The sequence below is a fragment of the Streptomyces xingningensis genome, assembly GCF_054957865.1.
Genome location: NZ_JBDJPF010000002.1, coordinates 112452 through 170122, shown reverse-complemented (window position 1 = coordinate 170122; position 57671 = coordinate 112452). Strand labels below are relative to the sequence as shown.

Genomic DNA, 57671 nt, shown 5'->3' with positions numbered 1-57671 from the left:
CTCAGGGCGGTGCGGATGCTGGAGGACATACTGGGCCTGCCCGCGCACGCGCTGATCCGGCTGCTCGAACCACCGGACCACCGGGTGTCCGAGCGGCCCGCCGCGCGCTCGCTGCGTTCACTGATCGAGGAGTCGCACGCGGTGCGGCGGCTGCTCGCCGAGCTCGAATCCCCGGCCGACGGCGGGCTGCACACCGTCTGCCATCTGGAGCGCGTCGTCATAGGCGCGGGGCGCGAGTTGCGGGAGCGCGATTCGCACCATGTGGTCCGGGCGCACCGCGACGGGGTGGACCGCTATGTCGCCATCCACCACGGGGACACCGGTTGCGACCCGGGGCAGGTGGTCGTACGGGCCACCGACAACTGCCGGGTGGGACGGGTGCGATGGCACACCGCGGCGGGTGTGCTGGTCGCCGAGCTGCTCTTCGACACCCGCCTGCGGGTCGGCGAGACCCATGTGTTCGGCTATGGGTTCGATGACGGGACGGGCGGGCCGAGCAGCGAGTATGTCCGCGGGTTCAGCTTCGCGGGCGGACAGTACGTCCTCCAGGTCCGTTTCGACGCCGCCGCCCTGCCGGTCCGCTGCCACCGCTTCGCCCGCGCGTCGGCGGGCGCGCCGCGCAGCGGTCAGCAGGAGCTGACGCTGGCGGGGCGCCACCGCGGGGTGCACCTGGTGGAGGAGGGGGTGCGGCCGGGGATCGTGGGGATCGGCTGGGACTGGTCCTGACGGGCCGGGGCGCGTCCATACCGGACGCCCGCACCGCACAGCACGGTGCTTGTTCCCCGGCCGGGTCGTCCCATGGCAGGCTGACGGCCTCCGCAGTGGAAAGGATCCCCACGTGATCGTCGTAGCCGGTGAAGCCCTGATCGACCTGGTGCCCGGGGCCTCCGGGAGTGACGGTCTCCCCGCCCTGCTGCCCCGGCGCGGCGGCGGCCCGTACAACACCGCCGTGGCACTGGGGCGGTTGGGCACCCCGGCCGCCTTCTGCTCGCGGGTGTCGGCGGACGGCTTCGGCGAGGCGCTGCTCGGCGGACTGCGGTCGGCGGGGGTGGACGTCTCGCTGGTGCAGCGCGGGCCGGAGCCGACGACCCTTGCGGTGGCGGACATCGGAGCGGACGGTTCCGCGGGCTATGGCTTCTACGCCGGCGGTACGGCGGACCGGCTGTTCGAGCTCCCGGAGCCGCTGCCGGACGGGACGCGGGCGCTGTGCCTGGGGACCTGTTCGCTGGTGCTGGAGCCGGGGGCGAGCGCCTATGAGGCACTGCTGCGACGGGAGGCCGGGCGCGGGGTGTTCACCCTGCTCGACCCCAACATCCGGCCCGGCATCGTCCCCGACGCCGATGCCTATCGGGCCCGGTTCCGCTCCTGGCTGCCCCAGGTGACCCTGCTGAAGCTGTCGGTGGAGGACGCGCGCTGGCTGGGCGGCTCGGTGCGGGACTGGCTGTCGGCCGGCCCGGCGGCCGTGGTGCTGACCCATGGCGGGGCGGGCCTGTCCGTCCACACCGGGGACGGCCGTACCCATACGGTGCCTGCGGCGCCGGTGGAGATCGTGGACACGATCGGCGCCGGCGACACGGTGAACGCCGCGCTGCTGCACCGGCTGGGAACGGCCGCCGCCCTGTCCCGGACCGCGCTGGCGGCGCTGGACGAAGCGGCCTGGCACGACATCCTGGGCTTCGCCGCCCGCGCCGCGGCGATCACCTGCTCCCGCGCGGGCGCGGAGCCGCCGTTCGCGCGGGAGCTGCGCACCGGGCCGCCCGGCCGGTGAGGATGCCGGGCCGGGGCACCGCTGCCCCGGCCGGGCGCCGCACGCGCTCAGGCCCGTCGGGCCCGCGTCGTCTTCTCGGCGGTTGCCGTCTTCTTGGCCACCGCTGTCTTCTTGGTGGCCGCCGCCTTCGCCGAGACGGTCTTCTTTGCAGCCGTCCGGGCCGCGGCGACCGTCTTCTTGGCCACCGCCTTTTTCGCCCCGGCAGCGGCGGGCTTCGCGGGGGCTTTCTTCGCCCCCTTCCGTGCCACGGGCGTGCCCAGCATCTCGCGCAGGAACCGGCCCGTGTGGCTGGCCTGGTTCTCCGCCACCTCCTCCGGCGTGCCCTCCGCGATGACCAGGCCACCGGCGTTGCCGCCCTCCGGGCCCAGGTCGACGACCCAGTCCGCCGTCTTGATCACATCGAGGTTGTGCTCGATGACGATCACCGAGTTGCCCTTGTCGACCAGGCCCGACAGCACCGAGATCAGCTTGTTGATGTCCTCGAAGTGCAGCCCGGTGGTGGGCTCGTCGAGCACATAGACCGTGCTCCCGGTCGACCGCCGCTGCAGCTCGCTGGCGAGCTTGACCCGCTGCGCCTCACCACCGGAGAGGGTGGGCGCGGGCTGCCCGAGCCGCACATAGCCCAACCCGACCTCGTGGAGGGTGCGCAGATGGCGCGCGATGGCCGGCACCGCCTCGAAGAACCCCAGCGCCTCCTCGATGGGCATGTCCAGCACCTCGGCGATGGACTTGCCCTTGTAGTGCACCTCGAGGGTCTCCCGGTTGTACCGGGCGCCGTGGCACACCTCGCACGGGACGTAGACGTCCGGCAGGAAGTTCATCTCGATCTTGATGGTGCCGTCGCCGGAGCAGTTCTCGCAGCGGCCACCCTTGACGTTGAAGGAGAACCGGCCGGGCTGGTAGCCGCGGACCTTGGCCTCCATCGTCTCCGCGAAGAGCTTGCGGATGTTGTCGAAGACGCCGGTGTAGGTGGCCGGGTTGGAGCGCGGGGTACGGCCGATGGGTGACTGGTCGACATGGACGACCTTGTCGACCAGGTCGTCGCCGTCCACCCGGGTGTGCCGGCCGGGAACGGCGCGGGCGCCGTTCAACTCCCTTGCCAGGTGGGTGTACAGGATGTCGTTGACCAGCGTCGACTTGCCGGAACCCGAGACACCGGTGACCGCCGTGAGCACCCCGAGCGGGAAGGACACATCGATGTCGCGGAGGTTGTTCTCGCGGGCACCGCGCACCGTCAGCTGCCGCTTGCGGTCGACGGGCCGGCGGATCTCCGGCGTGGCGATGGCCCGCTTCCCGGACAGGTACTGACCGGTCATCGACCCCTCGGTGGCCAGCAGTTCGGCCAGTGGACCGCTGTGCACCACCTTGCCGCCGTGCTCACCGGCGCCCGGGCCGATGTCCACCACCCAGTCGGCGACCTTGATGGTGTCCTCGTCGTGCTCGACGACGATCAGGGTGTTGCCCATGTCCCGCAGGCGCACCAGCGTCTCGATCAGGCGGTGGTTGTCGCGCTGGTGCAGGCCGATGGAGGGCTCGTCCAGCACATAGAGCACGCCCACCAGCCCGGAGCCGATCTGGGTGGCGAGCCGGATGCGCTGGGCCTCGCCGCCGGAGAGGGTGCCCGCGGCGCGGTTGAGCGAGAGGTAGTCGAGGCCGACGTCGACCAAGAACTGCAGCCGCTCGTTGACCTCCTTGAGCACCCGCTCGGCGATCTTCTTCTCGCGGCCGGTGAGCGTCATGCCCCGCAGGAAGCCGGCGCATTCGCTGATCGACATCGCGGAGACCTCGGCGATGGAACGCCCCTGCACGGTGACGGCGAGCACGATCGGCTTGAGCCGGGTGCCCTCGCAGGTCGGGCAGGGCACCTCGCGCATATAGCCCTCGAAGCGCTCCCGGCTGGAGTCGCTCTCCGCCTCCGAGTGCCGCCGCTTGACGAACGGCAGCGCGCCCTCGAAGGCCGTGGTGTAGGCGCGCTCCCGGCCGTAGCGGTTGCGGTAGCGCACCTCGATCTGCGTCTTGTGGCCGTTCAGCAGGGCCTTCTTGGCGCGCTGCGGGAGCCCTGCCCAGGGGATGTCGGTGCGGAAGCCGAGGGCGTCGGCGAGCGCGCCGACCAGTCGGGCGAAGTAGTCCTTGGTGTGGCCGTGCGACCAGGGGCTGATCGCGCCCTCGTCCAGGGACTTGTCCTCGTCGGGGACGATCAGCTCCGGGTCGACCTCCATGCGGGTGCCGATGCCGGTGCAGTCCGGGCAGGCGCCGAAGGGCGAGTTGAAGGAGAAGGAGCGGGGCTCCATCTCCTCGAAGGACAGGTCGTCGTACGGGCAGTAGAGGTGCTCGGAGTACATCCGCTCGCGCTCGGGGTCGTCCTCGGCGAGATCGACGAAGTCGAGGATGACCATGCCGCCGGAGAGGCCGAGTGCGGTCTCGACCGAGTCGGTCAGCCGGCGCTTGGCGCTGTTCTTGACGGTGAGGCGGTCGACGACCACCTCGATGGTGTGCTTCTCCTGCTTCTTGAGCTTGGGCGGCTCGGCGAGCTGGATCGTCTCGCCGTCCACCCGGGCCCGGCTGTAGCCCTTGGTCTGCAGGTCGGCGAAGAGATCGACGAACTCGCCCTTGCGCTCGCGCACCAGCGGGGAGAGCACCTGGAAGCGGCTGCCCTCCGGCAGCTCGAGCACCTTGTCCACGATCGCCTGCGGCGACTGGCGGGAGATCGGCCGGGCGCACTCGGGGCAGTGCGGCCTGCCGATGCGGGCGAAGAGCAGGCGGAGGTAGTCATAGACCTCGGTGATGGTGCCGACCGTCGAGCGCGGGTTGCGCGAGGTCGACTTCTGGTCGATGGAGACGGCCGGGGACAGGCCCTCGATGAAGTCCACATCGGGCTTGTCCATCTGGCCCAGGAACTGCCGTGCATAGGAGGAGAGCGACTCGACGTAGCGGCGCTGCCCCTCGGCGAAGATCGTGTCGAAGGCGAGGGACGACTTGCCCGAGCCGGAGAGCCCCGTGAAGACGATGAGCGAGTCACGGGGGAGGTCGAGCGAGACGTTCTTGAGGTTGTGCTCGCGCGCGCCACGGACGATGAGACGGTCTGCCACGCCGGTCGGCACCTTTCTTGAGAGAGGTGGGGGTGCGCCGGCCCCGCTCCCACGGCCCACCCCGTACGGGGCTGGGCGCGAGAACCGAGGTCGGTGCGAAGCGATGCCCCCAACCCGGTCAGAGTACGAGGGCGCCACGGCCATGTCTTAAGGATGCCGCACCCCGAGCCTATAGCACGCACATTCGATTTACGCCGGAATTTGGGCTCCTTCACCTGAACGAGTGGCGCCGCTATGGTCGGCGCATGATTGATCACGAGCACGACCTGGCCCTGTTGCGGGAGGCGACCGACCGGCTGCTGAGCGCGGCGGGCAGGCTGGGGGACAGCGCCGTCGCCGAACCCTCCCGGCTCCCCGGCTGGACCCGTGGGCACCTCCTCGCCCATCTCGCCCGCAACGCCGATGCCCTGGTCAACGTCCTCTCCGGGCGCCCCATGTACCCGAGCGCGGAGAGCCGTGACGCGGACATCGCCCGGGACGCCCCGCGCACCCTGAGCGCCCACCTCGACGACCTGCGCGACAGCGCACAACGCTTCCTGGAGACGGCCGCGGCGCCGGCCGACTGGTCGCGCACGGTCACGCTCCGCAATGGCGTCACCGACAGCGCGTCCCGGGTCCCGTTCCGGCGGCTGATCGAGGTCGAACTGCACCATGTGGACCTCGGGACCGGCTATGAACTCAAGGACCTCCCCGCCGAATTCAGCGACCGGGAGATCGGCTTCCTGACGGAGCGGTTCGCCGGCCGCCCGGATGTGCCCGCGCTGCTGCTGACCGCGCCGGACGGACGCCGGTGGCGCACCGGCCGCGCGGAGGGCCCCGAGACCCGGGTCACCGGCCCCACGGCCGAGCTGCTCGGCTGGCTCGCGGGCCGCCGCGAGGGCTCGGCACTGGAGTCCGGCGGTGCTCCCGTGCCCGTCCTGCCACCGCTGTAGAGACGGTGAACGAGGCGAACTAGGCTGAATCCATGGCATACACCGGAATGGTGTGCGTCGGCGGGCCCGCCGACGTACACGAGCTGACCGACCTGATGATCTCGAAGGTCGCCGTCGGCCCGATGAACAACAACGCCTATCTGCTGCGCTGCCGCGCGACGGACGAGCAGTTGCTGATCGACGCGGCCGCCGATCCGCACACCCTGATCGGCTTCATCGGCGACAGCGGGATCGCCTCCGTGGTCACCACCCACCGCCACGCCGACCACTGGGGCGCGCTGCGCGAGGTGGTGGACGCCACCGGCGCCCGCACCCATGCGGGCCGCGAGGACGCCGAGGGCATCCCCGTGCCGACCGATGTGCTCGTCGACGACGGCGACACCATCCGCGTCGGCCGCGTCGAGCTGACCGCCCGCCACCTGGTCGGCCACACCCCCGGCAGCATCGCCCTGGTCTACGACGACCCGCACGGTCACCCCCATCTGTTCACCGGGGACTGCCTCTTCCCGGGGGGCGTCGGCAACACCCACAACGACCCGAAGGCCTTCGCCAGCCTGATCCACGACGTGGAGACCAAGCTCTTCGGCCCGCTTCCGGACGAGACCTGGGTCTACCCGGGGCACGGTGACGACACCACCCTGGGCGCGGAGCGGCCCCACCTCGCCGAGTGGCACCACCGCGGCTGGTGACCCGGCCGGCGGCCATGCGCTCCCCGGCGGCCGGTCCCGGACCCGCCCCGGGGGGCGCACGGAGCCGCCGGGGCGGGTGACCGACGGCGTCTCCCCGCGCCCCGCACAACGCCTCCACACGCCCCGTGTCCCCAGCACACCGGGGAAGTTGGACGGTGCATGCACCGTGACCGTTCCCCGGACATGTTCCGTCTGGCGGCCGCGTCCCTGGCCGGAACCGCCATCGAGTTCTACGACTTCTTCGCCTATGGCACCGCCGCGGCACTCGTCCTCGGCCCGCTCTTCTTCCCGACCGTCTCCCCCCTCACCGCCACCCTCGCGGCCTTCGGCACCTTCGGCGTCGGCTTCCTCGCCCGCCCGCTGGGCTCGGTGCTCTTCGGGCACCTCGGCGACCGGCACGGCAGGCGCCCCGTCCTGATCGCCTCGCTGCTGCTCACCGGGCTCGCCACCGTCGCCGTCGGCCTGGTGCCCGGCTATGCCGACATCGGCATCAGTGCCCCCTTGCTGCTGCTCGTGCTGCGCTTTCTGCAGGGCCTCGGCCTCGGCGGCGAGTGGGGCGGCGCCGTGCTGCTCACCGCCGAGCACGCACCCGTGCACCGCCGCGCGCTCTGGTCGAGCTTCCCCCAGGTCGGCCCCTCGGTCGGCTTTCTGCTCGCCAATGGCATCGCCCTGACCCTCTCGGCCACCCTCAGCGACGCGCAGTTCCTCTCCTGGGGCTGGCGGGTCCCGTTCTGGGCGGCGGGCCTGCTGGCCGCCGCCGGGCTGCTGCTGCGCACCCAGCTCTCCGAGACGCCGGAGTTCCGCGAGCTGAGCGCGACCGAGACCCGGTCCCGGCTGCCCGCCGCCGAGGTCGCCCGCCATCACTGGCGGACCGTGCTGCTCACGGCCGGCGGACTCTCCGTCGGCTATGCCGTCTTCTACACGGTCTCCACCTGGTCCCTCTCCTATGGCACCGAACGGCTGGGCGTCGACCGCACGGTCATGCTCGCCTGCATCATGGTGGCCGTCGCGCTCTCCGGCGCCGCCACCCCGCCGCTCGCCCTGCTCGGCGACCGCCTGGGGCGCCGCCCGCTGTGCCTGTTCGGCTGCGCCGCCGTGGCGCTCTGGATGTTTCCGCTGATCGCACTGTTGCGCACCGGCCGCCCACCACTGATGCTGCTGGGCTTCACCATGGCCACGCTGTCCTTCGTCACCGTCTTCGCGGTGGTCGGCGCCTACCTCCCCGAGCTGTATGAGCCGCGGGTGCGCTGCACCGGCGCGGCCGTGGGCTACAACCTGGCGGGCGTCGTGGGCGGCGCGCTCACTCCGCTGGTCGCCACCGCGCTGGCCCGGGGAAACGGCCCGCCCTGGGGTGTGGCCGCCTATCTGACGGCCGTCGCGCTGCTCAGCCTGGCCTGTTTCGCGCTGCTCCCCGAGACCCGCCCGGCGGCCGCTCCCGCCGCGGTCGCCACGGCGGTGATCCCTCGCCCCGACGACTCAAACCCGGCCGGCTCGGACCCGGGCGTGCTCCCGGCCCTCCGCCGCCTCGGCCTCCCGCTTTCCGGACGCCCGCAGGCTGGTGACCGTGGTGACGACGAGCACCGCGCAGATGACGCCGAGCGAGACCGGGATGCTGATCTCGGGAACGGCGACGCCGCTCTCATGCAGCGCGTGCAGGACGAGCTTGACGCCGATGAAGCCGAGGATCACCGAGAGCCCGTACGAGAGGTGGACCAGCTTCCGCAGCAGGCCGCCTATCAGGAAGTACAGCTGCCGCAGCCCCATGAGCGCGAAGGCGTTGGCGGTGAAGACGATGTACGGGTCCTGGGTGAGGCCGAAGATCGCCGGTATTGAGTCGAGGGCGAACAGCACATCGGTGGTGCCGATCGCCAGCATGACGATCAGCATCGGGGTCATCAGGCGCTTGCCGTTCTCGACCACGAACAGGCTGGTGCCGTGGTACCGGTCGGTGGACGGAAAGCGCCTCTCGACCATCTTGAGAAAGCGGTTCTCCTCAAACTCTTCCTCCTCCCCACCGCTCCGCGCCTCCTGGATGAGCTTCCACGCGGTCCAGACGAGGAAGGCGCCGAAGATATAGAAGATCCAGGAGAAGTTGGCGATGATCGCCGCACCCGCGCCGATGAAGACGGTCCGCAGGACCAGGGCTATGAGAACGCCGACCATCAGCACACGCTGCTGATATGCGGCCGGGACCGCGAACTTGGCCATGATCAGCACAAAGACGAAGAGATTGTCGACGCTCAGCGACTTCTCGGTGATGAACCCGGCGAAGAACTCACCGGCCGGCTCCCCGCCGCCGAAAACCAGCAGCCCCAGCCCGAAGAGCCCGGCCAGGGCGACCCAGACCACGGTCCAGATCCCGGCCTCCTTGATGGAGACCTCGTGCGGCTTGCGGCCGCCGATGAAGAAGTCGGCCGCGACCAGGGCGCACAGGCCAAGGATGGTCAGCGCCCAAAGCGTCAGCGAAACGTCCACGGTCCCTCCGGCAGGTCGTATGGCAAGAAGGTACAGGAACCACCAAGAGAAAGTAAAGAGAAACCCAAATTTCCTGCTTGGGGGGCATGCCCTCGCCTCGCCCGACCGGGCCCCTCAGGCGAGACCGACCTCCTTCATCTGCCGCAGCTCCTTCTTCAACTCGCTCACCTCATCACGCAGCCGCGCCGCGACCTCGAACTGCAGCTCCGCCGCGGCCGCCCGCATGCGCTCCGTCATGTCCTCGATCAGCTGGGCGAGTTCGGCGGCCGGCCGGTCCGTGGCCACCGCTTCCCTGCGCTTGCCCTTCCCCTTGCCGCCGGCGGGCGCCGTGGGAACGGGCGCCTTGCCCTTGTCCGACTGGCGGTAGCCCGACCCCAGCAGCTCATGGGTGTCGATCTCCTCACGGGCCAGCGTGGCGACAATGTCGCCGATCTTCTTCCGCAGCGGCTGCGGGTCGATCCCCCGCTCCTTGTTGTACGCGATCTGCTTCTCCCGGCGGCGGTTGGTCTCCTCGATCGCCTTCTCCATCGCCGGGGTGATCTTGTCCGCATACATATGGACCTGGCCGGACACATTGCGCGCCGCACGCCCGATGGTCTGGATCAGCGAGGTCCCGGACCGCAGGAAGCCTTCCTTGTCGGCGTCGAGGATGGCCACCAGGGACACCTCGGGCAGGTCGAGCCCCTCACGCAGCAGGTTGATGCCCACCAGCACATCGAACTCACCGGCACGCAGCTCCCGAAGGAGCTCGACCCGGCGCAGCGTGTCGACGTCGCTGTGCAGATAACGCACCTGGATGCCCAACTCCAGGAAGTAGTCGGTGAGATCCTCGGCCATCTTCTTGGTCAGAGTGGTGACCAGGACCCGCTCGTCCTTCTCGGTGCGCTCGCGGATCTCATGGACCAGATCGTCGATCTGCCCCTCGGTCGGCTTGACGACGACCTCCGGGTCGACCAGCCCGGTGGGCCGGATGATCTGCTCCACAAAACCGTCGGAGCGGGCGAGTTCATACTTCCCCGGGGTCGCGGACAGATAGACGGTCTGCCCGATGCGCTCGGTGAACTCCTCCCACTTCAGCGGCCGGTTGTCCATGGCCGACGGCAGCCGGAACCCGTGCTCGACGAGGGTGCGCTTACGGGATGCGTCCCCCTCGTACATCGCGCCGATCTGCGGGACGGTGACATGCGACTCGTCGATGACCAGCAGGAAGTCATCGGGGAAGAAGTCGAGCAGCGTGTTCGGCGGGGAGCCGGGCTCCCGGTCGTCCATGTGCAGCGAGTAGTTCTCGATGCCGGAGCAGGAACCGATCTGCCGCATCATCTCGATGTCATAGGTGGTGCGCATGCGCAACCGCTGCGCCTCGAGCAACTTGCCCTGCTTCTCCATGCGGGCGAGAGTCTCCGCCAGCTCCGCCTCGATCCCCACGATGGCCTTCTCCATCCGCTCGGGACCGGCGACATAGTGGCTGGCCGGGAAGACATACAGCTCCCGGTCGTCGGAGATGACCTCGCCGGTGAGCGGGTGCAGGGTGGAGAGCGCCTCGATCTCGTCACCGAACATCTCGATCCGCACGGCGAGTTCCTCATAGACCGGGAAGATCTCGATGGTGTCACCGCGCACCCGGAAGGTGCCCCGGGTGAAGGCCAGGTCATTGCGCGTGTACTGGATCTCCACAAAGCGCCGCAGCAGATCGTCGCGGTCGATCTCCCCGCCGACCTTCAACGGCACCATGCGGTCCACATACTCCTGCGGCGTGCCGAGACCGTAGATGCAGGACACGGACGCCACCACGACCACATCACGCCGGGTGAGCAGTGAGTTGGTCGCCGAATGGCGCAGCCGCTCGACCTCCTCGTTGATCGAGGAGTCCTTCTCGATGTAGGTGTCCGACTGCGGGACATAGGCCTCGGGCTGGTAGTAGTCGTAGTACGAGACGAAGTACTCGACGGCGTTGTTGGGCAGCAGCTCACGGAACTCATTGGCGAGCTGGGCCGCGAGCGTCTTGTTCGGCGCCATGACGAGCGTCGGCCGCTGCAGCCTCTCGATCATCCACGCCGTGGTCGCCGACTTGCCGGTACCGGTCGCACCGAGCAGGACGACATCCTTCTCACCTGCGCGAATACGCTGCTCCAGCTCGGCGATGGCCGTCGGTTGGTCACCGCTGGGCCGGTAGGGGCTGACGACCTCGAAGGGCGCCATCTTGCGTTCGATCTTGGAAACGGGCCGCATGAGACCACCGTACGACCTGCCACTGACAGCGGCCGGGCGAGCACACCCCGGGCGGACGGCAGGCGAAGAATCGGCAAAATCGGCAAAGGGGCCGGGCTCCGCGTGCCCCGGCGCCGGAGATCGAGTATGGGTGTCCTGTACGACCGTTTCACATCCCAGGGCCCGCCGTGAGGAGACCGATGCGCATCCGCTCCGCCCCGACCGTGCTTCGCGCCCTGATCGTCCTCTCCCTGACCACAGCGGTGACGGTGGGTCTCACCGGCCCGCCCGCGACGGCCTCGGTCCGCACGCCACGCCACCACACGGTGATCACCATCGGTCACCGCGGGGTGCCCGTCCAGGCGCCGGAGAACACCCTCGCCTCCATCGACCGGGCGGCCCGCCTGGGAATCGACTGGGTGGAGAACGATGTCCAGCGCACCAGGGACGGCGCCCTCATCGTCCTGCACGACACCGGCCTGGCCCGCACCACCGATGTCAAGCGGCGCTTTCCGGGCCGCGCGCCCTGGAGAGTCTCGGACTTCACACTCGCCGAGATCGAAAGGCTGGACGCCGGTGGCTGGTTCGGCCGTCGGTTCACCGGTGAGCGGGTGCCCACCCTGGGGCGCTATCTGCGGCGCATCGACCACAACCGCCAGAAGCTGCTGATGGAGATCAAGGCGCCCGAGCTGTATCCGGGCATCGAGCGGCAGATCGTGGCGGAACTGGGCCGTTCCGGCTGGCTGGACCGGCGGCACATCGGGGGCAGGCTGGTGGTGCAGAGCTTCAGCGCCTCGTCGCTGCGGATGTTCCACCGGCTGCGCCCCGATGTGACCACGGGGTTCCTGGGTGCTCCCCAGGCGGCGGAGCTGCGCTCGTACGCCGGGTTCGTCGATCAGATCAACCCGAGCCACCGGGCGGTCACCGCCGACTGGGTCCGTTCGGTCCATGCCGTGCGGGGCCCGCACGGCAGGCCGCTGGAGATTTCCGCGTGGACGGTGGACGACGCCGACCGGGCCGTGTCCCTCGCGCACCTGGGCGTGGACCGCGTCATCAGCAATGCGCCGCACATCACGGCGGCGGCGCTCGCCGAGGACGCCAGGGATCATTCCAACCCGTCCGTCCTCGATTTCCTGGACACGATTCCCTGACGGCCGCACCAGGGTGGATGCTGGATGGGGGTCCCCCGCGAGGTTGAGGAGTGGGGGAAGGAGATGTTGCGCCATGCGTACCGGCAATGAACCGATGACGGCGCGGAGCCCCCTGCGGCTGCGGTGCGGGCTCGCCACCTGGGGCCTGGTCTGTGCCGGCGCGGGCACCGCGCTGTTCGCCGTCACGGGGCACCCCGGGTGGGCGATCGCCTTCGGGATCCTGCTGCTGGTGACCGTCGTCGACCTGGCGGTGGTGGTCCGGCACATCCGGCAGGGACCGCACTACCAGCCGGGGCGGGATGTGCCACCGTACGAGCCGGTCCGGGACCCCAGGCGGCCGGGCGGATCCTGACAACTCTGGTCGGCGGCGGTCTCAGGGCGGGTCCGATGGGTCGGCACGGGCGGCGAGGAACCGGCCCGCCCGGCTCACCTCCCGCTCGCGGACCTCGTCCGGCGTGCGCTCCCAGGCGGTGCGCGCGGAGCGCATCCGGTCGCCGAGGGCCTGGGCGTACGGGCCGATGCGCATGGCCTCGTCCAGGCCCATGCGGCCGGAGAGGACTTCCTCGGCCATTTCCTTCAGGACGCTCCCGGCGCTGCCGTCGGCCAGTCGTTCAAGGGCCTGGTGAACCAACCGTGCCCCGGCCCGGTCCCGGCCGGGCGCGAGGAATTCCTCATGCCCCACGCGGTGTTCCCGCACCTCATTCCTCCTGTCCGGCTCATACCGCGGGATGGGTATAGCCCGCGGGCGGCAGCGGGAATTCATTGAATCCGCCCGCCACTTCGGCCCCCACCGTCGCCAACACCCCATATGCGGCATCGGTTTTCCAGCGCAGCGCGTTCACCGTCCTGGTGACCTCGGCCCACAGCTCGCCGATGCGCACCAGCTCACAGGCCCCGACCGCGTATCCGCTCACCGCGCCCCAGCCCGTCCAGGACAGTGCCGTCCCGGCCGCCCAGCAGATGGCGGCGGTCGCCGCACTGTCGCCGATCTGTCCCAACAGCTGCCCCACCGCGTCGGCCGTCGTCGACACCCCACTGGCCGTGACGAGATACTGCGTGCGCATGGTCTCGAGCGAGCACTTGATGTCCTGCAGATTTCCGGCCAGGGAGTCGAAGTAGGCCTGGGCTGCGTCCGCGGCATGGCCGTCCCATGCCGCGCCGACCCGCCGGTTTCCCGCCTCCAGATTGGCCGCCAGATCTTCGCAGAACCGGGCCAGATTCGCCCAGAGTTCGGCACAGCGCGCATAGGCCTCCCAGTCTCCGGCCAGATAGCGCTGTGCCTCCTCGAGCGGGTCGAAGTCGAAGACAAGGGCGAGGATTTCGGCCGCCCAGGCCGCCGGGCTGATCAGTGTGCTCACCCCGTCGAGAATCCTGAGCGGCGCCACGAATCGCTCGGGTTCGCCGGGAGCGGTCAGCCGGGCGGTGGCGCGGGCGACATCCGCGTAGGGATCGCCGCCGGTCATCGCCGCACCTCCGGATAGGCGGCATCCAGCTCGGCGGCCCGCGCGAGATCCGTCGCCCGGTAATAGCCGGCCGCCTTGTGCAATTCACCCGCCGAGCCGGCCAGGATCGCCTGCAGCCGCCCCAGGGATTCCGTCACCACGCCTTCCAGGTCGCCGTGCAGGGTGATGATCCTGGTCAGCAGGCCCTGCTCGGCAACGTCAACGGCACCGTATTTTGCGGTGTACGCCCGGGCCTCCGCCGCGTCGTCCGCGGCGCGGCGGACCAGTCGGGCGAAACCCTCGAGATCGGCTGATGAGACACGTAGGTCCATCCGGTGTGTCCGCTCGATGTGTCCGCTCCCAGGCCGCAGTTGCCGAAGGCGGCATGCTAACAACGCCGGCACTCCGCCCGGGCGTGGAGAGCCGCGGTGCTCACCCGATCGAATGAGCACCGCGGCCCGTGGATCCAACGCTCAGCCGTGCTCGCCGAAACGTGCCGCCGCGACAAAGTCCGGGCGCGGGTCGAGGGCGGCGGCGAGCCGGAAATGACGGACGGCCTCTGCACCGCGCCCGCCCCGCTCCAGCGTGCGGGCCAGGGCGAAGTACGCAAAGGCGTTGTCCGGCTCGCGCTCCAGAACCAGCCGGAATTCTCGCTCGGCGAGGGGGAGTCGAGCGGCTGCGAAATAGGCTCGGGCCCGCAGCAGACGAGCGGCGGTGTTCTCGGGGTGGGCGGCGATCACCGAATCCAGCAGCTTGACCGCACCGCGCGGATCCCGGGCGTCCAACAGCTGCTCGGCCGCACGGAAATCGATGACATGAGTCTCAGGTGTCGACTGGGGCACGTCCGCTGTCCTTCCCTTTCGCTGTTGCGGCCGTCAACGCCCGGGAAAGCCCGCTCTATTCCCGGCCGTTCGTCCCCTCGGCGCGCGCGGTCAACTCCGCCCAGACCTGGCTCACCCGGGCCGCCAGCTCTTCCAGCGGGCCGTCGTTGGCAATGACCAGATCGGCCACCGCCAGCCGCTCTTCGCGAGTCGCCTGCGCGGCCATCCTGGCCCGTGCCTCGTCATCGGTCATGCCCCGCAGGCGCACCAGCCGGTCGAGCCGGGTCTCCACGCCGGCGTCGACCACGACGACCAGATCGTAGAGCGGGGCGAGGGCGTTCTCGACGAGCAGCGGGACATCCTGGACGACAATGGCGTCCGGACCCGCCGCGGCCTCCAGTTCCCGGGAGCGAGCGCGCACCAGTGGATGCACCAGGGCGTTGAGCGCCCTGCGCCGCCCCTCGTCGGCGAAGACGATCGCGCCGAGCTTCGGCCGGTCCAGAGCGCCGTCCGGGGTCAGGATCTCCGGCCCGAACTCGGCAACGACCGCGGCGAGCCCGGGCGTTCCCGGCTCGACCACCTCGCGCGCGATCCGGTCCGCGTCGATGATCACCGCGCCATGCGCGGCGAGCAGTCGCGACACCTCGCTCTTGCCCGAACCAATTCCGCCCGTGAGGCCCACCGTCAACATGGGCCCCACGCTATCGGCCCACCGGTCAGTGCCCGCCGTCGCCCTCCCGGTCGGCCAGGAATCGCTCGAACTCCGCACCCAGCTCATCGGCGGACGGTAGCTCGACGGGCTCGGCGACCAGGTTTCCCCGCGTCTCGGCCCCGGCCACCGCATCGTACTGGTGCTCAAGCCCCCTGACGAGCGCGACCAGTTCCTCATCACCCTCGGCGATCTGGCGCTCGATCTCCTCCTGGGTGCGCAGGGCCTCGGTGCGCAGGGCATGCGCGACATTGGGCAGCACCAGCCCGGTGGCAGCGGTCAGCGCCTCCAAGGCCGTCAACGCGGCGTCGGGGTACGGGGAGCGCGCCACATAGTGCGGGACATGGGCGGCAATGCCCAGCACATCGTGCCCCGCCTGCGCCAGCCGGAACTCGACCAGCGCCTCCGCGCTCCCCGGCACCTGGGCCTCGTCGAAATAGCTGGTCTGACCGCGCACCAGCTCGGCGCGGTTGCCATGCGGGGTGATCCCCACCGGCCGGGTGTGCGGAACGCCCATGGGAATGCCGTGGAAGTTGACGGACAGCCGCACCCCGAGCCGCTCCACCAGCTGACCCACGGCCGCCGCGAATCGCTCCCACTCCACATCGGGTTCGGGGCCCGCCAACAGGAGGAACGGCGCACCCGTCGCGTCCTGCGCCAGATGGAGCTCGAGTTTGGGCGTCTCATACGCGGTCCAGCGGTCGCGCTGGAAGGTGAGCAGGGGACGGCGTGCCCGGTAGTCGACCAGCCTGTCGTGGTCGAAGCGGGCGACGACCTGGTGCGGCAGCCCGTCCAGCATCCGCCGGACGATCTGGTCGCCGGTGTCCCCGGCGTCGATATAGCCGTCGAAGTGGTAGAGCATGACCAGACCGGCCGTGTCCTGAGCCAGGGCCAGGTCGGCCACGGCGAGCCCCTTGGACTCCCATTCGTACAAACCCTGCGGATCCAACACAGTGACCGTTCCTCCCTCAGGTTCCGTAAGGGGGAACGCTCTTGGCGGCCCGGACCATTCCCGCCGGGCGGCAAACACCGGATATGGCGGCCGGGCACCGACAAGCCCGGGCACCGACAAGGCCCGCCCTCCCCGAAGGGAGAGCGGGCCTTGACTCGGTCAGCTGTCAGCCGCTGACGACCGGAGCCTCAGCTCTGGCCGCCGGCCAGCTTCTCGCGGAGCGCGGCGAGCGCCTCGTCCGACGCCAGGGCGCCGGAGTTGTCGTCCGACTCCGAGGAGTACGAGCCGCCGGAGGCGGCACCGGCGTTGCCGGCGGCGGCCGGGGCAGCAGCACCCTCGGCAGCGGCCTGCTCGTCGGCCTCGCGGGACTTGATGACCTGCGCCTGGTGCTGCTCGAAGCGCTGCTGCGCCTCGGCGTACTGGTGCTCCCACTCCTCGCGCTGCTTCTCGTAGCCCTCGAGCCAGTCGTTGGCCTCGGGGTCGAAGCCCTCGGGGTAGATGTAGTTGCCCTGGTCGTCGTAGGACGCGGCCATGCCGTACAGGGTCGGGTCGAACTCGACCACGGACGGGTCGGCACCGAAGGACTCGTTGGCCTGCTTCAGCGAGAGGCTGATGCGGCGGCGCTCGAGGTCGATGTCGATGACCTTGACGAAGATCTCGTCGTTGACCTGGACGACCTGCTCCGGGATCTCCACGTGGCGCTCGGCCAGCTCGGAGATGTGGACCAGGCCCTCGATGCCCTCGTCGACGCGGACGAACGCACCGAACGGAACGAGCTTGGTGACCTTGCCCGGGACGACCTGACCGATCTGGTGGGTCCGGGCGAACTGCTGCCACGGGTCTTCCTGGGTCGCCTTGAGCGACAGGGAGACGCGCTCGCGGTCCATGTCGACGTCCAGGACCTCGACCGTGACCTCCTGGCCGACCTCGACGACCTCGGACGGGTGGTCGATGTGCTTCCAGGACAGCTCGGAGACGTGGACGAGACCGTCGACGCCGCCCAGGTCCACGAAGGCACCGAAGTTGACGATGGAGGAGACGACGCCGGAGCGCACCTGACCCTTCTGCAGGGTGGTGAGGAAGGTCTGGCGGACCTCGCTCTGGGTCTGCTCCAGCCAGGCACGGCGGGACAGGACCACGTTGTTGCGGTTCTTGTCCAGCTCGATGATCTTGGCCTCGAGCTCCTTGCCCACGTAGGGCTGGAGGTCGCGGACGCGGCGCATCTCGACCAGCGAGGCCGGGAGGAAGCCACGGAGGCCGATGTCGAGGATGAGACCACCCTTGACGACCTCGATGACGGTACCGGTGACGATGCCGTCCTCTTCCTTGATCTTCTCGATCGTGCCCCAGGCCCGCTCGTACTGAGCGCGCTTCTTGGACAGGATCAGGCGGCCTTCCTTGTCCTCCTTCTGGAGAACGAGGGCCTCGACCTGGTCACCGACGCTGACGACCTCGTTGGGGTCGACGTCGTGCTTGATCGAGAGCTCGCGGGAGGGGATGACACCCTCGGTCTTGTAACCGATGTCGAGCAGGACCTCGTCCCGGTCGACCTTCACGATGACGCCGTCGACGATGTCGCCGTCGTTGAAGTACTTGATCGTCTCGTCGATCGCGGCGAGGAAGGCTTCCTCGTTACCGATGTCGTTGACCGCAACCTGCGGGGTGGTGGCGGTGGTCTCGGTGCTGCTCGTCATGTGGGAAAGGGCTCCGGTACGGACATTGAGTCGTAGGTACTGCTACGCCGAGAGCCCGTGTATCGCACCGCCGAAGCCGGACAGCCTTGGAGGCGCACTTTCCGAAGAGCTTCGAAGGACTCGAAGACGTCGGAAGCGCCTCGACAACCGAGGGGACATACAACATGTGCGAAAGCGGCCTGCTCCGTCCGAGGCGCGCAGGCCCGCAGCGCAACTTGTAGCATACGGGGGCAGCCGGACACGGTCAATGCGCGAAGGCGCACACCAGGGACAAAACGCCCCATAGCTGACACAACTCACGTTCCGCGAGGCCATCAAGGCCCCGCGACGGCCCGCCGGGCGTCACGCCGGACGACTTGCCAGGACACCCGGGACGCCGAAGACGCCTAAGACCGAAGACGCCGAAGACTACCGCCGAGGGCATGACCGCCGAGATGATCCCAGAGTATGAGCCGCAAGCGACCCGGCGGAACACCGGTGCGTCCGAGAGCAGCCGGGCCAGCCGTGGCTGGTGGGACCGGAACGCCGACGAGTACCAGAACGAGCACGGAGGGTTCCTGGGTGACGACCGTTTCGTCTGGGGCCCGGAGGGGCTGGACGAGGCGGACGCGGAGCTGCTGGGCCCGGCGAGCGCCCTCAAAGGACTCGACATCCTGGAGATAGGGGCCGGCGCCGCACAGTGTTCGCGCTGGCTGGCCGCCCAGGGCGGCCGGCCCGTCGCCCTCGATCTCTCGCACCGGCAGCTGCAGCACGCGCTGCGCATCGGCGGGGACATTCCGCTGGTGGAGGCGGACGCCGGGGCGCTGCCCTTCGCGGCCGGGTCCTTCGACCTGGCGTGCTCGGCCTATGGCGCGGTCCCGTTTGTGGCCGACCCGGTGCGGGTGATGCGCGAGGTGCACCGGGTGCTGCGGCCCGGCGGACGCTGGGTCTTCTCGGTCACCCATCCCCTCCGCTGGGCCTTCCCGGACGAGCCGGGGCCCGAGGGCCTCTCGGTTGCGGCCTCCTACTTCGACCGCACCCCGTATGTGGAACAGGACGAGACGGGCCGGGCCGTCTATGTGGAGCACCACCGGACGCTGGGCGACCGGGTGCGCGACGTGGTGACGGCCGGTTTCCGCCTGGCCGACCTGGTCGAGCCCGAGTGGCCGGACTGGAACACCCAGGAGTGGGGCGGCTGGTCCCCGCTGCGCGGCCATCTGATCCCGGGGACCGCGATTTTCGTCTGCGAGCGGGACTGAGGCGACACTGGCCGCATGATCCACACCGACGCCTTGGAGCGGCTGCCCGTCCGCACCGCGCTGCCCGCGCTGGCCTCCGCACTGGACGAGCACGGTGCGGCGGTGCTGTGCGCTCCGCCGGGCACCGGCAAGACGACGCTGGTGCCGCTGGCCCTGGCCGGGCTGGTACCGCCCGGCGGGCCGGGACCCGTCCGCCGGGTACTGGTCGCCGAGCCGCGGCGGATCGCGGCCCGGGCGGCGGCCCGGCGGATGGCGTGGCTGCTGGGCGAGGACCCCGGTCGGCTCGGCCGGACGGTCGGGTTCACGGTGCGTGGCGAGCGGCGCGCCGGACCCTCGACCGTGGTCGAGGTGATCACCACCGGTGTGCTGCTGCAAAGACTGCAGCGCGACCCCGAACTGGCCGGTGTCGACGCCGTGGTGCTCGACGAGTGCCATGAGCGGCACTTGGACGCCGACACGGCCGCCGCCTTCCTGCTGGACGTACGGGCCGCGCTGCGGCCGGAGTTGCGGCTTGTCGCCGCGTCCGCCACGACCGACGCCGAGGGCTGGGCGGGACTGCTCGGCGGTGCGCCGGTGGTGACGGCCGAAGGGATCTCGCATCCCGTGGACGTGATATGGGCTCCTCCGGAGCGGCCGGTGCGCCCGCCGCACGGCATGCGGGTGGACCCCGTCCTGCTGGATCATGTGGCGTCCGTGGTGCGGCGGGCGCTGCGGGAGCGGGCGGGCGATGTGCTGTGCTTCCTGCCCGGCGTGGGCGAGATCGCCCGGGTGGCGGGGCTGTTGGGCGGCGGCGGGTCGCTGGGTGCCGAGGTGCTTCAGGTGCATGGGCGGGTGCCGTCCGCCGTGCAGGACGCGGTGCTGGCCGGTGGCTCCGGACGGCGGGTGGTGCTGGCCACCTCGGTGGCGGAGTCGAGCCTGACCGTGCCGGGAGTGCGGGTCGTGGTGGACGCGGGGCTGGCGCGGGAGCCGCGGATGGACCACGCACGGGGGCTGAGCGCGCTCACCACCGTACGGGCGTCCCGGGCCGCCGCCCGGCAGCGCGCGGGGCGGGCGGGCCGCGAGGCACCGGGGACGGTGTACCGCTGCTGGGCCGAGGGCGATGACGCCCGGCTGCCGCGCTTTCCGGCGCCGGAGATCACCGTCGCGGATCTGACCGCGTTCGCCCTGCAGGCGGCGTGCTGGGGCGATCCCGAGGCCTCCGGACTCGCACTGCTCGACCCGCCGCCGGCCGGTGCGCTGGCCGCGGCGCGCGCCGTGCTCACGGCCACGGGCGCGGTGGAGGAGGGCGGGCGTCCCACGGAACGGGGCAGGCGCATGGCACGGCTGGGGGTGCATCCACGGCTGGCGCGCGCCTTGTTGGACGGCGCGCGGGAGATTGGTGCGCGCCGGGCGGCCGAGGTGGTGGCACTGCTGAGCGAGGAGCCGCCGCGGGAGTACGGCGACGATCTGGCGGAGGTGTGGCGCACCGCGCGGCGCGGCCGCGACGCCTATGGCGCACGCTGGCGGGCGGAGGCCCGGCGGCTGGAGAGCGGCCTGCGGGACGCGGCACCGCAGGGGCGTGCCGCGGCACCGTCCGGCGCGAGGTTGTCCGATGCGACGCTGTCCGACGACGGGGCGGCCGGTCTGGTCGCCGCGCTGGCGTTCCCGGAGCGGGTGGCCCGGGCGCGGGGCGAGGGCTCCTGTCTCATGGTGTCGGGGACCGGTGCGGAGCTGGGTGACGGTTCGCGGCTGCGCGGTGCGCGGTGGCTCGCGGTGGCGGTGGCGGACCGGCCGGTCGCGGCCGCATCGGCGCGGGTGCGGCTGGGCGCGGTGATCGACGAGACCACGGCCCGGGAGGCGGCCGGTGTGTACTTCGCGGAGCGCGAGGAGGCGCACTGGTCCGCGGAGCGGCGCGAGGTGGTGGCCCGGCGCGTCGAGCGGCTGGGCGCGGTGCAGCTGGCCGCTCGCGCGCTGCCCGCGCCGGATGCGTCGCTGGTCCGGGCGGCGCTGCTGGAGGGTCTGCGGAGCGAAGGGCTGGAACTGCTGCGGTGGACGCCCCAGGCGACTGCCTTGCGGCAGCGCCTGGCGTTCCTGCACCGCGAACTGGGCGAGCCATGGCCGGATGTGGCCGATGCCGCGTTGCTGGAGCAGGTGGCGGACTGGCTCGGCCGGGAGCCGGGGCGGCCGGATGCCGGGAAGGCGCTGGAACGGCTGCTCCCGTGGGCGAGCGGGGCGGCCGCCCGGCTGGACGAGCTGGCTCCCGAGCGGATCGAGGTGCCGAGCGGTTCCCGGATCCGGGTGGACTACGCGGGTGAGCAGCCCGTGCTGGCCGTCAAGTTGCAGGAGCTCTTCGGCCTGCGGCAGACCCCGCGCGTCGCGGGCGGCCGGGTGCCGGTGCTCGTCCATCTGCTGTCCCCCGCCGGGCGGCCGGCGGCGGTGACGGCGGATCTGGCCTCGTTCTGGCAGGACGGGTACCGGGCGGTACGGGCGGAGCTGCGCGGCCGCTATCCCCGGCACCCCTGGCCGGAGGACCCCTCGTCGGCCACTCCTACCCGGCGCACCGCGCCCCGTCAGGGCAGATAGCGCTCCAGCGCGGCCGCCCCCTTCTCCTCGATATGGCGCTTGGCGGCCTCGAGCCGCTCGGGGGTGACGTCATGGCCGGAGGCCATCACCAGGTCTTCGGGGTCGAAGGGCCGCTCGCCGCCGGTGTACAGCCGGCTCGGCCCGGACCCGGTGGATCCGTCCTCGGGACTCTCCTTCACGGCGAGCCTCCTCTGCTCAGCGGCCCCCGGTCGCCGGGGACCGGCCGTTCGGGTTTTCCCTCCATCCTGTGCCACTTTCCGGGTGAATGCACACCGATCTCGGTTTCGGGATCCGGGGCCGCCCCTGCGGCGGCGCGCGGACCTCGGCCGCGGGCCTCGAGGACGAGCGACAGGGCGAGCAAGGCGGCTCCGAGGCCCGCGAACCCCCAGGGCAGGTAGTCCGTGAGCAGGAGCAGCAACTGGCGCTGTGACTTCACCAGATCGACCGTGGAGTCGACATAGTCGGGCCGCATCTTCACCTCGCCGGCGAAGGCGGTGATCGGTTTTTTCTCCGGGTGGCCGGTCCAGCGCATCTCCTCCCGGTGTTCCTCCTCGCCGTTGACGGGGCTGCCGGTGGTGGGGTCGACCCAGAACTTGCGCTTGGTGGTGTACCAGCGCTCCAGTCCCAGCTGCCGGACGGTGTCGGGGGTGACGCCCAGGGGCAGCACCCTGGGCACCGGGACCCTGGTCCAGGGGACGGTCTGCTCGAAGTAGTAGACGTCGAGGCCGTGGAAGGTGCGGGTCCCCTGGTAGTGGATGGGGGCGCTGGTGCGGGTCTGCAGGTCGAAGTACTGGTAGTCGCGCTTCTCCACGAGGAAGGGCCACTTGTATTCGATGCCCTGGTGGCGCACCGGGGTGCCGTCGACGTGCTCGCCGCCCGCGTGCACCGGCTGCTGGCTGTGGGCGTCGAAGACATAGCGCTCGGGGATCCGGGAGATCGTCGCGCCGTCGGGTCCGGCGATATGGGTGAGGGTGTCCCAGACGACGACGTCCCGGCCGGTGGCTCGCTTGACCTTGCGGGCCTGCGCCACGTCGCCCTTGACGGTCTGGACCATGGTCACTTTGGCGACCTGTTTCGGCTCCAGCCGGGAGTAGTCGATGAGGGTGGCGTCCTTGGCCTCCAGCACGGTCGCCCGGTACTGGTTGGCCGGGACCTTGGCCAGCCTGGGGTAGGCGTACCAGCGCAGGAGGGGTGACAGGGCGGCGAAGAAGACGGCGAGGGCGAGGAGGACGAGGCCGGCTCTGCGGCGCACGGCGGGCCCCTAGGGGTGTGCGGGGACCGAGGACAGCAGCGGCTCGGGGGACGTCCCGCCCCCGGGCGGGCCGACCGCGGTGAGGAGGAGGACCAGGGCGAGGGCGGCGGCCAGTCCGATGGCCGCGGCGGCCAGTGCGCGCACGCTGAACCTCCCGGAGAGCTGACGGGACATCAGATCCGGGGGCACGGTAACAACGCGCGGCGAAGAAGAGAACCCGCTGTGCAGGCTTGCCGAGGTCCGGTGCGGTACCGCACCGCACGGGCGGCCCGCAGCCGCACGACCTCACTTCCGGCGGAGCGCTCAGTGTGCGGCGGACTCCCAGTCGCCGCCGACACCGACCGACACATCCAGCGGGGCACGCAGCGTCACGGCCCCGGCCATCTCACGGCGCACCAGCTCCTCGACCTGCGCACGCTCCCCGGGAGCAATCTCCAGCACGACCTCGTCATGCACCTGGAGAAGCATCCGGGAGGCGAGCTTCTCGGCCTCCAGGGCCCCGGCCACCCGCAGCATCGCGACCTTGACGATGTCCGCCGCGGTGCCCTGGATCGGGGCGTTGAGCGCCATCCGCTCGGCCATCTCCCGCCGCTGCCGGTTGTCGCTGTTGAGATCCGGCAGATAGCGGCGGCGGCCGAGCATGGTCTCGGTGTAACCCGTCGCCCGGGCCTCCTCGACCACCCGCCGCAGATAGTCGCGCACCCCGCCGAACCGCTCGAAGTAGGTGTCCATCAGCCGCCGCGCCTCATCCGGAGCAATACTCAGCTGCTGGGACAGCCCGAACGCCGACAGACCGTAGGCCAGGCCGTACGACATCGCCTTGATCTTGCGGCGCATCTCGGGATCCACCTCCGCCTTGGCCACCCCGAACACCTGGGAGGCGACGGTGGTGTGCAGATCCTCGCCCGAGGTGAACGCCTCGATCAGGCCCTCGTCCTCGGAGAGGTGCGCCATGACCCGCAGCTCGATCTGGCTGTAGTCGGCGGTCATCAGGGACTCGAAGCCCTCGCCGACCACGAAGCACCGGCGGATGCGGCTGCCGTCCGCGGTGCGCACCGGGATGTTCTGCAGGTTGGGGTCGGTGGAGGACAGCCGGCCGGTGGCCGCCACCATCTGGTTGAAGGTGGTGTGGATACGGCCGTCGGCGGCCACGTTGTTGACCAGGCCGTCGACTGTCGTCCGCAGCTTCGCCCGGTCTCGGTGGCGCAGCAGGACGACCGGGAGCTCATTGTCCGTCTGGGCGGCGAGCCAGGCCAGGGCATCGGCGTCGGTGGTGTAACCGGTCTTGATCTTCTTGGTCTTGGGCAGGCCGAGCTCCTCGAAGAGGATCTCCTGGAGCTGCTTGGGCGAGGAGAGGTTGAACTCCCGGCCCGCGGCGCGGTGGGCCGCCACGACGGCCTGCTCGATCTCGCCGAGGTACTCCCCGGACAGCCGCTCCAGCCGGGCCCGGTCGACCGCGATGCCCTCCCGCTCCATGCGCACCAGCAGATCGCCCACCGGGAACTCCAGCTCCCGCATCAGCTCCAGCGCCCCCGTCCCGGCCAGCTTCCGCTCATAGAAGCCGCCGAGATCCAGCACCGCACGCCCCTCGAGCATGAGCTTCCCGGCGGCCTCCCTGTCGGCCGTGCCGTCGAAGTCGAAGGCCTGCTGGCCGGACTCGGCCTGCTCCGGGTCGACCCGCGGCAGCGTCCGGCCCAGCTTGTCCTCGACCAGCACCTCGAGCTCGGTGAGCTGGCGCTTGTCCTTGTTGAACCGCACCCGGCCGGCGCGCTTCTGGCGGTGCCGGTTCAGTGGATCCGTCTCGAACGGGCGCGCACCCGGCTCGTCCAGATAAGCGGCGACGGCGGTGTCCATCACCACACCGGCCACCTGCCAGCCACGCTCCGCGAAGACCCGGACCACCCGCTTGGCCATGTGCAGCACCTTGGGCCGGCCCGCATCCGCCAGCCAGTGGGCGAACGCCCGGTCATCGCCCTCGGACAGCTCCTGCGGAACGAACCAGCAGGCCCGGCCGTCGGGCAGGGCGAGGGCGACCTCATGGACGTCTCCGCTGCCCAGCTGCCAGTCATAGCCGGCCACCACCGCCGTGAGCGCCTCCGCCGGAATGCCCTCCAGCCACGGGGCGAGCTCATCGGCGCCCGGCATCCGGCCGTCCAGCTCGATCTCGACCTCCTCGGCGGACTCCTCCGCCACCGCCGCGACCGGATCCGTGCCGAACAGCCGGTCCCGCAGGCTCCGGTTACGGATCTCCAGCCGCTCCAGCAGCTCCGTGACGGCGGGCAGGTCATACCCCTCGCGCAGCAGGCCCTCGGGGCCCGTGGGCAGCTCCACATCGCGCACCATCTCGGTCAGCCGGCGGTTGAGCTTCACCGCCTCCAGATGATCCCGGAGATTCTGGCCCGCCTTGCCCTTGACCTCGCCCACCCGCTCGACCAACTCGGCGAACGAACCGAACTGGTTGATCCACTTCGCGGCCGTCTTCTCCCCCACCCCCGGGATGCCGGGCAGGTTGTCCGACGGGTCACCGCGCAAGGCCGCGAAGTCGGGGTACTGCGCCGGGGTCAGGCCGTACTTCTCGATGACCTTCTCCGGGGTGAAACGCGTCAGCTCCGAAACGCCCTTCGTCGGATACAGCACCGTGACGGCATCGCTGACCAGCTGGAAACAGTCACGGTCACCCGTGACGACCGAGACCTCAAACCCCTGCGCCTCGGCCTGGGTGGCAAGCGTGGCGATCACGTCGTCGGCCTCGAAGCCCGCCACGGCGAAGCGCGGCACCCGCAGGTGATCCAGCAGCTCACCGATCAGCTTCACCTGCCCCTTGAACTCATCGGGAGTCTCCGACCGGGTCGCCTTGTACTCCGGAAACTCCTCCGAGCGCCAGGTCTTGCGCGACACGTCGAACGCCACCGCGAAGTGCGTGGGCCGCTCGTCACGCAAGGTGTTCGCCAGCATCGACGCGAAGCCATAGACGGCATTCGTCGTCTGGCCGTCGGAGGTGGTGAAGTTCTCCGCGGGCAGCGCGAAGAACGCCCGGTACGCCATGGAGTGCCCGTCCATCAGGAGCAGGCGGGGGCGGCCTCCCTCCGCTGCCTCGGTGCCGGTCGGTTCGTTCGCTGGGGATGCTTTCGATGCCTTTGCTGCCACGCCCTCGATCCTGCCACGGCCCACCGACAATCCCCGCCACACCACAGAACGGCTGTCAGTGCCCCATGACAGGATCGGCACCACACGGAACCACGGCTCGTTCGAAGGGGAACGACATGGCAGGCAACCCGCCCACCGGCGATCCGGTCCAGGACGCACCCGACGTCACCGCCCCGGCGCACGCCGCCGCGGGGCTCCCCGCCATCGCCCATTCCCTGCGCGCCGCACAACAGCAGATGGGCGTCCGCCGCACCGCCCTCACCCTCCTCAAGGTCAACCAAAAGGACGGCTTCGACTGCCCCGGCTGCGCCTGGCCCGAGCCCGACAAGCGGCACACCGCCGAATTCTGCGAGAACGGCGCCAAGGCGGTGGCCGAAGAGGCCACCCTGCGCCGCGTCACCCCCGACTTCTTCGCCGCCCACCCCGTCGCCGACCTGGCCACCCGCAGCGGCTACTGGCTCGGCCAGCAGGGCCGGCTCACCCAGCCCATGTATCTGGCCGAGGGCGCCGACACCTACCAACCCATCCCCTGGGAGCGGGCCTTCGACATCATCGCCGAAGAACTCCACACCCTCACCACCCCCGACGAAGCCGTCTTCTACACCTCAGGCCGCACCAGCAACGAAGCCGCCTTCCTCTACCAGCTCTTCGCCCGCGAGTTCGGCACCAACAACCTCCCCGACTGCTCCAACATGTGCCATGAGTCCTCCGGCTCCGCACTCACCGACACCATCGGCGTCGGCAAGGGCAGCGTCCTCCTCGACGACCTCCACCAGGCCGACCTCATCATCGTCGCCGGCCAGAACCCCGGCACCAACCACCCCCGCATGCTCAGCGCCCTCGAGCGGGCCAAGTCCCGCGGCGCGAAGATCATCACCATCAACCCCCTGCCCGAAGCGGGCATGGAGCGATTCAAGAACCCACAGAACGCCCGCGGACTCGTCGGCGGCGGCACCCCTCTCACCGACCTCTTCCTCCAGATCCGCCTCGGCGGCGACCACGCCCTTTTCCGCCTCCTCAACCGGCTCATCCTGGAGACCGAAGGCGCCACCGACACCGAATTCATCGCCCGGCACACCCATGGCTTCGAGGAGTTCGAGCGCACCGCCCGCACCGCCGACTGGGCCGAGACCCTGCACGCCACCGGCCTCACCCGCGAGGAAGTCCACCGGGCCCTGCGCATGACCCTCGACTCCAAGCGCACCATCGTCTGCTGGGCCATGGGCCTCACTCAGCACAAACACGCCGTCGACACCATCAAGGAAGTCGTCAACTTCCTCCTCCTGCGCGGCAACATCGGCCGCCCCGGCGCCGGCGTCTGCCCCGTACGCGGCCACAGCAACGTGCAGGGCGACCGCACCATGGGCATCTTCGAACGCCCCACCCCCGCCTTCCTCGACGCCCTGGAAAAGGAATTCGGCTTCCCCCCGCCCCGCGCCCACGGCCTCGACGTCGTCCGCGCCATCCGGGCCCTGCGCGACGGACAGGCCAAGGTCTTCTTCGCCATGGGCGGCAACTTCGTCTCCGCCACCCCCGACACCGACGTCACCGAAGCCGCCGTCCGCCGCGCCCGGCTCACCGTCCATGTCTCCACCAAGCTCAACCGCTCCCACGTGGTCACCGGCGCACGCGCCCTCATCCTCCCCACCCTCGGCCGCACCGAAGCCGACCGGCAGGCCGGCGGCGACCAATTCGTCACCGTCGAGGACTCCATGGGCATGGTCCACGCATCCCGCGGACGCCTCCGGCCCGCGAGCCCCCACCTCCTCTCCGAAACCGCCATCGTCTGCCGCCTCGCCCGCCATGTCCTCGGTCCCACCAGCACCACCCCCTGGGAGCACTTCGAAAACGACTACGCGACGATCCGCGACCGCATCGCCCGCGTCATCCCCGGCTTCGAGGACTTCAACAACCGCGTGGCCCTTCCCCGAGCTCTCGGCTCCGCTCGAGCAGGGGAGACCCCAATCGGAGGCTTCACGCTCCCCCACGCCCCCCGCGACCAACGCCGCTTCCCCACCACCACCGGCAAGGCCAACTTCACCGCCTCCACCGTCGATTACCCCCGAGTGCCCGAAGGCCGGCTGCTCCTGCAGACCCTCCGCTCCCACGACCAGTACAACACCACCATCTACGGCCTCGACGACCGCTACCGAGGCATCAAGAACGGCCGCCGCGTCATCCTCGTCAACCCCGACGACGCCCGCGCCCTGAACCTCGCCGACGGCTCCTACGCCGACCTCATCAGCGAATGGACCGACGGCACCCAGCGCCGCGCACCCGGCTTCCGCATCGTCCACTACCCCACCGCACGCGGCTGCGCCGCCGCCTACTACCCGGAGACCAACGTCCTGGTCCCCCTCGACCACACCGCCGACACCAGCAACACCCCGGCCAGCAAATCCCTGATCATCAGGGTCCAGCCTGCCACCGACCCCGCCCCTGCCCCCCAACCGGCGACCTGATAGGACGATCCCAACCGTTAACACACGCACCAACAGAGACAGGGAGCCGAGATCCATGGGCGAGCAGACCAGGACCATCTTCCCGCAAGAGATCATCGACGCCTGGGCCGACAGCGGTCTCGACCTCCCTTCCCTCTTCCCCCTCTTCTCCGCCGGACACCTCGGAGCACGCATGGGCGTGCACATCGTCGAGGCATCCCCCGAGCGCGTCACCGGCACCATGCCCGTCGAGGGCAACACCCAGCCCTACGGTCTCCTGCACGGCGGCGCATCCGCCGTACTGGCCGAAACCCTCGGCTCCATCGGCGCCATGCTGCACGGCGGCCCCGGCCACATCGCCGTCGGCGTCGACCTCAACTGCACCCACCACCGCGGCGTACGCTCCGGCCTCGTCACCGGCACCGCCACCCCCGTGCACCGCGGCCGCACCACCGCCACCTACGAAATCGTCATCACCGACGAACAGAACAAGCGCGTCTGCTCCGCCCGCCTCACCTGCCTCATCCGCGAGAACGCCCCCGCCGCCTGAGCGGAGCCGCCCCACCACTTCCCTCACCCACCGGCCCGTCCTAACGTTCCGTCATGAGGGCCACATCCGCGACCCAACGGCGCCAACTCACCGCCATACCCGCACTGTTGATCACCACAGCAATCACCCTCACCGGCTGCGGCACCCCCGCAGCCGGCCACCACAGCGAACCCACACCTCCCTCACCCATCAACATCTGCACCAGCCTCATCAGTTACTGGGCCGAACAAACCCTCACCCACGGCAAGTGGGCCGGGCTCGACTGGGCCCAGAAGGGCCTCTCCAGCGCCCAGTTCCGCATTCACGAAGACATCGTCCGCGCCGCGGACATCGAACAGCAACGCCATGGCACCGATGCCGCACGGAAGTTGATTCATCGTCAAGCGCGCCAACGCTGTGCGGCCGCCGACGGCGCCACCTGCTGCGCAGAGCACGCACCCACACCTAGCACACCACCCGCAACACGAGCCCCATAAGCGTGATCGGCGTCATAACAAGACAGTCACAGCATGGCCGCCACCTCTGCCCCGCCTCGTCGCACACCCCCTAGAGTCACGGCCAATCACCGCTCCCGCCGGGCAGTTCGCACATCCGCACAGAAGCACCTCAACCCTGCCCGGCGAGCGATGCGGCGCCTCACCACGGCCGCCGCGACAGGGAAAGGACTCACCGTGCGACACCGTTCCTTGCTCATCCTCACCACCGCGATCACCACCGGAGCTCTCGCCTTAACCGCCTGCGGATCACGCGACGACAAGGGGGGTGGCGATGGTGACGGAGGCAAGAAGACCACCGTGGTGATCGGTGTCGACGCCCCGCTCACCGGCGGCCTCTCCGCCATGGGTCATGGCATCAAGAACTCCGTCGATCTGGCCGCCCGCACCGCCAACAAGAACAACGAGGTCAAGGGCGTCACCTTCAAGGTGCAAGCCCTCGACGACCAGGCCGTCCCCGGCACCGGCCAGCAGAACGCCGCCAAGTTCGCCGCCGACAAGTCCGTGGCCGGCGTCGTCGGGCCGCTCAACTCCGGTGTCGCCCAGTCCATGCAGGGCGTCTTCGACAAGGCGGGACTCACCCAGATCTCCCCCGCCAACACCAACCCTGCTCTCAGCCAGGGCGACAAGTGGGCCTCGGGCGAGAAGAAACGCCCCTTCAAGACCTACTTCCGCACCGCCACCACCGACATCATCCAGGGCAAGTTCGCCGCCCAGTACCTCTACAACGACGGCAAGAAGCGGAAGGTCTTCGTCGTCGACGACCGGCTGGCCTATGGGGCCGGCCTCGCCACCATCTTCACCCAGGAGTTCAAGCGGCTGGGCGGACAGGTCGTCGGCACCGACCATGTGACCGAGAAGGAAACCGACTTCTCCGCCACCGCGAACAAGATCAAGAACTCCGGCGCCGACTCCGTCTACTACGGCGGTCAATACCCCGAAGGCGGCCTGCTCTCCGGCCAGACCAAGAAGGCCGGAGCCCACATCCCCGAGATGGGCGGCGACGGCATCTACGACCCCGGCTTCATCTCCGGCGCCGGCAAGGAGAACGACGGCGACATCGCCACCTCCGTCGGCTACCCCGTCGAACAGCTCGACTCGGCCAAGAACTTCATCCAGAACTACAAGGACGCGGGATACTCGGATCCCTACGCCGCCTACGGCGGCTACTCCTACGACGCGGGCTGGGCCATCGTCCAGTCCGTCAAAAAGGCCGTCGAGGACAACAACGGCAAGGTCCCCGACGATCTGCGCGCAAAGGTCCTCGACGCCATGAGCAAGGTCTCCTTCGACGGCGTCACCGGCAAGACCTCCTTCGACGAGTACGGCGACACCACCAACAAACAGCTGACCGTCTACCAAGTGGTCAACCACCAATGGAAGGCCGTCAAGACCGCCACCTTCAAGGACTGAGCCCCACCACCGCGCAACCGTCGACACGCCGCGCGAGGACGTACACCCACGCCCTCGCGCGGCGCCACATCCGACACCCCTCGGAGGCCCGCGGTGCACGAGCTGCCGCAAACGCTGGTCAGTGGACTCGCCCTGGGGGCCCTCTACGGCCTCGTCGCCATCGGTTACACCATGGTCTACGGCATCGTCCAGCTCATCAACTTCGCCCATGGCGAGATCGTCATGGTCGGCGCCTTCGGCGCCCTCACCATTCACCTCTGGCTCCCCGACGCCCCCCTCGGCGCCGTCCTGCCCCTGATGCTCATCGGCGGTGTGATCGCCTCGGTCGCCGTCGCCACCGCCGCCGAACGCTTCGCCTACCGCCCCCTGCGCACCGCGCCCCGACTGGCCCCGCTCATCACCGCCATCGGCCTGTCCATCGCCCTCCAGCAGATCGTCTGGTCCTTCTACCCCAAGGCCAAGACACCCCGCGACTTCCCCCGGTTCAAGGGCAATGCCTTCGAACTCGCCTCCAACGTCCATGTCCAGCGCGGCGACCTCTTCGTCCTCGTCGCCGCCCCACTGTGCATGATCACCCTCGGCTTCTTCGTCGCCAGGAGCCGCACCGGCCGCGCCATGCAGGCCACCGCACAGGACCCCGACACCGCACGCCTGATGGGCATCAACACCGACCGCATCATCGTCCTGGCCTTCGCCATCGGCGGCGCCTTCGCCGCCGTCGCCGCCGTCGCCCAGGGACTGCGCATCGGACGAATCGACTTCGCCATGGGCTTCATCCTCGGTCTCAAGGCATTCACCGCCGCCGTCCTCGGCGGCATCGGCAACATCCACGGAGCCATGCTCGGCGGAGTGGTCCTCGGCATCGCCGAGTCCGCCGCCTCCACCTACATCCAGGACATACCCGGCATGCAACAACTCGGCGGCGGCGGCTGGAAAGACGTCTGGGCCTTCGTCCTGCTCATCGTCGTCCTACTCGTCAGGCCACAAGGCCTGCTCGGCGAACGCGTCGCGGATCGGGCGTGAGACCCATGACCCTACAGAACACCGCACAGGACTCCACCGCGCAGAACACCATCGAGACCACCCCCGTCATCCCCCTCCCCCTCAACGTCGCCCGCATCCTCACCACCGCCGGCGCCGCGCTCACCACCGTCTCCACCTTCACCGCCTGGACCTGGACCGACAGTTTCCCCGGCAACCTCACCATCAACGGCTACCCGGGCGGCCTCCAACTCCTCACCCTCACCGGCGCACTCCTCACCCTGATCCACACCCTCGCCGCCTGGGGAACCCCCGGCCTCCGCTGGCTCAACCCCGCCGGCGGCCACAACGCCACCACCTACCTCGCCGCCGGAACCTTCGCCACCACCTGGTACACCATCATCGCCATCGCCGTACAACTCAACGGCCTGGTCAACCTCGAACCCGGCGGCTACTTCGCCGCCATCACCGCCCTCCTCACCCTCCTCAGCGCCCTCTCCCTCCCCATCGACCGTCGCACCGCCGCCTCCTACCCCGACCACGGCCTCTACGCCACCCCCCTACTGGGCCCGGCCCTGCGCGGCACCCTGCGCACCGTACGCCCGGGCCGCACAACCCGACGGCTGCCCCCCACCCGACCACTGCCCGCCTGGGCCGAAATCCTCATCATCGCAGCCTCGTTCGGCCTCGCCCTCTATGTCCTTACCTACGGCATCGGCACCTCCTACGGAGAGCTCTTCACCGGCTTCCTCTTCCTCACCGGCTTCACCACCGCCGCACTCTTCAAAGCCGGGCTCTTCGACCGCCTCTCCACCCTCACCACCAAACACCGCAACATCACCGTCACCGCGGCCTTTATCGCCGCCGCGCTCTTCCCCCTCACCCAGGACACCGACGAATACACCCTCATCGTCGTCAACATCCTGATCTTCTCCACCGTCGCCCTCGGCCTCAATGTCGTCGTCGGCCTCGCCGGACTCCTGGACCTCGGATATGTCGCCTTCCTCGGCGTCGGCGCCTACACCGCCGCCCTGGTCTCCGGCTCCACCGCCTCCACCCTGCACATCCACTTCCCCTTCTGGGCCGCCGTCCTCACCGGCGCCGCCGCCTCCCTGGTCTTCGGCGTCGTCATCGGCGCCCCCACCCTGCGACTGCGCGGCGACTACCTCGCCATCGTCACCCTCGGCTTCGGCGAGATCTTCCGCATCACCGTCGGCAACCTCAACGGCGAATCCGGACCCTCACTCACCAACGGCCCCAACGGCATCCCCAACATCCCCGACCTCGAACTCTTCGGCTACAACTTCGGAGAAAAACACTCCCTCGGCGGCCTCACCCTCAACCCCTTCGCCAACTACTACCTCCTGATGCTGCTGTTCACCATCATCGTCGTACTCGTCTTCAGCCGCGCCGGCAACTCCCGCATCGGCCGCGCCTGGATAGCCATCCGCGAGGACGAAACAGCAGCCACCGCCATGGGCATCAACGGCTTCCGCCTCAAACTCCTCGCCTTCGCCCTCGGCGCCACCCTCGCCGGCCTCGCCGGCACCGTACAAGCCCACGTCGCCTACACCGCCGTGCCCGAACAGTACGTCTTCGCCGGACCCGTACCCCCCAACTCCGCCTTCCTGCTCGCCGCCGTCATCCTCGGCGGCATGGGCACCATCACCGGACCACTGCTCGGCGCCGCCCTGCTCTACCTCATCCCCGCCAAACTCCAATTCCTCCAGGACTACCAACTCCTGGCCTTCGGCGCCGCACTCATCCTCCTGATGCGCTTCCGCCCCGAAGGAATCATCCCCAACCGCCGCCGCCAACTCGAATTCCACGACCCCACCACGGCCACCAGGGCGGAGGCCTGAACCCATGACGACCACCGCCACACCCCTGCTCACGGCAACCGGCGTCACCATGCGCTTCGGCGGCCTCACCGCCGTACGAGCCGTCGACCTCACCGTCGCCCCAGGCCAAATCGTCGGCCTCATCGGCCCCAACGGCGCCGGAAAAACCACCTTCTTCAACTGCCTCACCGGGCTCTACGTACCCACCGAAGGCACCGTCACCTACCAAGGCAACATCCTTCCCCCCAAACCCCACCTCGTCACCCAAGCAGGCATCGCCCGCACCTTCCAGAACATCCGCCTCTTCGCCAATATGACCGTCCTCGAAAACATCCTCGTCGGCCGCCACACCCGCACCAAAGAAGGCCTCCTCTCCGCCCTCCTGCGCACCCCCGCCTTCCACCGCGCCGAAACAGCCTCCACCCAACGCGCCAAAGAACTCCTGGAGTTCACCGGACTCACCACCAAGGCCGACCACCTCGCCCGCAACCTCCCCTACGGCGAACAACGCAAGCTCGAAATCGCCCGCGCCCTCGCCAGCGACCCCGGCCTGCTGCTCCTCGACGAACCCACCGCCGGAATGAACCCCCAGGAGACCCGCGCCACCGAGGAACTGGTCTCCGCCATCCGCGACCAGGGCACCGCCGTCCTGGTCATCGAGCACGACATGCGCTTTATCTTCAACCTCTGCGACCATGTCGCCGTACTCGTCCAGGGCGAAAAACTCGTCGAGGGCACCTCCGAGGTGGTCCAGCGCGACGAACGCGTCATCGCCGCCTACCTCGGCACCCCCTTCGAAGGCGCACCCGGCCAGGAGGAAGTCGCCGAAGTCGAAGCAGCCGAAGCCCACTCGGAGGGGGACGAGACCCGATGACCGCCCTGCTCGAGGTCGACAACCTCCGCATCGCCTACGGCAAGATCGAAGCCGTCAAAGGCATCAGCTTCACCGTGGAAACCGGCCAAATCGTCACCCTCATCGGCACCAACGGCGCCGGAAAAACCACCACCCTCCGCACCCTCTCCGGCCTCCTCACCCCCCTGGCCGGCACCATCCGCTTCAACGGCCAACCCCTCACCGGCATCCCCGCCCACCGCATCGTCGCCCTCGGCCTCGCCCACTCCCCCGAAGGCCGCCACATCTTCCCCCGCCTCACCATCGCCGAAAACCTCCAGCTCGGCGCCTTCCTCCGCAAGGACTCGGCGGGCATCACCCAGGACATGCAGCGCGCCTATGACCTCTTCCCCATCCTCGGCGAACGAGCAAAGCAGGCGGCCGGCACCCTCTCCGGAGGCGAACAGCAGATGCTGGCCATGGGCCGCGCCCTGATGTCCCGCCCCAAACTCCTGATGCTCGACGAGCCCTCCATGGGCCTCTCCCCGATCATGATGCAGAAGATCATGGCCACCATCACCGAGCTGAAGGCCTCCGGCACCACGATCCTGCTGGTCGAGCAGAACGCCCAGGCGGCGCTGACCCTCGCCGACCGGGGGCACGTCATGGAGACCGGACGCATCGTGCTGTCCGGTACGGGCGCGGAACTACTGCACGACGAGTCGGTGCGCAAGGCATACCTCGGCGAGGACTGAACGCGAACGGGGCCCGTGCCACCGTCGGCACGGGCCCCGTCCACCAGGCCACCGCTACTGCTGTTCCTTGGCCGACTTCTTCTCCCGCGCGTCCTCGATGACCGCCTCGGCCACCTGCTGCATGGACAGCCGGCGGTCCATCGACGTCTTCTGGATCCAGCGGAACGCGGCGGGCTCGGTCAGCCCGTACTGCGTCTGCAGAATGCTCTTCGCCCGGTCCACCAGCTTGCGCGTCTCCAGCCGCTGGGAAAGGTCGGCGACCTCCTGCTCCAGCGCCTTCAGCTCGGTGAAACGGGAGACGGCCATCTCGATCGCGGGCACCACATCGCTCTTGCTGAACGGCTTCACCAGGTACGCCATCGCACCGGCGTCGCGGGCCCGCTCGACCAGCTCGCGCTGGGAGAAGGCAGTGAGCATCAGGACGGGGGCGATGGAATCGGCGGCGATCCGCTCGGCGGCGGAGATGCCGTCCAGGATCGGCATCTTCACATCCAGGATCACCAGGTCCGGCCGGTGCTCACGGGCCAGCGCGACCGCCGTCTCGCCATCGCCCGCCTCGCCCACGACGGTGTAGCCCTCTTCTTCGAGCATCTCCTTGAGGTCAAGGCGGATCAGCGCCTCGTCCTCGGCGATCACTACGCGGGTGGTGTGCGGAGGGGTGTGCGCCTGCTCGTCGTCGACGGGCGGCTGGGGCTCGGGCTCGGCGGCGGTCACGGGGCTCCTTGGTCCAGGGCAGGGTTCTGCTGCATGAGCCTACCTAGGTCATGTAGCTTTGACTCACGACCTAACTACGCTAACCTTGGTTTCGTAGGCAAGCCCTGGTAGTCCAATGGCAGAGACGATACTCTCAAACAGTATTCAGTGTGGGTTCGAATCCCACCCAGGGCACTCTACCTTCGATTCAAAGGGTCGCCGGTAGCCAGTGATCTTCACTCGCCACGGTGAACAATTCTTCGATGCGTCCTGCGGCTGCAGATTTTCAGCCAGGCTCGCAGCCATGTACGATCTTGAGACGCGCACCCGCGCGATATCCCTGATGCGGGGCGGCGTACCCAACAACACAGTTGCCAGCCAGCTCGGCATCCCGCTGGGAACGATCAGCTGGTGGCGGTTCGAAGACCGAAGGCGCCGAGGCGAAGTCTTCAAGCATCCCACCGACTGCCCCAGGTGCACGGGCCGAGAATTCGATCACGAGGCGTATGCCTATCTCCTCGGCTTGTATCTGGGCGACGGCCACATCATCTCCAAGCCGAAGCAGCATCACTTGTCCATCTACTGCGGCGACGTCTGGCCTGGTCTGATCGACGCCGCCGAGGCAGCCATCCGCAAGGTCATGCCACAGCCCAGCGTGAGACGGCGCCAACAGAGAGGCTGCACCGAGGTGAAGTCTCATACGCAGCACTGGACTTGCATGTTTCCTCAGCACGGCCCCGGCAAGAAGCATGACCGACGCATCGCCCTTGAGTCCTGGCAACAGCAGATCGTGGACGCACACCCATGGGAGTTCCTACGGGGGCTCGTCCATTCCGACGGCTGTCGGATCATCAACTGGACCACCAAGATGGTGGGCGGGGTACGCAAACGCTACGAGTACCCGAGGTACATGTTCGCCAACAAGTCGGACGACATCCGGAAGCTCTACACAGCCACACTCACCAAGGTGGGTGTCGAATGGAGCGTGCTGGCCCGCGGCAGTGACCCCTTCAACGTCTCCGTAGCCCGTCGCGCCTCAGTAGCCCTCATGGACGCCCACATCGGCCCGAAGTACTGACCCTCACCCCCGAGGCGCGTCGTCCTCTCCAACATGGTGCACCCGCACCAGATTCGTGGAACCCGGCGTCCCCGGGGGCGACCCGGCCGTGATGATGACCATGTCTCCCTTCCGGCACCGCCCGATCCTCAGCAAATACTCGTCCACCTGCTCGACCATCTCATCGGTCGTCTGCACCATCGGCCCGAGGAATGTCTCAACTCCCCACGTCAAGTTGAGCATTGCCCGGGTCCCCGGCTCCGGCGTGAAAGCCAGCAGCGGGATCGGCGAACGATAGCGCGACAACCTCCGTACCGTGTCACCGGATTGAGTGAAGGCGACCAGGAACTTCGCCCCCAGGAAGTCACCCATCTCGGCGGCGGCGCGCGCCACCGCGCCGCCCTGGGTGCGGGGCTTGCTGCGTTCGGTCAGTGGGGGGAGACCCTTGGCCAGGACGTCCTCCTCGGCCGCCATCACAATGCGGCCCATCGTCCTGACCGTCTCGACCGGGTACTTACCGATGCTGGTCTCGCCCGAGAGCATCACGGCATCCGTGCCGTCGATGACGGCATTGGCGACGTCGGATGCCTCCGCGCGCGTCGGGCGGGAGGCGTCGATCATCGAGTCCAGCATCTGCGTGGCGACAATGACCGGCTTCGCATTGCGCTTTGCCAGCTTGATGGCGCGCTTCTGCACGATCGGGACCGTTTCCAGGGGCATTTCGACGCCGAGATCGCCTCGCGCGACCATGATGCCGTCGAAGGCCAGGATGATCTCGTCGAGGTTCTTGACCGCCTGTGGCTTTTCGATCTTGGCGATGACGGGCAGCCGATGGCCCTCCTCGTCCATCACCCGGTGGACATCGTCGATGTCCTGCGCGGTGCGGACGAACGACAGGGCGACGATATCGGCGCCGATGCGCAGCGCCCAGCGCAGGTCTTCGACGTCCTTCGTGGAGAGCGCGGGGACGGAGACGGCGACGCCGGGGAGGTTGAGGCCCTTGTTGTCGGAGACCATGCCGCCTTCGATGACGATGGTCTTGACGCGGGGGCCGTGGACCTCGGTGACCTCGAGGCAGACGCGGCCGTCGTCGACGAGGATGCGTTCGCCTTTGCCGACGTCGGCGGCGAGGCCGTCATAGGTGGTGCCGCAGCTGTGGCGGTCGCCCAGTACGTCTTCGACGGTGATGGTGAACTCGTCGCCGCGTTCAAGGAGTACGGGGCCTTCCTGGAAGCGGCCCAGGCGGATCTTCGGGCCTTGAAGGTCGGCGAGGATTCCCACGCTGCGGCCGGTTTCCTCTGCCGCCTTCCGCACCCGCTGGTATCGCGCCTCGTGGTCGGCGTAGGTGCCGTGGCTGAGGTTGAATCGGGCGACGTCCATGCCGGCTTCGACGAGTGCCTTGATCTGCTCGTACGAGTCGGTGGCGGGCCCCAGGGTGCAGACGATTTTTGCTCGGCGCATGGCATGACCTTATGGGCTACTGCCGGGTAGCGGATTGGTGGACTGCTACCGCCCAACGTCCTTTGGGTAAAAGCTTGTTGACAACTAGTGAAACGTGCGCGGGGGTGCTCCGATGAGCGGCCGGAGCGCCCCCGATGGCGCCCGGCTCAGAGTTCCGGTCGGGTTATCGTCAGACGCGCATTGACGTGGGCGTAGACGGTCTGCCGCTGTGGTTCGAGGTCCAGTGCGGGGACGCCGGCGCCGCCTCCTGCATAGCCGGCCAAGCGTGGCATGCCGCCGCCCGCCGCCATGGCGACCGGGCCGGGGTGGTCGGCCTCGAGGTCGGCGAGTTCGAGGAGGGCGACGAGTTGGGCGCCCAGCGCCTGGGCGTATTCGCGGGCCCGTTGTACGGCGTCGTGTACTGCTTGCCGGCGGGCCTCGCCGTGTACGGGCGAGTCGGGGCGCAGGCCCCACCAGGGGCCGTCGACTCGGGTGAGTTCGAGGTCGGCGAGTCGGGTGGTGAGTTCGCCGAGCACGGTGAAGTCGGAGATGGTGGCGGTGATGTGGACATGGCCGCGGTAGGAGCGGATGCGTTCGTGGCGGCCCTTGTCATTGAGTTGGGGGGTGATGGTGAATGCTCCGGTTTCCAGCTTTTCGACGGCCTCGCCATGGGACTTGATGAGGTCGAGTACCTGGCTGTTGCGGCGGGTGAGGTCGTCGAGGGCCTTGCGGCGGTCGGTGCCACGGGTGCTGATGGTGACATCGAGGTGGGCGATCTCGGGGTCCACTTCCAGGCGGGCTTCGCCGAGTACGGCGAGGCGCGGTGCGTCGGGGGTGCCATAGGGCAGGGGTTGCTGCTCGGTTGACGTCATGGTGCAAGCCTCTCAGCAGTCATCGGATCGCAACCTTGGAAGGGTGTTGCGGGAGTGGTGGTCGCGGTCAGAATCTACGCGCGTTGTACCGGAGTTGACATTGTTGACGTTGTAGACGTAGCAGAGGATGGACCACTGATGCCGCTCAACCGTAGGAAGTTTCTGGGGCGTACGGCCGCGACGGGCGCCGGGGTGGCGCTCTCGGGCGCGGTGGGTGCCGGGCCGGCGGTGGCGTCGGCCGACCGTCGACGGCATAGGCGTCGGTACTCGTTCACCGTCATGGGCACCACCGACCTCCATGGCAATGTGTTCGACTGGGACTATTTCACCGATGCCAAGTTCGAGGACAAGGCGCACAATGCCGTGGGTCTGGCGAAGGTTTCCACACTGGTGAACCGGGTGCGCGCCGAGAAGGGCCGGCGCAACACGCTGCTCATCGATGCCGGTGACACGATTCAGGGCACGCAATTGGCGTACTACTACGCCCGGGTGGAGCCGATCACGGGTGCGCATGGTCCGGTGCATCCGATGGCGAAGGCGATGAATGCCATGGGCTATGACGCGGCGGCGCTGGGCAATCATGAGTTCAATTATGGAATTCCGGTGCTGCGGAAGTTCGAGCAGCAGTGTCATTTCCCGTTGCTCGGCGCCAATGCGCTGGATGCGAAGACGCTTCGCCCGGCGTTCCGTCCGTATGTCATCAGGCGGGTGCGGACTCCGCATGGTCGTGATGTGCGGGTGGCGGTGCTGGGGTTGACGAATCCGGGGATCGCGATCTGGGACAAGGCGAACGTGCAGGGGAGGATGGTTTTTCCGGGGCTTGTGGAGCAGGCGGCGAAGTGGGTGCCGAAGCTGCGGTCGATGGGTGCGGATGTGGTGATTGTGGCGGCGCATTCGGGGACGAGTGGTACGTCTTCCTATGGTGATGCGGTGCCGTATGTGGAAAATGCGGCGGCGTTGGTGGCGGAGCAGGTTCCCGGGATCGATGCGATTCTGGTCGGCCATGCCCATGTGGAGATTCCTGAGTACCGGGTGACGAACAAGAAGTCGGGTAGGCCGGTGGTGTTGTCCGAGCCGTTGAAGTGGGGGCAGCGGCTGACGCTGTTCGACTTCGATCTGGTGTGGGGCCGGGGCTGTTGGCAGGTCGAGTCGGTTTCGGCGAAGGTGTTGAACTCGAATACGGTCGCCGAGGATGGCCGGATCGCTCAGCTGGTGCACGGTCAGCATCGGAGGGTGGTGGCTTATGTCAATGAGCGGATCGGTGCTTCGACGGCGGCGATGAGTGCGGCGGAGGCTCCGTACAAGGACACCCCGATCATCGATTTCATCAACCATGTGCAGGCCCGGACGGTGAAGGCCGCGCTGGCGGGTACGGAGTGGGCGTCGTTGCCGGTGTTGTCGCAGGCGTCGTGTTTTTCCCGCACGGCGGCGATTCCGGCCGGTGCGGTGTCGTTGCGTCAGGTGGCGGGGCTCTATCCGTTTGAGAACACGCTGGAGGCACGCCTGCTGACCGGGGCGCAGTTGCGGGAGTATCTGGAGTTTTCGGCTCGGTATTATGTGCGGACGCCTGCGGGTGGTCCGGTGGATCCGGCGAAGCTGACGAATTCCGAGGGTATTCCGGATTACAACTATGACGCGGTGAGTGGCCTTTCGTATGAGATCGATGTCGCGCGGGCGGTGGGGTCGCGGATCGCGCGGTTGTCTTTTGATGGGAAGCCGCTCGATGATTCGGCGCGGTTTGTGCTGGCCGTGAACAACTATCGGGCCAGTGGTGGTGGGAATTTTCCGCATGTGGTGCGGGCGAAGCAGGTGTGGGCGAATTCGGAGGAGATCCGCAACACGATCATCGGCTGGGTGAAGGCGGAGCGGACGATTGATGTGGGGCGGTTTGCGTCAGTGGACTGGAAGTTGACGCGGGATGGCGTTCCGCTGTTCTGAGTGAGAGGTGCCCGAGAGGGTGGTGGTGTTGGTGTGGGGCCGTGGCAAGGGTCGCGGCTCCAGACCGAAGGTGGTGAAGGCGGTGCGGTGAGGCAGGGCGTAGTGGGTGGTTCCGGTGATGTTGTTGAGGATGGTGGCGCTGCGCCAGGCGGTGAGGCCCAATTCGGGGGTGCCGACGCCATGGGTATGGGTTTGGGCGTTCTGTACGTGGATGGCGCCCTTGACGAGGGGGTCGAGGACGAGGCGGTGGTGTTGGTCGATGCGGGGGCGGCCGGAGGAGTCGCGGCGGATGTAGGGGTCGAGGGCGGCGAGGAGGGTGTCGACGCGGCGTTCGCGGTAGCCGGTGGCGAGGATGACGGCGTCGGTGGTGAGGCGGGAGCGGGTGCCCTGTGGGGGGTGCTCGAGGTGGAGTTCGACGCGGGTGGTGCCGACGCGTCCGGCGGTGCGTACGAAGACTCCTGGGGTGAGGGTGGTGTCGGGCCAGTCTCCATGGAGGCTGCGGCGGTAGAGCTCTTCGTGGATGGCGGTGATGGTGTGGGGGTCGATGCCCTTGTGGAGTTGCCATTGCTGGGGCAGGAGTTGGTCGCGTACGGGTTCGGGGAGGGCGTGGAAGTAGTGGGTGTAGTCGGGGGTGAAGTGTTCGAGGCCGAGCCTGCTGCGTTCCATGGGGGCGAAGGCGGGGGTGCGGGCGAGCCAGTGGAGTTTTTCGCGGCCGGTGGGGCGGTGGCGCAGCAGGTCGAGGAAGATTTCGGCGCCCGATTGTCCGGAGCCGATGACGGTGATGTGGTCGGTGTTCAGGAGTTGGTCGCGGTGGTCGAGGTAGTCGGCGGAGTGGATGACGGGGACGCCGGGGGCTTCGGCGAGGGGGCGCAGGGGTTCGGGGATGTGGGGGGTGGTGCCGACGCCCAGGACGAGGTTGCGGGCGTAGGCGCGGCCGAGGGCTTCGGCTTCGCCGTCGGGGTCGAGTTGGGTGTAGTCGATTTCGAAGAGGATGCGTTCGGGGTTCCAGCGGATGGCGTCGATGTGGTGGCCGAAGTGGAGTCCGGTGAGGTGTTGGCTGACCCAGCGGCAGTAGGCGTCGTATTCGGCGCGTTGGATGTGGAAGCGCTGGGCGAAGTAGAAGGGGTAGAGGCGTTCGCGGGCCTTGAGGTAGTTGAGGAAGGTCCAGGGGCTGGTGGGGTCGGCGAGGGTGACGAGGTCGGCGAGGAAGGGGTCTTGGAGGGTGGTGCCGTTGATCAGGAGGCCGGGGTGCCAGTGGAAGGTGTGGTTTTCGTCGTAGAAGGCGGTGTGGAGGTCGGTGAGGGGGTGGGCGAGGGCGGCGAGAGAGAGGTTGAAGGGGCCGATGCCGATGCCTGCGAGGTCGAGGGGGCGGTCAGGGGCGTTGTTGGGGTTGGTGGGGGTGGGAGGGTTGGTCATGCGGTGGTGTGACCTTCCACTGGATTCGAATACGAGTTCGAGATGGTTGGCGTACCGCCTCACCGGAGAAGCCCCGGAGGGCATCCCCGGGGATTTCCGGCGTGCCGGATGCGTGCTCCGGCGTGACGGCCGACTCAAGCTACCGGCTGTACGCGATCAGTGACGCCTTGTGGAGAACGGTTCGCTCAATGGTGGTACTGCCCTGTGATGAGAGGCAGTTGAGCCCGCCGGGGAGGGCGTGCCGGGGCATTGGCGGGGTGCGCGGCGGAGCCGGGGGGCGGCTTCGACTACCCTGCACCCCATGGCCATGATGAATCTCGCTCTCGACATCGGACCGCTCAAGCCCGATCTCGCCCCGCTGGTGCTGGGGCTCGTCCTCTTCTTCATCGTTTTCCTGGTGATCGCGAAGGGCATCCTCCCCCGGCTCAACAAGGTCCTCGCCGAGCGCGAGCAGGCCACCGAGGGCCGCATCGGAGAGGCGGAGGAGACGCGCGCGGAGGCGGAGCGGGTCCACGCCGAGTACCAGGAGCTGCTGGCCGAGGCGCGGCACGAGGCGGCCCGGCTGCGGCAGGAGTCGGTGGAGCAGGGCAATGCGATCATCGCGGAGCTGCGGGCCGAGGGTCAGCGGCAGCGTGAGGAGATCATCTCGGCGGGCCATGCGGTGATCGACGCCGAGCGTGCGGTTGCCGAGGCCGAGCTGCGGGACCAGGTCGGGGCGCTGGCCACGGAGCTGGGCGGCCGGATCGTCGGTGAGTCGGTCGAGGAGCAGGTGCGGCAGAGCGGGGTCGTCGACCGCTTCCTCGAGGAGCTGCGGACGGCGCAGCCGTCGGACGCGGTGGAGGACAAGCGCGGCTGACCCGCGGCAGAGCTTTGGGCCTGGGCGCCCGCTCCCTTCCGGGGGCGGGCGCCCTTCTCCTTTTTCCGGCTGCCCGGTTCTCGGCTGCCCGGCCGGTCGTCGTGTCAGCCGGTCGTCCTGGCGCGGGTGATCGAGGTGCGGATGGTCAGGGCGCGGCGCAGGTCGTCGAGGCGGTCGGTGAGCTGGCGGCGCAGGGCGGGGAGGAGGTCGGTGTCGCGGAGGCAGGCCTCGCCGAGGTCGAGGGTGCGTTCCTCGATGAGGTGGCGGGGGAATCCATGGTTGCCGACGGCGGTGGCGATGGTGTAGCCCCGGCGGGCGGCGAGGGCGGTGGCGTCGGGGAAGTAGCGGTCGCGGTAGGGGCGTACCAGGTCGAGCTGCTCGGGCTGCCAGAAGCCCTGGGCGGTGGCGTTGAAGAGGTAGTTGGAGAGGTCGTCGCCGCCGTACATGGCCTGCCAGGCGGTTTCCTTGGCGGCGGGGTCGGGGAGGGCGGCGCGGCAGCGGGCGGCGCCTTCCTGGCCGGTGGAGCTGGGGTCGCGGGCGAGTTCGGCGTCGATCTCGGCGGGGGTGGTGGCGCCGAGGACGGCGAGGCGGGTGAGGGCGCGCCAGCGGAGTTCGGGGTCGAGTGCGGGGCCGCCGGGGACGGTGTCGGTGTGCAGCCAGTGGTGGAGGGTGTCGGGGTCGGTGGTGCTGTCGATGAGGGTGCGTACGGCGGTGAGGCGCAGTCCGGCGTGGTCCTGGTTTCCCGCGGTGCGGTTCAGGAGTTCGGTGGCGAGGTCGGTGAGGATGGTCAGGGCGTGCGGTCGCTGGTCGGTGGGGGTGTAGTGGTCGGTGATTTCGGTGCGGGCGAAGGCCAGGACGCCTCTGGTGACGGCAGTGTCGGTTTCCTCGGGGAGGTGGCTGCGGACGGCGTCGAGGTAGGCGGCGGGGGCGAGTTCGCCGTCGCGGACCAGGTCGCGGGCGGTGTTCCAGGTGACGGCGCGGCTGAGGGGGTCGGGGAGGGCGGAGAGTGCCTGCAGGGCGGTGTTCCAGGAATGGGGGTCAAGGCGGGTCTTGGTGTAGGTGAGGTCGTGGTCGTTGAGCAGTAGGAGGTCGGGGCGGGTGCCGGTGAGGTGGAGGGTGTGGGTGGAGCCGTCGGCCGGGAGGTCGGTGGTGAGGAGTGGCCGGGGGGTGAGTGTTCCCTGGTCGGTGTGGTCGTAGAGGCCGATGGCGAGGTGGTGGGGGCGGGTGCCGTTGTGGTGGAGGTTGAGGCGCCAGCCGTCGTTCTCGGGGGCGAGGTGGGCGGTGATGGTGTCGACGCCGGTGGTGCGCAGCCATTGCCGGGCCCAGGTGTGGACGTCGCGGTCGGAGTTGCGGGCGAGGGAGTCGATGAAGTCGGCGAGGGTGGCGTTGGCGAAGCGGTGGCGGGCGAAGTGGTCGTTGATCCCGGCCAGGAAGTCCTTTTCACCGAGCCAGGCGACGAGTTGGCGTATGGCGCTGGCGCCCTTGGCGTAGGAGATGCCGTCGAAGTTGAGCATCGCGGTGGCGGTGTCCTGGACGGCTTCGGGCGTGGGGGCGACGGGGTGGGTGGTGGGGCGTTGGTCGGCGTCGTATCCCCAGGCCTTGCGGACGAAGGCGAATTCGGTCCAGGTGCCGGTGAACCGGGTGGTCTCGCCGAGGACCTGGTAGCCCATGTATTCGGCGAAGGCCTCGTTGAGCCAGATGTCGTCCCACCACTGGAAGGTGACGAGGTCGCCGAACCACATGTGCGCCATTTCATGGGCGATGACCATGCCGCGGGTCTGGCGTTCGGTTTCGGTGACGGCGGAGCGGTGGATGAATCGCTCGCTGAAGGTGACGAGTCCGGGGTTTTCCATGGCGCCGGCGTTGAACTCGGGGACGAATGCCTGGTCGTAGGAGTCGAACGGGTAGGGCTCGGCAAAGAGTTGGCGGTAGCGGTCGAAGCTGCGGCGGGTGATCTCGAAGATTTCGTCGGCGTCGGCGTCGAGGTGGGGGGCGAGGGAGCGTCGGCAGTGGAGGCCGAAGGGCAGGCCGGCGTGTTCGGTACGGATGGAGTGCCAGGGGCCGGCGGCGAAGTTGATGAGGTAGGTGCTGAGCGGTGGGGTGGTGGCGAAGTGCCAGCGGCTGTCCTCGGCTTGGGTGGCGATGCCGTTGCCGAGGACGGTCCATTCGGGCGGGGCGGTCACCGTGGCGGTGAAGGTGGCCTTGAGGTCGGGCTGGTCGAAGACGGCGAAGACGCGTTGCACGTCTTCCATGAAGAACTGGGTGTAGGCATAGGTTTCGCCGTCGGCCGGGTCGGTGAAGCGGTGCATGCCCTCGCCGGTGTGGGAGTAGCGCATGTCGGCTTCGATGCGCAGTTCATGCGGGCCGGCGGTGAGTCCGGCGAGGGGGAGGCGGTTGTCGTTGAGGGTGGTGGGGTCGAGGGGGTGGCCGTCGAGGGTGGCTTGGTGGAGGGTGGCGGGGCGGAGTTCGACGAAGGTGTCGGCCGTTTCGCGAGTGGTGAAGCGGATGAGGGTGATGGAGCCGAAGTGTGCGTCACCGCGGGTGAGATCGAGGTCGATGTCATAGCTGTGGACCTCGAGGAGCCGGGCTCGGGTCTGTGCTTCGTCGCGCGTCAGTACGGTCATGCGGATCATGCTGCCGCAACGCCTGTGACGCGGGCATAAAGGCCGTGGGGGCCCATGGGGACCCCACGGTGAGTTATTCGGCCCGGGCGATCGTCTCGTGGTGGCGGATGACCTCGGCGACGATGAAGTTGAGGAACTTCTCCGCGAAGGCCGGGTCGAGCTTGGCGTTTTCCGCCAGGGTGCGCAGCCGGGCGATCTGGCGTGCTTCGCGGGCCGGGTCGGCGGGGGGCATTTTGTGGGCGGCCTTGAGGTGGCCGACCTGCTGGGTGCATTTGAAGCGTTCGGCGAGCATGTGGATGACGGCCGCGTCGATGTTGTCGATGCTGTCGCGCAGCCGGGTGAGCTCGGCCTGCACGGCGGGGTCGGTGGGGCCGGTGTGGGTGCTGTCGTTCATGTTCCCCCAGCTTAGGGGGTGTCCGATGGGTCGGTGCGGGCCTTGCGCTGTTGGGTGCGGAGCATCGCACGGCGGAGCATTACCCGCGTACGGTCCGGGTACGGCGCGGTCCTGGCGTTCGCGGAAGCGGACGGGGGTGGTGATGGGGTGGGTACGTTCGTCGGGGCTGCGGAACCAGCCGTCGCCGGCGCTGATGACGACCGTCACATGGTGGCCGAGGGTGCGGGGACCGACCGTGGGGAGGAGACCGTGCTGGAGGCCGACGCCCAGGCGGACCAGGCCCAGCCGGTGGTGGACCGGGCCGGGGGTTGGCAACTGCTCGTCGAGGAGCGCATATGAGGTCGTCTTAGCTCGATGGTGTGATGGCCGGCTTCCGGGCTTGCGGTGCCCTGGGTCATCCGGGTTAGCGTGGCGGCGCGATCTGGGACGCCGGGTGCGGTGTCGGCGTGCGGGGCCCCTGCTCCACCGGAGCGATGGTTCAGGGCCTCCCCGTCGCCTCTGGCCGTATCCATATGGCCAGGTCGCGTAGGGAACCGGCCTCCCGGGACCGGACCACGCACAGGATGCGTGTCGCCGCCTCGGGGTCGAGTACGCCGGGGAACCAGTGCGCCCAAGACCGTTCGGGGCGTGCGGCTGACCGGGCTCACTCCTGCTCAGTCCGTAGGAACGGTGAGGTACCGCATCCAGGTGTGATACGTGTGCCCGCCTCCCGTCGGCCGGTTTCCGTCCAAGCAGCATCGATTTGTCCATGGCCCTCTCCCCCGCCAGAGGGCGAGGATGCGGCTGTGCATGATTTCACGGTGGGCGAGGAGAGCTTTTCGGCCGACGGGCGCCCGGTGCGGTTGCTGTCGGGGGCGGTGCACTACTTCCGGGTGCATGAGCGGCTGTGGGCGCACCGGTTGGGGATGTTGCGGGCGATGGGGCTCAACTGCGCGGAGACCTATGTCCCGTGGAACTGGCACGAGCCCGTGCGGGGCCGCCTGCGCGACCTGGCGGCACTGGGCCGCTTCCTGGACGCGGTGCGGGAGGCGGGGCTGTATGCGATCGTGCGCCCGGGTCCGTATGTCTGCGCGGAGTGGGAGAACGGGGGTCTGCCGCACTGGCTGACCGGTCCGCTGGGGGCCCGGGTGCGCACCCATGATGCGGATTATCTGCGGGCGGTGGACGGCTGGCTGGAGTCGGTGGCGGGCGAGGTGGTGGGGCGGCAGGCGGACCGGGGTGGCCCGGTGGTGCTGGTGCAGGTCGAGAACGAGTACGGCTCGTACGGCAGCGACCGGCGTTATCTGGGGCATCTCGTCGAGCGGCTGCGGGCGTTGGGGGTGACGGTGCCGCTGGTGACGTCCGACGGGCCGGAGGATCACCTGCTGTCGGGCGGTACGGTGCCGGGGGTGCTGGCGGCGGTCAACTTCGGCACGGGCGCCCGGGAGGCGTTCGAGGTGCTGCGGCGGCACCGGCCGGGCGGGCCGCTGATGTGCATGGAGTTCTGGTGCGGCTGGTTCACCCACTGGGGTGGTGAGGGTGCGGTCCGGGACGTGGCGGAGGCGGCGGCCGTGCTGCGCGAGATCCTGGCGTGCGGGGCCTCGGTGAACATCTATATGGCTCATGGCGGCACCAGCTTCGGCGGCTGGTCGGGTGCCAATCGCTCCGGTGAGGATTTCCGGGGCGCGCTCCGCCCGACCGTCACCTCCTATGACTATGACGCTCCGATCGACGAATTCGGGCGGCCCACGGGCAAGTTCTGGGCCTTCAGAGAAGTACTGGCGCAGTTCCACGATGCCCCGCTGCCCGGACTTCCCCCCGCCCCGCCACAGTTGCGCTCCCCGCTGACGGTGCGGCCGGCCGAGTGGGCACCGCTGGGAGACGTCCTGGACGCGGTGGGCGGCGAGGAGACGGAGACCGCGCTTCCCCCGTCCTTCGAGGAGCTGGGCGTCGACCGGGGCCTGGTCCGCTACCGCTTCGAGATCCCCGGGCCGCGTGCCGCTCGTCCGCTGCGGGTGGCGGGGCTGCGGGACTTGGCGGTGGCCTGGGTGGACGGGGTGCGCACGGCCGTACTGGATGGCGAGTCCGGTCTGATCGGCGAGGTGCCGGGCCCGGCGTCGGTGGAGCTGTGGGTGGAATCGCTCGGCCGGGTCAACTACGGCCCGCGGCTGGGTGAGCGGAAGGGTCTCACCGGCGGTCTGCTGCACGAGCGGCAGTATGTGCACGGGGTACGGGCGCGGGGGCTGCGCCTCGACGCCCTGGAGACGGCCGAGGCACTCGCGGCGGTGCCCTGGCGCCCGCTTGGCCCCCACGGCCCGGGGCTGTACCGGGGAACGTTCGCCGTCCGGGACGCCGGTGATGCCATCCTCGAACTCCCCGGCTGGGTAAGGGGGTTCGCCTGGCTGAATGGCCTCTGTCTGGGCCGCTACTGGGCCAGGGGGCCGCAACGGTCCCTGTATGTGCCCGGTCCGGTGCTGCGGGACGGGCTCAACGATCTGCTCATCCTGGAGTTCGAGGGGACGGGAGAGCCGCTGGCGCGGCTGGGCGGACTCCCGCCGGTCCCCGCATCCCGCTGATCACCGGCCGATGACGGTGACCAGCGGGACGGGCCCTGTGGGGGGTCTTTTCCCTAGATCGTGCACCGCGAAGCCGCCCGAGCGGAACTCAGCGGTATCCGCTGCCCCCTACTTTCCACAAGCCCACCCGCGCCCCATCCGTCTCGGGTACGATGCCGCGCCCGCCATCCGGTGGGGCGGCACCCATGTCAGTCCCCGCCCGTAGAGTTCACCGCATGATCGCCAAACTCATGTATCCCGTGATCGACTGTCCCGACCCCGCGGAACTGGCCGCCTTCTATGGCGCGATCACCGGCTGGGCCGTCGACGACGCCGACCCGGCCTGGGTATGGCTGACCGCTCCCGATGGGCAGCGGATCGCCTTCCAGGGCGTGGCGGAGTACCACCCGCCCCGCTGGCCCGACCCTGCCCATCCGCAGCAGTTTCACCTGGACTTCGAGGTCGACGCGCTCGAGGACCTGGAGCGCGCCCAGGGCGAGGTGGTGGCGCTGGGCGCCACGTTCCTGCACGACAGCGGCGGCCGGACGTCGGGGTTCCGGGTGTATGCCGACCCGGTGGGGCATCCGTTCTGCCTGTGCTACGGGCAGGGTTGAGCCGCGTCGGCGGTCCTGGCCGTCACCCGTGTGCCGGGCGGTGTGCGCGGCGCCGACGCACGGCAACCCCGGGTCAGTTGGCCGGGGCGGCCCGGTCCACAGCGGGGAGCCACCGGTCGTCGGCGGCGGGATCGGGAAGGCTCGGATGAGGCAGGGCGCGGAGCAGCTCGGCCAGTTGGGGGCTGCGGTTGCGGCGGTGCCAGACGATCGACCACAGGTACAGAGGGGTCGGGCCGATCAGCGGGATACGGCGAAACCGCGCGTCGTGCGGGAGGTCCATGCCGACTTCGCCGAGTGCCACCGCGCGGTCCTCGCGTTGCATCTGCTCCCCGAAGTGCCGCACGCCGACGGCCGGTTCGGTCAGCCGGAGCGGGATGCCGAACTCCTCGGAGATCCTGGTCAGATAGCCGCGTTCACTGGCGCCGCCCGGATCCGGCATGGAGATCCCCGTCTCACGGAGATCGGACGGACGCAGGGCGGGCCGGTCTGCGAGCGGATGCCCCTCCACGACGAAGGCGTGAATGGGCTCGAGGTGCACCGGACGGTGTACGAGCTCGGCGGGCCAGGGGCGTCCGAGATCCTGGACGCGGCCGAACGCGGCGTCGAGCTCCCCGCTCTGGACGGCCGGCAGGGCGATCGCCAGGCCCTGCCGCATGCTGGGTTTGACGCGCAGGCCGGGGGTGCGCTCCAGCGTTTCGCGCAGCACCCGCAGGGGGGTGAAGCGTTCGGCGAAGACGTCGATGTGCAGTGGTTCGGTCGTCGCGCGCATAGCGGAGACGGCGGTGTCATAGGCGGCGAGGGCCTGCTGGGCGAGCGGCAGGAATCGCCGCCCGGCAGCGGTGAGCTCGACCTTGCGGGTGGTGCGGTCGAACAGGGGCGTGGCGAGCGCCTCCTCCAGGCGGCGGACGCGCTTGGACAGCGCCTGCTGGGTGAGGAAGATCCGCGCCGCGGCCCGGCCGAAGTGCAGCTCCTCGGCGGCGGCGACAAAGGCGCGCATCCCCTGGAGGTCGGGGTCCATGGAGCCACTGTCGATCAACAACCCATGGTTGTCAAAATATCGGCAGAAGTTGTTGGACAGTACGTCTGAACTGCGGTTTTGCTGAATGCATGGCTCTCTCTCCGCATCTGCTGCACTACGAACCGGCCGCCACCACCGCGGCCCCGCCCATGCCGCCGACGGCTGACCCGGTCTACCAGCGGCTGCTGCGCGAGCGCATCATCGTCCTCGGGCAGCCGGTCGACGACGACATCGCGAACAAGATCTGCGCCGAGCTGCTGCTGCTGTCGGCCGAGGACCGGCGCCGGGACATCCGCCTCTACATCAACTCGCCCGGCGGCTCGATCACCGCGGGCCTGGCGATCTACGACATCATGCAGTTCATCCCGAACGACGTGGCCACCCTGTCGATGGGCTTCACCGCCTCGATGGGGCAGTTCCTGCTCTGCGCCGGCACTCCGGGCAAGCGCTACGCGCTGCCGCACGCCAGCATCCTGATGCACCAGCCGTCCGCCGGGCTTGCGGGCTCGGCCTCGGACATCAAGATCCAGATCGATCAGATGCGGTCCATCAAGCGCCTTATGCAGGAACGGATCGCCCAGCACACGGGGCAGCCGAGGGAGAAGATCGAGGCCGACTCCGATCGTGACCACTACTTCACCGCCGAAGAGGCCCGGGAGTACGGCTTTGTCGATCATGTGGTGAGGTCGGCGGACCAGTTGCTCACCTCCTGACGCCGCGGGCCGACCGGCCGCAGGCGGGGGCTCGGTGCGCACCTTGCTCAGTCGTCGGACCCATAGAGCTCCGCACGCTGCTGCGCTGAAAGTTCGTCGTCCCTGAGCCGTCTCAGCAGCGCCGCATGGCGGCCCGCGCGGCACCAGCCGAAGCGGCGGGGGCCGAGGCGGATGGTGGTGAGGGAGCCGAGAGGGCTCCAAGTGGCCCAGAAGACATGGCCCTTGGAGCAGATGACGGGGATGTCGGACATGGTGTGTGATTCCCTTCCGGTCAGGCTTCGAGGAGTCGTTCGCTGTTGAAAAACGCCGCCAGCACTGTCATCAGCGCCAGGGATGCGCAGGCGCACCCGCCGACGTATGACCAGGCGAAGACGCGGTAGGCGGATGGCTCGGCGGCCAAGAAGACGGTGGCGCCCAGCGTGGGGAGGATCCCGGCGGCCCGTACGGGGCCGCCGTTGAGGCCTGCGGTGACCTTGAGCCAGGCGGGGCGGGCAAAGGCGACGAAGGTGAGCAGTGAGGTCGCCCACAGCATGGATGCGAGGGGGATGAGCAGTGCGGTGGCGAAGTATTCGCCGGTGAGGTGGATCGTGCTGCCGCCGAGGAGGACGGCCGCCGTGGCCAGGCCGAGGAAGGTACCGGCCAGGACGGCCCAGGCGAGCAGGGAGAAGGTGAAGGCCGCGGTGGCATAGCCGAAGAAGATCGCGCGGGGGCGCAGCGAGGTGGCGAGGAGGCTTTCGGCGATCCCTCCGGAGATGTCCGGTGCCAGGATGGACCGGCTGACCGTGAGGCCGGTCAGCGAGGCGGCGAGGGCGAGGAGTTGGGGCGCGATCAGCAGGGCCGTCGCCATGGCCGCGTCGATGCGGCTGCCGTGGCCGGTTGCGATGCGTATGGGCCCCGAGGTGGGCAGTGACGGGGTGCCGTGGATGCCGCCGGGGGCGAGTTGGGGCAGGACGAGCAGGAGCAGGACGATGCCGAGTGCGGTGGCCGCCGGGATGGCGAGGGCCTGCTTTCCCTGTTGTGCCCAGGCGCGGGTGGTGAGGGCGCGGGTGAGGCTGCGGCCGTTCATGACTGCCGGTCCTCCAGGATTCCGCGAAGGATCGCATCGGCGTCGGTGGGGATCGGGCGGACGTCGAGGACGGTGGTGCCCGACTGGACTGCCATGGCGATGAGTTGGCCGATGGTGGAGCCGGTGGGTACGTCGATGCGGATGCGTCCGTCCTCGAGTGGCCGGGATGGGGCGATGGTGTCGGGCCAGGGGCCTTGGCAGCGGATGGCGTAGGCGTCGGCTTCGCCGGTGATGAGGTCGTGGTGGGCGGAGAGTCGTCCGTCCTTGAGGACGAGGACCTGTGAGGCCACGCTGAGCGCTTCGGGCAGGTTGTGGGTGGAGTAGAGCACGGTCCGGGTGCGGGACCAGGTGCGGATGAGGTCGCGGACCAGGGCGGAGGTGACGGGGTCCAGTCCGGTCAGGGGTTCGTCGAGGAGCAGGACGGACGGTGCGCCGAGGAGGGTGCGGGCCAGGTCGACGCGTTGGAGCTGTCCCCGGCTCAGGCGGCCGGTGCGGCGGTTCCACAGCGGGCCGAGGGTGAAGGTGTCGCGTGCTTCGGCGATCCGGCGCCGGCGCAGGGCCGGGTCGGGGCAGCGCAGGGCGGCCCAGAATTCGAGGTTGCGGCGGACCGTCAGGTCGGTGGAGACGGCTGCCCGGTGGCCCAGGTAGGCGATGGTGTTCTTGGCCTCGGGGTGGGCGTGGAGGTCGGTGCCGCCGACTGTGACGCGTCCGCTCAGCGGGGTGAGGATGCCCGCCATGACGCGCATCAGGGTGGTCTTTCCGGCGCCGTTGCGGCCGAGCAGTGCGTAGACGCCCGTGGCGAGGGTGGTGTCCACCGGGCCCAGGGCCGGTCTGCCGCGGTAGCCCGCGTGGACCGCCTCCAGGACGAGCGAAGCCGGCATCCCGCCTCCTTCCTCGGGTTGTTCTATGGAAAATAGAACAATAAGCGGGTGGTGGTCCAGTCCGTTTTCCGGGTGGGGTGCTCAGCGGTGCCGGCGGTCGACCGGGAAGACGGCTCTGACCAGCCAGCCGCCCTCGGGGGCGGGTCCGGCTCGCAGTCGGCCGCCCATGGCCTTGGCCCGTTCGGCGAGGCCGACGAGGCCAAAGCCGCCGCCCTGGGCCTCGGTCACCAGGGGGGCCGGGCGCCGGCCGTCGTCGGCGATGCGCACCTCGACGCCTTCGGCGATGCCCCGTACGCCGATGCGGACGGCGGTCGCGTCGGCGGCGTGCTTGCGGATGTTGGTGAGGGATTCCCGGACGACGCGGTGGACGGCGGCGGCCACGTCGCCGGGCAGCCAGGTCTCCATGCCCTGTTCGATGTAGAGGGCGACGGGTGGGCCGGTGCGGGCGAAGTCCTCGGTGAGGGCGCGGACTTGGGGGAGCCCGGCCAGCGGTTCGGTCTCGGGTTCGGCGCCTTCGCGCAGCACGCCCACGAGCCTGCGCATGGCGCCCAGGGCCTCGCCGGCCGAGTCCTCGATGCGTTCGAAGGCCCGGGCGGCGGCGTCTCCTTGGAGGGCGGTGAAGCGGGCGGCCTGGGCCTGGACGGCGATGCCGGTGACATGGTGGGCGACCAGGTCGTGCAGTTCGCGGGCGAGTTCGAGGCGTTCGGCGGTGCGGACGGCGGCCATGTCGCGCAGGCGCTGCGCGGACTGGCCGCGCAGCAGCAGGGAGTAGGCGCCGACCACGGCGGTCAGGACGCCGAACACGACGGTGAAGCGGCCCGGGTGGAGGTCGCGCATGGGCGCGGCGAAGGCGGCGAGGGCGAGCAGCGGGCCGAGGATGGCGGCGATGCGGCCGGTGGACCGCTGGACGACGGCGGTGAGCAGGACGAGCAGGGCGACGTCCTCGCCCATGCCCCAGACGATGCCCGGGCGGACGCCGGTCATCAGCACGATGGAGGTGGCCAGGGAGATCGCCACGGCGATGCTCGCGCGGACCTCGAGGGGGATCCAGCCGTAGGGCACGGCGCACAGGCAGACGGCCACGCCGGAGGCGAGGACCATGGCGTGTGGCGTGCTGGGCTGGCGGGTCAGGACCAGGCCCTCGAAGGAGACCAGGCCGAGCAGGAAGACGGCGAGGGCCGCCTTCGCGGCGGCCGCCCGGTGGGGGTGCCGGGCGCCCCACCCGGCCCATCTGGTCACGTACTGCCCGTGGCCAGCCCGCTCTCCCAGGCCCAGGCGGCGATCTCGACGCGGTTCCGGGCTTCGAGTTTCAGCTGCACATTGGCCAGGTGGGTCTTGACCGTGGACAGGGAGACAAAGAGTTCGGCGGCGATCTCGGCGTTGGTCGCGCCGCGGGCCAGGCAGCGTACGACGTCCGCCTCGCGCTCGGTGAGCGGCTCGGAGGGCTGCTTGAGGGTGCTGCTCGCCGGGCCGCCGGCGGGGGCCATGTCGCGCAGCAGCCGGACGGTGATGGCCGGTGAGATGAGGGAGTCGCCGACGGCCGCCGCATGGACGGCCTCGACCAGCATGGCGGGGCTGGCGTCCTTGAGCAGAAAGCCGGAGGCGCCGTTGCGCAGCGCGGTGTGGACGTATTCGTCGAGGTCGAAGGTGGTGACGATGACGATGCGGGGGCGGCCGGCCCGCTCGGGGCGGGCGGCGGAGAGTTCGGACAGCCGCCGGGTGACCTCGAGGCCGTCGAGTTTGGGCATGCGGATGTCGAGGAGGAGCACATCGGGCTGGTGTTCCTCGACGGCGGCCAGCGCGGCCTCGCCGTCCACCACGTCGGCGACGACATCGATGTCGGGCTGGCTCTCCAGGATCATCCGGAAGCCGGTGCGGACCATCTCCTGGTCGTCCGCGATGACCACGGTGATCGCCATTTCGTACCCTCGCCCTCGCCCTGTGCGTGTGTGGTGTGCGCGGTGTCGGTCGGTTGGGGTGTGCCGGCTGCCGCAGGGGGCATCCCTCCATGTCATCGAGGGTGCCGGGCCGCCGCAAGCCGGGCGGTCAGCCGCCGGTCCGGGCCGTGGCGCGGCGCCGGACGAGGTGCCGTGCGCCGACGGCGCCGCCGCCGACGGCCAGCAGGGCGGCGCCGACCGCGAGGGCGGGCTTGCCGTTGTCGTGCCGGCCCTTGATGGTCTGCCCGGCCTGGACCATGCGCCGGACGGGGTTGCTGGCGGCCTGGTGGCGCTTGTAGCGCGGGGTGGGGACGGCGCCGGTCCGGTGGCTCTGGCGGATCTGGCGGCCCTGGTGGGCCTTATGGGCGGATTTCTCCACCAGGCGGGCCGGGTGAGAGGCCGATACGGCGGCCGGGAGCCGGTGTGTTCCGTCCCGGTCCGCCGTGCCCGCCGCGAAGGCCCCTGGCGCCGGGAGGAGCACCGCCGCGAGGGCGGCGAGCAGGGTGAGTACGGCACTGCGGGGCTTGGCGGACACGGGGGGTGCCTTTCGGTGTGTGCGGCGTGCGTGATTCACGTTACGTGCCTTTACGCGTCGCACACCTCGACTGTCCGACCATTCCGGTCTCCGCCGAAAGGATGACGGCGGCCCGTGCGCGTCGTACCGCGGACGGGCCGCCGTGCGCTCAGCGGCGGGGGCCGCCGCCCTCGAGGCTCGCCGCGGCGGCCTTGATGTCCGGGGCGAAGGTGCTCACCTGGGTGTAGACGCCGGGGTAGCCGGGCCGGGCGCAGCCCTGGCCCCAGCTGACGATGCCGACCTGGATCCAGGCTCCGGAGTCGTCCCTGCGGAACATGGGGCCGCCGGAGTCGCCCTGGCAGGTGTCCACGCCGCCGGTGGCCATGAATCCGGCGCATATCTCCTGGCCGCGGATCAGGGTGTCGCCATAGGCGCCGCGGCAGGTGGCGTCGTCCACGAAGGGGACCTCGGCCTTGAGCAGCTGCTGTTGCTGTCCGCCGCCTTCGGTGTCGGCGCCCCAGCCGGCGACGGTGAAGGTGCCCGAGTCATAGGCCGGGGAGTCGGTGATCTTGAGGGTGGGCAGGTTGACGGGGGTGGCGAGTTTGATCAGTGCCCAGTCCTTGCCGGAGCCGTTGTAGCCGGGGGCCTGCAGGACCTGAGTGGAGTTGACCTTGATGGCCTGGTCGGACTGGAGGTCGACGACGCCGGCGGTGGCGGTGATGGAGGTGTTGGGGCCGCTGCCGTTCACACAGTGCGCCGCGGTGAGGACGATCTGCTGGGTGTAGAGGGCACCGCCGCAGCCCATCGAGAGCCGCACCATCCAGGGGAATTCGCCCTGTTGGGCGGGGGTGCCGCCGACCACACCCGGGTTCGGGTCGTGTGCCTGGGCGCTGCCGGGCTGGAGGCTGAAGGCGGCCAGGGCGACCGCGGCGACGGCGAGGCATCTCCTGAGTGCCATGAGGTGATTGCGCAACGGACTTCCTTTCGTGGGGGGTTGCGCATATGAAACTGTCGAGTTCATGACAATATGCGCGCGCTGCGAGTATGAGAGCGCGCCGCGGCAACGGCAAGAAGGGCTTTCGGACAGTCCCGGAAGCGGGCCCGGTGGTTGCTGACGTTTCCCTCGCGATGCCGGTCAGGGAAGCCGCGGTGACCTGCGGTTGCGGCCGGGGGTCCGGGGGCCGCGCGGCGGAGCCGCCGGTGTCACGGCCCCGGGAAAGCGCAGGAACGCCGGGATCCCCGCCGTCGCCCGTAGAGTGGGAGGGCGGCGGCAAGCAGACGGGGGTGGTCGGATGGGCACCGGCATCGAGATCCAGCACGGGTTCCCGCACCTGGACACCGTGCACACCGCGATCACCGCGCTCTACCGGCGGCTGTCCTGCGACACCGTGCGGACCTTCGGCCTCAGCGTCCTCCCCGTCGATGTGGCCTTCTCCGACGACGAGGACCCCTACCTCGGGGTGCAGCGCGTCGCCGGGGCCATGGTGCGCCACCTGCGGCTGCCGGACGCGCGGATGATCGTCAGCTTCCGGGAGATGCGGCACGCGGGAAGCGTGGAGCTCGCGGCCGGGCCCGAGTACTTCATCGAGCTCAACTCCCGTTTCAAGAAGCACCGCAGAGACATCGGCGCGGCCCTGGCGCACGAGGTGATGCATGTCTATCTGCACC

Annotated in this window: 52 protein-coding genes, 1 tRNA gene and 1 pseudogene (2 of these 54 cut by a window edge); 26 read left to right on the top strand and 28 right to left on the bottom strand. The window is 69.5% G+C overall.

Translation table 11 applies throughout. The features are described from left to right. Positions 1–726, top strand: the 3' portion of a protein-coding gene (locus ABCR83_RS02000; RefSeq protein WP_462692631.1) for a hypothetical protein. Its footprint begins 213 nt before the window's first position; only the last 726 of its 939 coding nucleotides appear in the window; the start codon falls outside the window, past its left edge; it ends in the stop codon at positions 724–726. Positions 727–838: 112 nt separating this feature from the next. Further along, entirely contained in the window at positions 839–1768 is a 930-nt protein-coding gene (locus ABCR83_RS01995; protein WP_462692629.1) for a carbohydrate kinase family protein, read from the top strand. 47 nt (positions 1769–1815) lie between these two features. On the opposite strand, the gene uvrA is transcribed toward ABCR83_RS01995, so the two are convergent. Further along, positions 1816–4857 carry an excinuclease ABC subunit UvrA gene (gene uvrA, locus ABCR83_RS01990; RefSeq protein WP_462692627.1) on the bottom strand — a complete coding sequence of 1014 codons (3042 nt, stop codon included), beginning with the start codon at positions 4855–4857 and terminating at the stop codon, positions 1816–1818. A 245-nt stretch (positions 4858–5102) separates the two neighbouring features. On the opposite strand from uvrA, the gene ABCR83_RS01985 reads away from it, so the two are divergent. The 3 genes and pseudogenes from ABCR83_RS01985 to ABCR83_RS01975 form a co-directional block, all read left to right on the top strand. Further along, the gene (locus tag ABCR83_RS01985; protein ID WP_462692625.1) at positions 5103–5789 is read left to right on the top strand and encodes a maleylpyruvate isomerase family mycothiol-dependent enzyme; all 687 of its coding nucleotides are present in this window, start codon (positions 5103–5105) and stop codon (positions 5787–5789) included. 32 nt (positions 5790–5821) lie between these two features. Then, a complete protein-coding gene (locus ABCR83_RS01980; RefSeq protein ID WP_462692623.1) occupies positions 5822–6478 on the top strand; it encodes an MBL fold metallo-hydrolase in 657 nt (218 codons plus the stop codon). 183 nt (positions 6479–6661) lie between these two features. Further along, positions 6662–7933 (top strand): annotated as a pseudogene (locus tag ABCR83_RS01975) (MFS transporter); the annotation flags it as partial. Positions 7934–7954: 21 nt separating this feature from the next. On the opposite strand, the gene ABCR83_RS01970 reads toward ABCR83_RS01975, so the two are convergent. Both ABCR83_RS01970 and uvrB read right to left on the bottom strand, forming a co-directional pair. After that, positions 7955–8953, bottom strand: coding sequence for a TerC family protein (locus ABCR83_RS01970; RefSeq protein ID WP_462692621.1), 999 nt, complete (start codon positions 8951–8953; stop codon positions 7955–7957). A gap of 114 nt (positions 8954–9067) precedes the next feature. Further along, positions 9068–11182, bottom strand: coding sequence for an excinuclease ABC subunit UvrB (gene uvrB, locus ABCR83_RS01965; protein ID WP_462692619.1), 2115 nt, complete (start codon positions 11180–11182; stop codon positions 9068–9070). Positions 11183–11361: 179 nt separating this feature from the next. On the opposite strand from uvrB, the gene ABCR83_RS01960 reads away from it, so the two are divergent. Further along, entirely contained in the window at positions 11362–12312 is a 951-nt protein-coding gene (locus ABCR83_RS01960; RefSeq protein ID WP_462692617.1) for a glycerophosphodiester phosphodiesterase, read from the top strand. Positions 12313–12385: 73 nt separating this feature from the next. After that, entirely contained in the window at positions 12386–12664 is a 279-nt protein-coding gene (locus ABCR83_RS01955; protein WP_462692615.1) for a DUF6343 family protein, read from the top strand. A gap of 21 nt (positions 12665–12685) precedes the next feature. Here the strand turns inward: ABCR83_RS01955 and ABCR83_RS01950 are convergent, their stop codons facing one another. The 7 genes from ABCR83_RS01950 to rpsA form a co-directional block, all read right to left on the bottom strand. Continuing rightward, positions 12686–13009 (bottom strand): hypothetical protein, encoded by a 324-nt coding sequence (locus ABCR83_RS01950; RefSeq protein WP_462692613.1) that lies wholly within the window; start codon positions 13007–13009, stop codon positions 12686–12688. A gap of 19 nt (positions 13010–13028) precedes the next feature. Then, positions 13029–13775 carry a hypothetical protein gene (locus ABCR83_RS01945; protein WP_462692611.1) on the bottom strand — a complete coding sequence of 249 codons (747 nt, stop codon included), beginning with the start codon at positions 13773–13775 and terminating at the stop codon, positions 13029–13031. Continuing rightward, the gene (locus tag ABCR83_RS01940; protein ID WP_462692609.1) at positions 13772–14086 is read right to left on the bottom strand and encodes a hypothetical protein; all 315 of its coding nucleotides are present in this window, start codon (positions 14084–14086) and stop codon (positions 13772–13774) included. Before ABCR83_RS01940 ends, ABCR83_RS01945 begins: the two co-directional genes overlap by 4 nt. Positions 14087–14227: 141 nt before the next feature. Then, the gene (locus ABCR83_RS01935; protein ID WP_462692608.1) at positions 14228–14596 is read right to left on the bottom strand and encodes a tetratricopeptide repeat protein; all 369 of its coding nucleotides are present in this window, start codon (positions 14594–14596) and stop codon (positions 14228–14230) included. Positions 14597–14651: 55 nt separating this feature from the next. Further along, the gene (gene coaE / locus ABCR83_RS01930) at positions 14652–15266 is read right to left on the bottom strand and encodes a dephospho-CoA kinase (protein ID WP_462692606.1); all 615 of its coding nucleotides are present in this window, start codon (positions 15264–15266) and stop codon (positions 14652–14654) included. Between the two features lie 25 nt (positions 15267–15291). Beyond that, complete coding sequence (locus ABCR83_RS01925) at positions 15292–16236, bottom strand: proteasome assembly chaperone family protein (protein ID WP_462692604.1); 945 nt, start codon at positions 16234–16236, stop codon at positions 15292–15294. A 188-nt stretch (positions 16237–16424) separates the two neighbouring features. Then, positions 16425–17930: a 30S ribosomal protein S1 gene (gene rpsA / locus ABCR83_RS01920; RefSeq protein ID WP_462692602.1), complete on the bottom strand. Its 1506-nt coding sequence runs from the start codon at positions 17928–17930 to the stop codon at positions 16425–16427. Positions 17931–18364: 434 nt separating this feature from the next. Between rpsA and ABCR83_RS01915 the strand changes: the two genes are divergently transcribed. Together ABCR83_RS01915 and hrpB are read left to right on the top strand one after the other, a co-directional pair. Beyond that, positions 18365–19168: a class I SAM-dependent methyltransferase gene (locus tag ABCR83_RS01915; RefSeq protein WP_462692708.1), complete on the top strand. Its 804-nt coding sequence runs from the start codon at positions 18365–18367 to the stop codon at positions 19166–19168. A 15-nt stretch (positions 19169–19183) separates the two neighbouring features. Further along, complete coding sequence (gene hrpB, locus ABCR83_RS01910; protein ID WP_462692600.1) at positions 19184–21730, top strand: ATP-dependent helicase HrpB; 2547 nt, start codon at positions 19184–19186, stop codon at positions 21728–21730. Here the strand turns inward: hrpB and ABCR83_RS01905 are convergent. From ABCR83_RS01905 to polA, 4 genes are all read right to left on the bottom strand, one after another. Further along, positions 21718–21909, bottom strand: a complete 192-nt coding sequence (locus ABCR83_RS01905) for a hypothetical protein (RefSeq protein ID WP_462692598.1) — start codon at positions 21907–21909, stop codon at positions 21718–21720. The two genes, hrpB and ABCR83_RS01905, sit on opposite strands and share 13 nt — an antisense overlap. Then, positions 21906–22982: a PorA family protein gene (locus tag ABCR83_RS01900; RefSeq protein ID WP_462692596.1), complete on the bottom strand. Its 1077-nt coding sequence runs from the start codon at positions 22980–22982 to the stop codon at positions 21906–21908. The genes ABCR83_RS01905 and ABCR83_RS01900 overlap by 4 nt, the downstream gene beginning before the upstream one ends. A 9-nt stretch (positions 22983–22991) precedes the next feature. After that, positions 22992–23126: an SPW_0924 family protein gene (locus ABCR83_RS01895; RefSeq protein WP_462692706.1), complete on the bottom strand. Its 135-nt coding sequence runs from the start codon at positions 23124–23126 to the stop codon at positions 22992–22994. Between the two features lie 159 nt (positions 23127–23285). Beyond that, positions 23286–26042, bottom strand: coding sequence for a DNA polymerase I (gene polA / locus ABCR83_RS01890; protein ID WP_462692704.1), 2757 nt, complete (start codon positions 26040–26042; stop codon positions 23286–23288). Between the two features lie 203 nt (positions 26043–26245). On the opposite strand from polA, the gene ABCR83_RS01885 reads away from it, so the two are divergent. The 8 genes from ABCR83_RS01885 (at position 26246) to ABCR83_RS01850 (ending at position 35436) form a co-directional block, all read left to right on the top strand. Further along, positions 26246–28591, top strand: a complete 2346-nt coding sequence (locus ABCR83_RS01885; RefSeq protein WP_462692594.1) for an FdhF/YdeP family oxidoreductase — start codon at positions 26246–26248, stop codon at positions 28589–28591. Between the two features lie 55 nt (positions 28592–28646). Continuing rightward, positions 28647–29120: a PaaI family thioesterase gene (locus tag ABCR83_RS01880; protein WP_462692592.1), complete on the top strand. Its 474-nt coding sequence runs from the start codon at positions 28647–28649 to the stop codon at positions 29118–29120. 53 nt (positions 29121–29173) lie between these two features. Next, positions 29174–29596 carry a hypothetical protein gene (locus ABCR83_RS01875; RefSeq protein WP_462692590.1) on the top strand — a complete coding sequence of 141 codons (423 nt, stop codon included), beginning with the start codon at positions 29174–29176 and terminating at the stop codon, positions 29594–29596. 195 nt (positions 29597–29791) lie between these two features. Beyond that, positions 29792–31027, top strand: a complete 1236-nt coding sequence (locus ABCR83_RS01870) for a branched-chain amino acid ABC transporter substrate-binding protein (protein ID WP_462692588.1) — start codon at positions 29792–29794, stop codon at positions 31025–31027. 93 nt (positions 31028–31120) lie between these two features. Continuing rightward, entirely contained in the window at positions 31121–32050 is a 930-nt protein-coding gene (locus ABCR83_RS01865) for a branched-chain amino acid ABC transporter permease (RefSeq protein WP_462692586.1), read from the top strand. 5 nt (positions 32051–32055) lie between these two features. Continuing rightward, the gene (locus ABCR83_RS01860; RefSeq protein WP_462692584.1) at positions 32056–33870 is read left to right on the top strand and encodes a branched-chain amino acid ABC transporter permease; all 1815 of its coding nucleotides are present in this window, start codon (positions 32056–32058) and stop codon (positions 33868–33870) included. A 4-nt stretch (positions 33871–33874) separates the two neighbouring features. Next, positions 33875–34723 (top strand): ABC transporter ATP-binding protein, encoded by an 849-nt coding sequence (locus tag ABCR83_RS01855; protein WP_462692582.1) that lies wholly within the window; start codon positions 33875–33877, stop codon positions 34721–34723. Next, the gene (locus ABCR83_RS01850; protein WP_462692580.1) at positions 34720–35436 is read left to right on the top strand and encodes an ABC transporter ATP-binding protein; all 717 of its coding nucleotides are present in this window, start codon (positions 34720–34722) and stop codon (positions 35434–35436) included. Before ABCR83_RS01855 ends, ABCR83_RS01850 begins: the two co-directional genes overlap by 4 nt. A 54-nt stretch (positions 35437–35490) precedes the next feature. Here the strand turns inward: ABCR83_RS01850 and ABCR83_RS01845 are convergent, their stop codons facing one another. Continuing rightward, positions 35491–36150, bottom strand: coding sequence for an ANTAR domain-containing response regulator (locus ABCR83_RS01845; protein WP_462692578.1), 660 nt, complete (start codon positions 36148–36150; stop codon positions 35491–35493). Positions 36151–36251: 101 nt separating this feature from the next. Here ABCR83_RS01845 and ABCR83_RS01840 point away from each other — a divergent pair. Beyond that, positions 36252–36324 (top strand) — tRNA-Leu (locus tag ABCR83_RS01840). A gap of 109 nt (positions 36325–36433) precedes the next feature. Further along, a complete protein-coding gene (locus ABCR83_RS01835) occupies positions 36434–37207 on the top strand; it encodes a helix-turn-helix domain-containing protein (RefSeq protein WP_462692576.1) in 774 nt (257 codons plus the stop codon). A gap of 3 nt (positions 37208–37210) precedes the next feature. Here the strand turns inward: ABCR83_RS01835 and pyk are convergent, their stop codons facing one another. Both pyk and ABCR83_RS01825 read right to left on the bottom strand, forming a co-directional pair. Next, entirely contained in the window at positions 37211–38647 is a 1437-nt protein-coding gene (gene pyk, locus ABCR83_RS01830; protein WP_462692574.1) for a pyruvate kinase, read from the bottom strand. 146 nt (positions 38648–38793) lie between these two features. After that, positions 38794–39498, bottom strand: a complete 705-nt coding sequence (locus ABCR83_RS01825; protein ID WP_462692572.1) for an SIMPL domain-containing protein — start codon at positions 39496–39498, stop codon at positions 38794–38796. Positions 39499–39636: 138 nt separating this feature from the next. Here ABCR83_RS01825 and ABCR83_RS01820 point away from each other — a divergent pair, with 138 nt between their 5' ends. Beyond that, entirely contained in the window at positions 39637–41436 is a 1800-nt protein-coding gene (locus ABCR83_RS01820) for a bifunctional metallophosphatase/5'-nucleotidase (protein ID WP_462692570.1), read from the top strand. On the opposite strand, the gene ABCR83_RS01815 is transcribed toward ABCR83_RS01820, so the two are convergent. Next, positions 41392–42852, bottom strand: a complete 1461-nt coding sequence (locus ABCR83_RS01815) for a lysine N(6)-hydroxylase/L-ornithine N(5)-oxygenase family protein (protein WP_462692568.1) — start codon at positions 42850–42852, stop codon at positions 41392–41394. The two genes, ABCR83_RS01820 and ABCR83_RS01815, sit on opposite strands and share 45 nt — an antisense overlap. A 301-nt stretch (positions 42853–43153) precedes the next feature. On the opposite strand from ABCR83_RS01815, the gene ABCR83_RS01810 reads away from it, so the two are divergent. After that, positions 43154–43708, top strand: coding sequence for a F0F1 ATP synthase subunit B (locus ABCR83_RS01810; RefSeq protein ID WP_462692566.1), 555 nt, complete (start codon positions 43154–43156; stop codon positions 43706–43708). Between the two features lie 104 nt (positions 43709–43812). Here the strand turns inward: ABCR83_RS01810 and pepN are convergent, their stop codons facing one another. Next, complete coding sequence (gene pepN, locus ABCR83_RS01805) at positions 43813–46332, bottom strand: aminopeptidase N (protein ID WP_462692564.1); 2520 nt, start codon at positions 46330–46332, stop codon at positions 43813–43815. A gap of 73 nt (positions 46333–46405) precedes the next feature. After that, the gene (locus ABCR83_RS01800; RefSeq protein ID WP_462692562.1) at positions 46406–46726 is read right to left on the bottom strand and encodes a chorismate mutase; all 321 of its coding nucleotides are present in this window, start codon (positions 46724–46726) and stop codon (positions 46406–46408) included. A 147-nt stretch (positions 46727–46873) separates the two neighbouring features. Between ABCR83_RS01800 and ABCR83_RS01795 the strand changes: the two genes are divergently transcribed. From ABCR83_RS01795 to ABCR83_RS01785, 3 genes are all read left to right on the top strand, one after another. Continuing rightward, complete coding sequence (locus ABCR83_RS01795; protein WP_462692560.1) at positions 46874–47065, top strand: hypothetical protein; 192 nt, start codon at positions 46874–46876, stop codon at positions 47063–47065. A gap of 446 nt (positions 47066–47511) precedes the next feature. Then, positions 47512–49281, top strand: a complete 1770-nt coding sequence (locus ABCR83_RS01790) for a glycoside hydrolase family 35 protein (protein ID WP_462692558.1) — start codon at positions 47512–47514, stop codon at positions 49279–49281. Between the two features lie 215 nt (positions 49282–49496). Continuing rightward, positions 49497–49874, top strand: a complete 378-nt coding sequence (locus ABCR83_RS01785; RefSeq protein WP_462692556.1) for a VOC family protein — start codon at positions 49497–49499, stop codon at positions 49872–49874. 73 nt (positions 49875–49947) lie between these two features. Here the strand turns inward: ABCR83_RS01785 and ABCR83_RS01780 are convergent, their stop codons facing one another. Further along, complete coding sequence (locus tag ABCR83_RS01780) at positions 49948–50892, bottom strand: LysR family transcriptional regulator (RefSeq protein ID WP_462692554.1); 945 nt, start codon at positions 50890–50892, stop codon at positions 49948–49950. Positions 50893–51041: 149 nt separating this feature from the next. On the opposite strand from ABCR83_RS01780, the gene ABCR83_RS01775 reads away from it, so the two are divergent. Further along, positions 51042–51605 (top strand): ATP-dependent Clp protease proteolytic subunit, encoded by a 564-nt coding sequence (locus tag ABCR83_RS01775; RefSeq protein WP_462692702.1) that lies wholly within the window; start codon positions 51042–51044, stop codon positions 51603–51605. Between the two features lie 47 nt (positions 51606–51652). Here the strand turns inward: ABCR83_RS01775 and ABCR83_RS01770 are convergent, their stop codons facing one another. The 7 genes from ABCR83_RS01770 to ABCR83_RS01740 all read right to left on the bottom strand — a co-directional run bounded on the left by ABCR83_RS01770 (position 51653) and on the right by ABCR83_RS01740 (position 56961). Then, the gene (locus tag ABCR83_RS01770) at positions 51653–51856 is read right to left on the bottom strand and encodes a hypothetical protein (RefSeq protein ID WP_462692552.1); all 204 of its coding nucleotides are present in this window, start codon (positions 51854–51856) and stop codon (positions 51653–51655) included. A 20-nt stretch (positions 51857–51876) separates the two neighbouring features. Continuing rightward, a complete protein-coding gene (locus tag ABCR83_RS01765; protein ID WP_462692550.1) occupies positions 51877–52671 on the bottom strand; it encodes a hypothetical protein in 795 nt (264 codons plus the stop codon). Further along, positions 52668–53552: an ABC transporter ATP-binding protein gene (locus ABCR83_RS01760; protein ID WP_462692548.1), complete on the bottom strand. Its 885-nt coding sequence runs from the start codon at positions 53550–53552 to the stop codon at positions 52668–52670. The genes ABCR83_RS01765 and ABCR83_RS01760 overlap by 4 nt, the downstream gene beginning before the upstream one ends. Before the next feature lie 81 nt (positions 53553–53633). After that, entirely contained in the window at positions 53634–54791 is a 1158-nt protein-coding gene (locus tag ABCR83_RS01755) for a sensor histidine kinase (protein WP_462692546.1), read from the bottom strand. After that, complete coding sequence (locus ABCR83_RS01750) at positions 54788–55471, bottom strand: response regulator (protein ID WP_462692544.1); 684 nt, start codon at positions 55469–55471, stop codon at positions 54788–54790. Before ABCR83_RS01750 ends, ABCR83_RS01755 begins: the two co-directional genes overlap by 4 nt. A 127-nt stretch (positions 55472–55598) precedes the next feature. Further along, the gene (locus ABCR83_RS01745) at positions 55599–56024 is read right to left on the bottom strand and encodes a hypothetical protein (RefSeq protein ID WP_462692542.1); all 426 of its coding nucleotides are present in this window, start codon (positions 56022–56024) and stop codon (positions 55599–55601) included. A 148-nt stretch (positions 56025–56172) separates the two neighbouring features. Next, on the bottom strand, positions 56173–56961 hold the full coding sequence (locus ABCR83_RS01740) for a serine protease (RefSeq protein ID WP_462692540.1): 789 nt from the start codon (positions 56959–56961) through the stop codon (positions 56173–56175). 334 nt (positions 56962–57295) lie between these two features. Here ABCR83_RS01740 and ABCR83_RS01735 point away from each other — a divergent pair, with 334 nt between their 5' ends. After that, a protein-coding gene (locus tag ABCR83_RS01735; protein ID WP_462692538.1) for a hypothetical protein crosses the window boundary here: on the top strand, positions 57296–57671 show its 5' portion. The gene runs 524 nt beyond the window's last position; 376 of the gene's 900 nt are visible here — the first part of the coding sequence; it begins with the start codon at positions 57296–57298; its stop codon lies off the right edge, out of view.

Bases quoted from the DNA above. Each gene is read 5' to 3' on its own strand.
- ABCR83_RS01985 (WP_462692625.1), top strand. From the start codon at position 5,103: ATGATTGATCACGAGCACGACCTGGCCCTGTTGCGGGAGGCGACCGAC.
- ABCR83_RS01980 (WP_462692623.1), top strand. From the start codon at position 5,822: ATGGCATACACCGGAATGGTGTGCGTCGGCGGGCCCGCCGACGTACAC.
- uvrB (WP_462692619.1), bottom strand. From the start codon at position 11,182: ATGCGGCCCGTTTCCAAGATCGAACGCAAGATGGCGCCCTTCGAGGTC.
- ABCR83_RS01960 (WP_462692617.1), top strand. From the start codon at position 11,362: ATGCGCATCCGCTCCGCCCCGACCGTGCTTCGCGCCCTGATCGTCCTC.
- ABCR83_RS01955 (WP_462692615.1), top strand. From the start codon at position 12,386: ATGCGTACCGGCAATGAACCGATGACGGCGCGGAGCCCCCTGCGGCTG.
- ABCR83_RS01945 (WP_462692611.1), bottom strand. From the start codon at position 13,775: ATGACCGGCGGCGATCCCTACGCGGATGTCGCCCGCGCCACCGCCCGG.
- ABCR83_RS01940 (WP_462692609.1), bottom strand. From the start codon at position 14,086: ATGGACCTACGTGTCTCATCAGCCGATCTCGAGGGTTTCGCCCGACTG.
- coaE (WP_462692606.1), bottom strand. From the start codon at position 15,266: ATGTTGACGGTGGGCCTCACGGGCGGAATTGGTTCGGGCAAGAGCGAG.
- rpsA (WP_462692602.1), bottom strand. From the start codon at position 17,930: ATGACGAGCAGCACCGAGACCACCGCCACCACCCCGCAGGTTGCGGTC.
- ABCR83_RS01915 (WP_462692708.1), top strand. From the start codon at position 18,365: ATGATCCCAGAGTATGAGCCGCAAGCGACCCGGCGGAACACCGGTGCG.
- hrpB (WP_462692600.1), top strand. From the start codon at position 19,184: ATGATCCACACCGACGCCTTGGAGCGGCTGCCCGTCCGCACCGCGCTG.
- polA (WP_462692704.1), bottom strand. From the start codon at position 26,042: ATGGACGGGCACTCCATGGCGTACCGGGCGTTCTTCGCGCTGCCCGCG.
- ABCR83_RS01885 (WP_462692594.1), top strand. From the start codon at position 26,246: ATGGCAGGCAACCCGCCCACCGGCGATCCGGTCCAGGACGCACCCGAC.
- ABCR83_RS01880 (WP_462692592.1), top strand. From the start codon at position 28,647: ATGGGCGAGCAGACCAGGACCATCTTCCCGCAAGAGATCATCGACGCC.
- ABCR83_RS01875 (WP_462692590.1), top strand. From the start codon at position 29,174: ATGAGGGCCACATCCGCGACCCAACGGCGCCAACTCACCGCCATACCC.
- ABCR83_RS01860 (WP_462692584.1), top strand. From the start codon at position 32,056: ATGACCCTACAGAACACCGCACAGGACTCCACCGCGCAGAACACCATC.
- ABCR83_RS01855 (WP_462692582.1), top strand. From the start codon at position 33,875: ATGACGACCACCGCCACACCCCTGCTCACGGCAACCGGCGTCACCATG.
- ABCR83_RS01850 (WP_462692580.1), top strand. From the start codon at position 34,720: ATGACCGCCCTGCTCGAGGTCGACAACCTCCGCATCGCCTACGGCAAG.
- ABCR83_RS01835 (WP_462692576.1), top strand. From the start codon at position 36,434: ATGTACGATCTTGAGACGCGCACCCGCGCGATATCCCTGATGCGGGGC.
- pyk (WP_462692574.1), bottom strand. From the start codon at position 38,647: ATGCGCCGAGCAAAAATCGTCTGCACCCTGGGGCCCGCCACCGACTCG.
- ABCR83_RS01825 (WP_462692572.1), bottom strand. From the start codon at position 39,498: ATGACGTCAACCGAGCAGCAACCCCTGCCCTATGGCACCCCCGACGCA.
- ABCR83_RS01820 (WP_462692570.1), top strand. From the start codon at position 39,637: ATGCCGCTCAACCGTAGGAAGTTTCTGGGGCGTACGGCCGCGACGGGC.
- ABCR83_RS01815 (WP_462692568.1), bottom strand. From the start codon at position 42,852: ATGACCAACCCTCCCACCCCCACCAACCCCAACAACGCCCCTGACCGC.
- ABCR83_RS01810 (WP_462692566.1), top strand. From the start codon at position 43,154: ATGGCCATGATGAATCTCGCTCTCGACATCGGACCGCTCAAGCCCGAT.
- pepN (WP_462692564.1), bottom strand. From the start codon at position 46,332: ATGACCGTACTGACGCGCGACGAAGCACAGACCCGAGCCCGGCTCCTC.
- ABCR83_RS01800 (WP_462692562.1), bottom strand. From the start codon at position 46,726: ATGAACGACAGCACCCACACCGGCCCCACCGACCCCGCCGTGCAGGCC.
- ABCR83_RS01785 (WP_462692556.1), top strand. From the start codon at position 49,497: ATGATCGCCAAACTCATGTATCCCGTGATCGACTGTCCCGACCCCGCG.
- ABCR83_RS01780 (WP_462692554.1), bottom strand. From the start codon at position 50,892: ATGGACCCCGACCTCCAGGGGATGCGCGCCTTTGTCGCCGCCGCCGAG.
- ABCR83_RS01775 (WP_462692702.1), top strand. From the start codon at position 51,042: ATGCCGCCGACGGCTGACCCGGTCTACCAGCGGCTGCTGCGCGAGCGC.
- ABCR83_RS01770 (WP_462692552.1), bottom strand. From the start codon at position 51,856: ATGTCCGACATCCCCGTCATCTGCTCCAAGGGCCATGTCTTCTGGGCC.
- ABCR83_RS01765 (WP_462692550.1), bottom strand. From the start codon at position 52,671: ATGAACGGCCGCAGCCTCACCCGCGCCCTCACCACCCGCGCCTGGGCA.
- ABCR83_RS01760 (WP_462692548.1), bottom strand. From the start codon at position 53,552: ATGCCGGCTTCGCTCGTCCTGGAGGCGGTCCACGCGGGCTACCGCGGC.
- ABCR83_RS01750 (WP_462692544.1), bottom strand. From the start codon at position 55,471: ATGGCGATCACCGTGGTCATCGCGGACGACCAGGAGATGGTCCGCACC.
- ABCR83_RS01740 (WP_462692540.1), bottom strand. From the start codon at position 56,961: ATGGCACTCAGGAGATGCCTCGCCGTCGCCGCGGTCGCCCTGGCCGCC.